Annotated in this window: 62 protein-coding genes and 1 riboswitch (2 of these 63 only partly in view); of the genes, 15 read left to right on the top strand and 47 right to left on the bottom strand. The window is 41.4% G+C overall.

All coding sequences use genetic code 11. From position 1 onward, the window contains the following. The 3 genes from acnA to ACF3OH_RS06930 form a co-directional block, all read left to right on the top strand. Positions 1–1,015, top strand: partial view of an aconitate hydratase AcnA gene (acnA, locus tag ACF3OH_RS06940; RefSeq protein ID WP_392456604.1) — the final stretch only. It extends 1,697 nt beyond the left edge of the window; only the last 1,015 of its 2,712 coding nucleotides appear in the window; the start codon falls outside the window, past its left edge; it ends in the stop codon at positions 1,013–1,015. 200 nt (positions 1,016–1,215) lie between these two features. Then, positions 1,216–1,635, top strand: a complete 420-nt coding sequence (locus tag ACF3OH_RS06935) for an acyl-CoA thioesterase (RefSeq protein WP_392456602.1) — start codon at positions 1,216–1,218, stop codon at positions 1,633–1,635. Further along, positions 1,635–1,952 carry a hypothetical protein gene (locus ACF3OH_RS06930; RefSeq protein ID WP_392456600.1) on the top strand — a complete coding sequence of 106 codons (318 nt, stop codon included), beginning with the start codon at positions 1,635–1,637 and terminating at the stop codon, positions 1,950–1,952. Before ACF3OH_RS06935 ends, ACF3OH_RS06930 begins: the two co-directional genes overlap by 1 nt. A 3-nt stretch (positions 1,953–1,955) precedes the next feature. Here the strand turns inward: ACF3OH_RS06930 and ACF3OH_RS06925 are convergent, their stop codons facing one another. After that, the gene (locus ACF3OH_RS06925) at positions 1,956–2,252 is read right to left on the bottom strand and encodes a HesB/YadR/YfhF family protein (protein WP_392456597.1); all 297 of its coding nucleotides are present in this window, start codon (positions 2,250–2,252) and stop codon (positions 1,956–1,958) included. A 12-nt stretch (positions 2,253–2,264) separates the two neighbouring features. Next, positions 2,265–2,870: a glycerol-3-phosphate 1-O-acyltransferase PlsY gene (gene plsY, locus ACF3OH_RS06920; RefSeq protein ID WP_392456595.1), complete on the bottom strand. Its 606-nt coding sequence runs from the start codon at positions 2,868–2,870 to the stop codon at positions 2,265–2,267. A 187-nt stretch (positions 2,871–3,057) separates the two neighbouring features. Between plsY and parE the strand changes: the two genes are divergently transcribed. Together parE and parC are read left to right on the top strand one after the other, a co-directional pair. Then, positions 3,058–5,025, top strand: a complete 1,968-nt coding sequence (gene parE, locus ACF3OH_RS06915) for a DNA topoisomerase IV subunit B (RefSeq protein WP_204589260.1) — start codon at positions 3,058–3,060, stop codon at positions 5,023–5,025. Next, on the top strand, positions 5,025–7,445 hold the full coding sequence (parC, locus tag ACF3OH_RS06910; RefSeq protein WP_392456594.1) for a DNA topoisomerase IV subunit A: 2,421 nt from the start codon (positions 5,025–5,027) through the stop codon (positions 7,443–7,445). The genes parE and parC overlap by 1 nt, the downstream gene beginning before the upstream one ends. Positions 7,446–7,949: 504 nt before the next feature. On the opposite strand, the gene ACF3OH_RS06905 is transcribed toward parC, so the two are convergent. The 5 genes from ACF3OH_RS06905 to ACF3OH_RS06885 form a co-directional block, all read right to left on the bottom strand. Continuing rightward, positions 7,950–8,807, bottom strand: coding sequence for an aminoglycoside phosphotransferase family protein (locus ACF3OH_RS06905; protein WP_392456592.1), 858 nt, complete (start codon positions 8,805–8,807; stop codon positions 7,950–7,952). Further along, a complete protein-coding gene (metA, locus tag ACF3OH_RS06900; RefSeq protein ID WP_392456590.1) occupies positions 8,804–9,721 on the bottom strand; it encodes a homoserine O-succinyltransferase in 918 nt (305 codons plus the stop codon). The genes ACF3OH_RS06905 and metA overlap by 4 nt, the downstream gene beginning before the upstream one ends. Before the next feature lie 54 nt (positions 9,722–9,775). Beyond that, positions 9,776–9,879: riboswitch (SAM riboswitch) on the bottom strand. 54 nt (positions 9,880–9,933) lie between these two features. Further along, a complete protein-coding gene (locus ACF3OH_RS06895) occupies positions 9,934–10,317 on the bottom strand; it encodes a sporulation protein (protein WP_204589256.1) in 384 nt (127 codons plus the stop codon). A gap of 2 nt (positions 10,318–10,319) precedes the next feature. Beyond that, complete coding sequence (locus ACF3OH_RS06890; RefSeq protein ID WP_392456588.1) at positions 10,320–11,522, bottom strand: AI-2E family transporter; 1,203 nt, start codon at positions 11,520–11,522, stop codon at positions 10,320–10,322. Between the two features lie 10 nt (positions 11,523–11,532). Further along, positions 11,533–12,459 (bottom strand): LCP family protein, encoded by a 927-nt coding sequence (locus tag ACF3OH_RS06885; protein ID WP_204589254.1) that lies wholly within the window; start codon positions 12,457–12,459, stop codon positions 11,533–11,535. A gap of 111 nt (positions 12,460–12,570) precedes the next feature. On the opposite strand from ACF3OH_RS06885, the gene msrA (ACF3OH_RS06880) reads away from it, so the two are divergent. Both msrA (ACF3OH_RS06880) and ACF3OH_RS06875 read left to right on the top strand, forming a co-directional pair. Further along, on the top strand, positions 12,571–13,086 hold the full coding sequence (gene msrA, locus ACF3OH_RS06880; protein WP_392456586.1) for a peptide-methionine (S)-S-oxide reductase MsrA: 516 nt from the start codon (positions 12,571–12,573) through the stop codon (positions 13,084–13,086). A gap of 56 nt (positions 13,087–13,142) precedes the next feature. Beyond that, positions 13,143–14,750, top strand: coding sequence for an ABC-F family ATP-binding cassette domain-containing protein (locus ACF3OH_RS06875; protein WP_204589252.1), 1,608 nt, complete (start codon positions 13,143–13,145; stop codon positions 14,748–14,750). Between the two features lie 32 nt (positions 14,751–14,782). On the opposite strand, the gene ACF3OH_RS06870 is transcribed toward ACF3OH_RS06875, so the two are convergent. Continuing rightward, a complete protein-coding gene (locus tag ACF3OH_RS06870; RefSeq protein WP_239584755.1) occupies positions 14,783–15,238 on the bottom strand; it encodes a YkvA family protein in 456 nt (151 codons plus the stop codon). Between the two features lie 99 nt (positions 15,239–15,337). On the opposite strand from ACF3OH_RS06870, the gene ACF3OH_RS06865 reads away from it, so the two are divergent. Then, positions 15,338–15,988, top strand: a complete 651-nt coding sequence (locus tag ACF3OH_RS06865) for a hypothetical protein (protein ID WP_392456583.1) — start codon at positions 15,338–15,340, stop codon at positions 15,986–15,988. Positions 15,989–16,025: 37 nt separating this feature from the next. Here the strand turns inward: ACF3OH_RS06865 and ACF3OH_RS06860 are convergent, their stop codons facing one another. Together ACF3OH_RS06860 and ACF3OH_RS06855 are read right to left on the bottom strand one after the other, a co-directional pair. Next, positions 16,026–16,226 (bottom strand): cold-shock protein, encoded by a 201-nt coding sequence (locus ACF3OH_RS06860; protein ID WP_094941967.1) that lies wholly within the window; start codon positions 16,224–16,226, stop codon positions 16,026–16,028. 179 nt (positions 16,227–16,405) lie between these two features. Beyond that, positions 16,406–16,687, bottom strand: a complete 282-nt coding sequence (locus tag ACF3OH_RS06855) for a DUF1033 family protein (RefSeq protein ID WP_392456579.1) — start codon at positions 16,685–16,687, stop codon at positions 16,406–16,408. A 155-nt stretch (positions 16,688–16,842) separates the two neighbouring features. Between ACF3OH_RS06855 and ACF3OH_RS06850 the strand changes: the two genes are divergently transcribed. After that, the gene (locus ACF3OH_RS06850; RefSeq protein ID WP_204589248.1) at positions 16,843–17,484 is read left to right on the top strand and encodes a 5-bromo-4-chloroindolyl phosphate hydrolysis family protein; all 642 of its coding nucleotides are present in this window, start codon (positions 16,843–16,845) and stop codon (positions 17,482–17,484) included. Next, on the top strand, positions 17,481–18,641 hold the full coding sequence (locus tag ACF3OH_RS06845) for a toxic anion resistance protein (RefSeq protein WP_392456578.1): 1,161 nt from the start codon (positions 17,481–17,483) through the stop codon (positions 18,639–18,641). Before ACF3OH_RS06850 ends, ACF3OH_RS06845 begins: the two co-directional genes overlap by 4 nt. 682 nt (positions 18,642–19,323) lie before the next feature. Here ACF3OH_RS06845 and ACF3OH_RS06840 read toward each other — a convergent pair. The 7 genes from ACF3OH_RS06840 to ACF3OH_RS06810 form a co-directional block, all read right to left on the bottom strand. Then, positions 19,324–21,168 (bottom strand): VWA domain-containing protein, encoded by a 1,845-nt coding sequence (locus ACF3OH_RS06840; RefSeq protein ID WP_392456576.1) that lies wholly within the window; start codon positions 21,166–21,168, stop codon positions 19,324–19,326. After that, on the bottom strand, positions 21,168–22,025 hold the full coding sequence (locus ACF3OH_RS06835; protein WP_392456574.1) for an AAA family ATPase: 858 nt from the start codon (positions 22,023–22,025) through the stop codon (positions 21,168–21,170). Before ACF3OH_RS06835 ends, ACF3OH_RS06840 begins: the two co-directional genes overlap by 1 nt. Positions 22,026–22,067: 42 nt before the next feature. Then, positions 22,068–22,265, bottom strand: a complete 198-nt coding sequence (locus ACF3OH_RS06830; protein WP_392456573.1) for a DUF6501 family protein — start codon at positions 22,263–22,265, stop codon at positions 22,068–22,070. 51 nt (positions 22,266–22,316) lie between these two features. Beyond that, positions 22,317–23,564 (bottom strand): 2-oxoglutarate dehydrogenase complex dihydrolipoyllysine-residue succinyltransferase, encoded by a 1,248-nt coding sequence (gene odhB / locus ACF3OH_RS06825; RefSeq protein ID WP_392456572.1) that lies wholly within the window; start codon positions 23,562–23,564, stop codon positions 22,317–22,319. A gap of 22 nt (positions 23,565–23,586) precedes the next feature. Next, positions 23,587–26,376, bottom strand: a complete 2,790-nt coding sequence (locus tag ACF3OH_RS06820) for a 2-oxoglutarate dehydrogenase E1 component (protein ID WP_392456570.1) — start codon at positions 26,374–26,376, stop codon at positions 23,587–23,589. Between the two features lie 197 nt (positions 26,377–26,573). Continuing rightward, positions 26,574–27,941, bottom strand: coding sequence for an ATP-binding protein (locus ACF3OH_RS06815; protein ID WP_392456567.1), 1,368 nt, complete (start codon positions 27,939–27,941; stop codon positions 26,574–26,576). Beyond that, entirely contained in the window at positions 27,922–28,587 is a 666-nt protein-coding gene (locus ACF3OH_RS06810; RefSeq protein WP_392456565.1) for a response regulator transcription factor, read from the bottom strand. The genes ACF3OH_RS06815 and ACF3OH_RS06810 overlap by 20 nt, the downstream gene beginning before the upstream one ends. Before the next feature lie 289 nt (positions 28,588–28,876). Between ACF3OH_RS06810 and ACF3OH_RS06805 the strand changes: the two genes are divergently transcribed. Beyond that, complete coding sequence (locus ACF3OH_RS06805; RefSeq protein ID WP_392456563.1) at positions 28,877–29,422, top strand: GNAT family N-acetyltransferase; 546 nt, start codon at positions 28,877–28,879, stop codon at positions 29,420–29,422. A 49-nt stretch (positions 29,423–29,471) separates the two neighbouring features. Here ACF3OH_RS06805 and ACF3OH_RS06800 read toward each other — a convergent pair whose 3' ends face one another. Beyond that, positions 29,472–30,539, bottom strand: a complete 1,068-nt coding sequence (locus ACF3OH_RS06800) for an undecaprenyldiphospho-muramoylpentapeptide beta-N-acetylglucosaminyltransferase (protein ID WP_392456560.1) — start codon at positions 30,537–30,539, stop codon at positions 29,472–29,474. Between the two features lie 90 nt (positions 30,540–30,629). Here ACF3OH_RS06800 and ACF3OH_RS06795 point away from each other — a divergent pair, with 90 nt between their 5' ends. Then, positions 30,630–31,937: an MATE family efflux transporter gene (locus ACF3OH_RS06795; RefSeq protein ID WP_392456725.1), complete on the top strand. Its 1,308-nt coding sequence runs from the start codon at positions 30,630–30,632 to the stop codon at positions 31,935–31,937. A gap of 96 nt (positions 31,938–32,033) precedes the next feature. Here ACF3OH_RS06795 and ACF3OH_RS06790 read toward each other — a convergent pair whose 3' ends face one another. The 18 genes from ACF3OH_RS06790 to ACF3OH_RS06705 form a co-directional block, all read right to left on the bottom strand. Then, positions 32,034–33,185: a CobW family GTP-binding protein gene (locus tag ACF3OH_RS06790; protein ID WP_392456558.1), complete on the bottom strand. Its 1,152-nt coding sequence runs from the start codon at positions 33,183–33,185 to the stop codon at positions 32,034–32,036. Positions 33,186–33,240: 55 nt separating this feature from the next. Continuing rightward, positions 33,241–34,701 (bottom strand): S41 family peptidase, encoded by a 1,461-nt coding sequence (locus ACF3OH_RS06785; RefSeq protein WP_392456556.1) that lies wholly within the window; start codon positions 34,699–34,701, stop codon positions 33,241–33,243. A gap of 79 nt (positions 34,702–34,780) precedes the next feature. Next, positions 34,781–35,485 (bottom strand): purine-nucleoside phosphorylase, encoded by a 705-nt coding sequence (gene deoD / locus ACF3OH_RS06780; RefSeq protein ID WP_392456554.1) that lies wholly within the window; start codon positions 35,483–35,485, stop codon positions 34,781–34,783. A gap of 70 nt (positions 35,486–35,555) precedes the next feature. Beyond that, positions 35,556–35,771 (bottom strand): YozE family protein, encoded by a 216-nt coding sequence (locus tag ACF3OH_RS06775; protein WP_204589234.1) that lies wholly within the window; start codon positions 35,769–35,771, stop codon positions 35,556–35,558. Between the two features lie 12 nt (positions 35,772–35,783). Beyond that, entirely contained in the window at positions 35,784–36,176 is a 393-nt protein-coding gene (gene msrB, locus ACF3OH_RS06770) for a peptide-methionine (R)-S-oxide reductase MsrB (protein ID WP_239584804.1), read from the bottom strand. A 22-nt stretch (positions 36,177–36,198) separates the two neighbouring features. Next, positions 36,199–36,726: a peptide-methionine (S)-S-oxide reductase MsrA gene (msrA, locus tag ACF3OH_RS06765; RefSeq protein WP_392456551.1), complete on the bottom strand. Its 528-nt coding sequence runs from the start codon at positions 36,724–36,726 to the stop codon at positions 36,199–36,201. A 16-nt stretch (positions 36,727–36,742) separates the two neighbouring features. Then, complete coding sequence (locus ACF3OH_RS06760) at positions 36,743–37,318, bottom strand: YpmS family protein (RefSeq protein ID WP_392456549.1); 576 nt, start codon at positions 37,316–37,318, stop codon at positions 36,743–36,745. Between the two features lie 5 nt (positions 37,319–37,323). Continuing rightward, entirely contained in the window at positions 37,324–38,145 is an 822-nt protein-coding gene (locus tag ACF3OH_RS06755) for a GDSL-type esterase/lipase family protein (RefSeq protein ID WP_392456546.1), read from the bottom strand. 4 nt (positions 38,146–38,149) lie between these two features. Then, positions 38,150–38,992, bottom strand: a complete 843-nt coding sequence (locus tag ACF3OH_RS06750; RefSeq protein WP_204589229.1) for a DegV family protein — start codon at positions 38,990–38,992, stop codon at positions 38,150–38,152. Then, positions 38,989–39,726, bottom strand: a complete 738-nt coding sequence (locus tag ACF3OH_RS06745) for a lysophospholipid acyltransferase family protein (RefSeq protein ID WP_392456543.1) — start codon at positions 39,724–39,726, stop codon at positions 38,989–38,991. Before ACF3OH_RS06745 ends, ACF3OH_RS06750 begins: the two co-directional genes overlap by 4 nt. Continuing rightward, positions 39,719–40,204 carry a dihydrofolate reductase gene (locus ACF3OH_RS06740; protein WP_204589227.1) on the bottom strand — a complete coding sequence of 162 codons (486 nt, stop codon included), beginning with the start codon at positions 40,202–40,204 and terminating at the stop codon, positions 39,719–39,721. Before ACF3OH_RS06740 ends, ACF3OH_RS06745 begins: the two co-directional genes overlap by 8 nt. Before the next feature lie 10 nt (positions 40,205–40,214). Next, complete coding sequence (locus ACF3OH_RS06735) at positions 40,215–41,153, bottom strand: thymidylate synthase (RefSeq protein ID WP_392456540.1); 939 nt, start codon at positions 41,151–41,153, stop codon at positions 40,215–40,217. A 12-nt stretch (positions 41,154–41,165) separates the two neighbouring features. Then, complete coding sequence (locus tag ACF3OH_RS06730) at positions 41,166–41,711, bottom strand: YpjP family protein (RefSeq protein WP_392456538.1); 546 nt, start codon at positions 41,709–41,711, stop codon at positions 41,166–41,168. A gap of 220 nt (positions 41,712–41,931) precedes the next feature. After that, entirely contained in the window at positions 41,932–42,669 is a 738-nt protein-coding gene (locus ACF3OH_RS06725; protein ID WP_392456536.1) for a class I SAM-dependent methyltransferase, read from the bottom strand. A gap of 47 nt (positions 42,670–42,716) precedes the next feature. Further along, positions 42,717–43,154, bottom strand: coding sequence for a BrxA/BrxB family bacilliredoxin (locus ACF3OH_RS06720; RefSeq protein WP_392456534.1), 438 nt, complete (start codon positions 43,152–43,154; stop codon positions 42,717–42,719). 2 nt (positions 43,155–43,156) lie between these two features. Next, entirely contained in the window at positions 43,157–44,281 is a 1,125-nt protein-coding gene (locus tag ACF3OH_RS06715) for a conserved virulence factor C family protein (RefSeq protein ID WP_392456533.1), read from the bottom strand. Positions 44,282–44,308: 27 nt separating this feature from the next. Further along, positions 44,309–46,186 (bottom strand): ABC-F family ATP-binding cassette domain-containing protein, encoded by a 1,878-nt coding sequence (locus ACF3OH_RS06710; protein ID WP_392456530.1) that lies wholly within the window; start codon positions 46,184–46,186, stop codon positions 44,309–44,311. Next, the gene (locus ACF3OH_RS06705; protein ID WP_204589221.1) at positions 46,174–46,797 is read right to left on the bottom strand and encodes an HD domain-containing protein; all 624 of its coding nucleotides are present in this window, start codon (positions 46,795–46,797) and stop codon (positions 46,174–46,176) included. The genes ACF3OH_RS06710 and ACF3OH_RS06705 overlap by 13 nt, the downstream gene beginning before the upstream one ends. 95 nt (positions 46,798–46,892) lie before the next feature. On the opposite strand from ACF3OH_RS06705, the gene ACF3OH_RS06700 reads away from it, so the two are divergent. After that, the gene (locus ACF3OH_RS06700; protein WP_204589220.1) at positions 46,893–47,102 is read left to right on the top strand and encodes a cold-shock protein; all 210 of its coding nucleotides are present in this window, start codon (positions 46,893–46,895) and stop codon (positions 47,100–47,102) included. A 35-nt stretch (positions 47,103–47,137) separates the two neighbouring features. On the opposite strand, the gene ACF3OH_RS06695 is transcribed toward ACF3OH_RS06700, so the two are convergent. Beyond that, positions 47,138–47,323: a zinc-finger domain-containing protein gene (locus tag ACF3OH_RS06695; RefSeq protein ID WP_392456528.1), complete on the bottom strand. Its 186-nt coding sequence runs from the start codon at positions 47,321–47,323 to the stop codon at positions 47,138–47,140. 72 nt (positions 47,324–47,395) lie between these two features. Between ACF3OH_RS06695 and ACF3OH_RS06690 the strand changes: the two genes are divergently transcribed. After that, complete coding sequence (locus ACF3OH_RS06690) at positions 47,396–47,779, top strand: ribonuclease HI family protein (protein ID WP_392456527.1); 384 nt, start codon at positions 47,396–47,398, stop codon at positions 47,777–47,779. 327 nt (positions 47,780–48,106) lie between these two features. On the opposite strand, the gene ACF3OH_RS06685 is transcribed toward ACF3OH_RS06690, so the two are convergent. The 4 genes from ACF3OH_RS06685 to ACF3OH_RS06670 form a co-directional block, all read right to left on the bottom strand. After that, a complete protein-coding gene (locus tag ACF3OH_RS06685) occupies positions 48,107–48,307 on the bottom strand; it encodes a cold-shock protein (protein WP_100352564.1) in 201 nt (66 codons plus the stop codon). A gap of 149 nt (positions 48,308–48,456) precedes the next feature. Then, positions 48,457–49,266 carry a type II pantothenate kinase gene (gene coaW / locus ACF3OH_RS06680; protein ID WP_392456525.1) on the bottom strand — a complete coding sequence of 270 codons (810 nt, stop codon included), beginning with the start codon at positions 49,264–49,266 and terminating at the stop codon, positions 48,457–48,459. A 1-nt stretch (position 49,267) separates the two neighbouring features. Further along, positions 49,268–50,791: an amidohydrolase gene (locus ACF3OH_RS06675; protein WP_392456523.1), complete on the bottom strand. Its 1,524-nt coding sequence runs from the start codon at positions 50,789–50,791 to the stop codon at positions 49,268–49,270. After that, positions 50,772–51,227, bottom strand: coding sequence for an OsmC family protein (locus ACF3OH_RS06670; RefSeq protein ID WP_392456520.1), 456 nt, complete (start codon positions 51,225–51,227; stop codon positions 50,772–50,774). Before ACF3OH_RS06670 ends, ACF3OH_RS06675 begins: the two co-directional genes overlap by 20 nt. Before the next feature lie 58 nt (positions 51,228–51,285). Between ACF3OH_RS06670 and ACF3OH_RS06665 the strand changes: the two genes are divergently transcribed. Continuing rightward, positions 51,286–51,663 (top strand): hypothetical protein, encoded by a 378-nt coding sequence (locus ACF3OH_RS06665; protein ID WP_204589215.1) that lies wholly within the window; start codon positions 51,286–51,288, stop codon positions 51,661–51,663. 16 nt (positions 51,664–51,679) lie between these two features. On the opposite strand, the gene ACF3OH_RS06660 is transcribed toward ACF3OH_RS06665, so the two are convergent. From ACF3OH_RS06660 to ACF3OH_RS06635, 6 genes are all read right to left on the bottom strand, one after another. Beyond that, positions 51,680–52,387, bottom strand: coding sequence for an ABC transporter ATP-binding protein (locus tag ACF3OH_RS06660; protein ID WP_392456722.1), 708 nt, complete (start codon positions 52,385–52,387; stop codon positions 51,680–51,682). A 2-nt stretch (positions 52,388–52,389) separates the two neighbouring features. Continuing rightward, a complete protein-coding gene (locus ACF3OH_RS06655) occupies positions 52,390–53,169 on the bottom strand; it encodes an ABC transporter ATP-binding protein (RefSeq protein WP_204589214.1) in 780 nt (259 codons plus the stop codon). After that, on the bottom strand, positions 53,147–54,109 hold the full coding sequence (locus ACF3OH_RS06650; protein WP_392456517.1) for a branched-chain amino acid ABC transporter permease: 963 nt from the start codon (positions 54,107–54,109) through the stop codon (positions 53,147–53,149). Before ACF3OH_RS06650 ends, ACF3OH_RS06655 begins: the two co-directional genes overlap by 23 nt. Before the next feature lie 9 nt (positions 54,110–54,118). Then, positions 54,119–54,994 carry a branched-chain amino acid ABC transporter permease gene (locus tag ACF3OH_RS06645; protein WP_204589212.1) on the bottom strand — a complete coding sequence of 292 codons (876 nt, stop codon included), beginning with the start codon at positions 54,992–54,994 and terminating at the stop codon, positions 54,119–54,121. Positions 54,995–55,066: 72 nt separating this feature from the next. Beyond that, on the bottom strand, positions 55,067–56,242 hold the full coding sequence (locus tag ACF3OH_RS06640) for an ABC transporter substrate-binding protein (protein ID WP_204589211.1): 1,176 nt from the start codon (positions 56,240–56,242) through the stop codon (positions 55,067–55,069). A gap of 182 nt (positions 56,243–56,424) precedes the next feature. Next, positions 56,425–57,671, bottom strand: partial view of a DHA2 family efflux MFS transporter permease subunit gene (locus tag ACF3OH_RS06635; protein WP_392456516.1) — the 3' portion only. It continues 214 nt past the right edge of the window; only the last 1,247 of its 1,461 coding nucleotides appear in the window; the start codon falls outside the window, past its right edge; it ends in the stop codon at positions 56,425–56,427.

The raw sequence follows: 57,671 nt of genomic DNA, 5'->3' as shown, positions 1-57,671 counted from the left end.
GTATGCACTTGCAGGTACGGTTGATATCGATCTTCAAAACGACCCAATCGGTCAAGACAAAGACGGGAACGACGTATTCTTCAAAGATATCTGGCCAACAACTGAAGAAGTGAAAGAAGCTGTTCATTCTACAGTAACACCTGAATTGTTCCGCAAAGAGTACGCACGCGTATTCACAGAGAACGAAGAGTGGAATGCAATTGAAACTCCAGACGATGACCTGTATGCGTTCGATGAGAACTCAACATACATTCAGAACCCACCGTTCTTCGAAGGTCTATCGAAAGAGCCACAAGACATTCAAACACTTGCTGGACTTCGCGTTATTGCGAAATTTGGCGATTCAATTACAACAGACCATATCTCTCCAGCCGGAGCGATTGGTAAAGACACACCAGCAGGTCGCTACCTTCGTGAGAATGGCGTAGAGATCCGTGACTTCAACTCATACGGTTCACGCCGTGGGAACCATGAAGTCATGATGCGTGGTACGTTTGCAAACATCCGTATCCGTAACCAAGTAGCACCAGGTACAGAGGGCGGTTACACGACGTACTGGCCAACTGGTGAAATCATGGCAATCTATGATGCAGCAATGAAGTACCAACAAGATGGTACAGGACTTGTTGTTCTTGCTGGTAAAGATTACGGTATGGGTTCTTCTCGTGACTGGGCTGCGAAAGGTACAAACCTTCTAGGCATCAAAACAGTTATCGCAGAAAGCTATGAGCGTATTCACCGTTCAAACCTTGTCATGATGGGCGTACTACCACTTCAATTCATGAAGGGTGAGAGCGCAGAGACACTTGGTTTAACTGGAACTGAAGAGATCAGCGTGAATATCGCAGAAGGCATTAAACCACGTGATATCTTAACTGTTACTGCAAAAGCAAAAGATGGTTCTGAAAAGACATTCCAAGTACTTGCTCGCTTCGACTCTGAAGTAGAAGTAGATTACTACCGTCATGGTGGTATCCTTCAAATGGTACTTCGTAACAAAATGTTAGAAGCATAAGTTTTTAAACGACCTCTCTCCACTTCGGTGGGGAGGGGTTTTATTATGCCAAAAACACAATATAAGTGAGTATAATAACGCAATTTATATAATGTTATATTTAAATAATTTTAATAAAGTAATACATTATATTTGAATAGTACTGTCTTTTCGCTAGAACTAACTTGTATCATGTATACTGTTACTTGAGGTGAAGCAACTTGAAAAGTACAAAATTAATTGAAGTGCGCTACGCAGAAACGGATCAAATGGGTGTCGTCTATCACGCCAATTATTTAGTTTGGTTAGAGATGGGCCGCACACAATTGATAAAGGATTTAGGATTCGATTATGCGGGACTTGAGGAAAAAGGATTTCTATCGCCGGTTCTCGATGTATCCATTCAATATAAACAAAGTGTCAGATACGGCGAGACAGTGACGGTTTCAACTTGGATAGACTCGTATAGTCGTTTGAAGACGATTTATGGATATGAAGTGGTCAAAGAGGATGGAACGGTTGCAGCAACGGCTAAAACGATTCATACCCTTGTAGCGAAAGAGACGTTCCGCCCTGTCCCTTTATCTAAGGTAGATAAAGAATGGCATGAGGCATATGAGAATGCGTGTGTGAATACATAATGGCATTCGGAATCACGCGTGACGAGCTCGTACAATGGAAGTCAAAAATACAGCAAGGAGAAATTGCTTTTTTAACGCATTATTGGATGGACCCACGATTCCCAGGGTCTACCTCTGTCACAAAAGTAGGTGCTCAGGATATTTATCAATTGGCTAAGTGGGGAGAACAATATGGCTTGAAAAAGCAATGGATCGATCGAAAGGAATCGTATCCCCACTTTGACTTATTTGGGGAATGGCAGGAGAAGATATTACGGCTAGAAGGCATTGAGGATCAATATGCAAAATTTGTAGAGAAAAAGGATCGCACCCTCTAAGGGTTACGATCCTTTTTTATAGTCAAATTCAATTTCTTTTCGGTCTTCATTTAAGTGGACATGCAAATCATGTCCATCGAAGTACCATAAGTCGCGTTCTTCGATATAAAAATGAATGCCATTTTCATCTTGTTGGATAGCTGCTTCATCCGGCTCTGCTTTTGTCATACCAAGCGTAAATCCTTCATGAAGTTTGCTGCTACCTCCGTACCGTGCGTAAAATTGAATCCATTCTCCCGAGCGCGCTTCCATTTCCTGCTCGAACCACTCGAGTGCTTGTTGTGAAATTTCGATTTTCATCTGTATCACTTCCTAGATCCACGTTATTTTTGGTTCTGTTCCTTGACGAATTCGTGTGATGTTCGCGCGATGACGATACACGATGAACACCAACAAGACGCTTATTAACAGAATAAGTGGAACGTCCGGTCGAATCAAGAAATGTGACCCGACCGCCATCAAAAAGGCGATGAGTGAAAGTAAAATTGACGTCAGAGACACCATCTTTGTCAGTTTTAACAATAAGAAGAATAATCCAAGTAAGATCAAGAAGAACAACCAGTTATAGCCGAGTAATACACCCGCAGAAGTCGCAACGGCTTTTCCACCTCGAAACCCTGCAAACACAGGATACATATGGCCAATGACCGCAATCGCACCTAAAATCAATGGATGAATGCCGACGTCTGCGAATACTGGCAATGCAACGAGCAATACGGCAGCTGTTCCTTTTAAAATATCGATCAGTGATACAATCAGACCCGCGGGTTTACCGAGTACGCGGAAGGTGTTTGTCCCTCCGAGGTTCCCACTCCCATGTTCACGAATGTCGGTTTTGAAGAAAATCTTTCCTATAATAAGGCCTGTCGGAATAGACCCGAGTAAGTAGGCAAGTAAAAGTACTAGTGCTGTAGTCATGGCAGTCTCCTTTAAATGTCTCTTTTGCTACTAGTAGTGTACCATATTCGAATTTTGATTGGACATACTGCATTGCAATCTTTTCACTGTTTCTTTACACTTATAGAATGACGGTCTAGCGGTTGACAGCACTGCTAGACAAGCGTATCGTTAAAAATAGAACGCATGTTTGATAGGGGAGAACAACTTGGCAAAACAGACATTAACAGCCTACACAGATGATGATATTCAAGTATTAGAAGGTCTCGAAGCCGTCCGCAAACGTCCTGGGATGTATATCGGCTCGACAGATACACGTGGTTTACACCATTTGGTCTACGAGATTGTCGATAACGCAGTAGATGAGAGCTTAGCTGGATTTGGCACACAGATCGATGTAACGATACATGACGACAACAGCATATCTGTTCGGGATTACGGACGCGGTATGCCTACAGGAACACATAAAACAGGGAAACCGACAGCAGAAGTAATTTTCACCGTACTGCATGCCGGAGGGAAATTTGGCCAAGGCGGTTATAAAACGAGTGGAGGCCTCCACGGGGTAGGTGCTTCTGTAGTGAACGCACTCTCCAGTGAGGTAGAAGTCGAGATCCACCGGGACGGCAAGAAGTTCTATCAAAAGTTCTCGCACGGCGGCAAAGTCGAAGTGGCGCTGCATGAGACGGGCAAGACGAAAGAGACGGGGACACTTGTCCGTTTCTTGCCGGATGATACGATTTTTTCAGTCACAAAATATAATTTCGAAACATTAAGTGAGCGTCTCCGTGAGTCCGCCTTCCTATTGAAAGGATTGCGCATCACATTAAAAGATGAGCGTACAGACATTGAAGAAGTGTATTTCTATGAGACAGGAATAGAAGCGTTCGTTGGTTATTTGAACGAAGAGAAAGATACACTTCATAATGTATTCTATATGGAAGGTATTCAGTCTGAAATCGAAGTGGAGTTTGCCTTCCAGTTCAATGATGGCTACTCAGAGACCATCTTGTCATTCGTTAACAATGTCAGAACGCGCGATGGCGGAACTCATGAGACAGGTGCGAAAGCAGCACTGACACGTGTGTTCAATGACTATGCACGTAAGACGGGCTTGTTGAAAGAAAAAGATAAAAACTTAGATGGGTCAGATGTCCGAGAAGGTATCGCGGCTATCATCTCTGTCCGCATCCCCGAAAATATGTTGCAGTTTGAAGGGCAGACAAAAGGGAAGCTTGGAACGAATGAGGCACGTAGCGCAGTGGATACGGTAATCTCTGAAAAGTTGCAATATACTTTAGAGGAAAATGCTGAACTGACAGCTTCCTTGATTCGAAAAGCAATTCGTGCACAACAAGCACGTGAAGCAGCCCGAAAAGCACGTGAAGAAGCGAGAAGCGGCAAAAAGCGCAAAAAGAACGACACATTACTATCGGGTAAGTTGACTCCTGCTCAGTCACGAAATGCAAAACGTAATGAATTGTATCTCGTGGAGGGAGATTCTGCAGGTGGTTCAGCCAAGCAAGGGCGTGACCGCACGTTCCAAGCAATCCTGCCACTTCGTGGAAAAGTCATCAATACTGAAAAAGCCAAATTAATCGACATCATGAAAAACGAGGAGATCTCTACCATCATCCATGCAATCGGTGGTGGCGTCGGAGCAGATTTCAACGTTGAAGACATCGCGTACGACAAAATTGTTATTATGACCGATGCCGATACAGATGGTGCACACATTCAAGTGTTGCTACTCACATTCTTCTACCGCTATATGAAACCTTTGATCGAAGCAGGGAAAGTGTATATTGCACTTCCTCCATTGTACAAAGTGTTTAAAGGTGCCGGGAAAAAAGAAGTGAGCACATATGCTTGGACTGAAAAAGAACTGCAAGAATCAATCAAAAAAATTGGTAAGGGCTATGCCTTACAACGCTATAAAGGGCTTGGTGAAATGAATGCGGACCAGCTCTGGGAGACGACAATGAACCCAGAGACACGTACTCTGATTCGTGTAACAATTGAAGATGGCAGTCGCGCAGAGCGTCGTGTCACCACTTTGATGGGCGATAAAGTAGAACCACGCCGGAAGTGGATCGAGAACAATGTCGACTTCAGTCTAGAAGAAGATGGCACGATTTTAGAGAATGAACGTATTCATATGGAGAGTGAAGTGTAATGTCACAAGTTGAACGTTTTCAAGATCTACCACTCGAAGAGGTCATCGGTGACCGCTTCGGGAGGTATAGTAAATACATCATCCAAGACCGTGCTCTTCCTGATGCACGCGACGGTTTAAAACCGGTACAACGCCGTATTTTATATGCGATGTACACCGAAGGAAATACACACGATAAAGCATTCCGTAAATCGGCTAAAACAGTCGGGAATGTTATCGGGAACTACCACCCACACGGCGATAGTTCGGTTTATGAAGCGATGGTCCGCATGAGTCAGGACTGGAAACTTCGCAATCTACTCGTTGAGATGCACGGGAACAATGGGTCTGTTGACGGAGATCCGCCAGCAGCTATGCGTTATACAGAAGCACGCTTGTCACCTATCGCATCTGAGCTACTGCGTGATATTCAAAAAGAAACTGTCGAATTCATTCCAAACTTCGATGATTCGGATTCAGAACCGACTGTATTGCCTGCACGTTTCCCGAACTTGCTCGTCAACGGATCGACGGGTATCTCAGCAGGATATGCGACAGATATTCCACCACACGCTTTGCACGAAGTGATTGATGCTTTGTTTATGTATATGGAAAACTCCGCAGTGACGGTCGAGGAACTCATGACCGTTATGAAAGGACCGGATTTCCCAACTGGTGGTATCATTCAAGGTGTAGAGGGGATTAAGAAAGCCTACGAGACAGGCAAAGGAAAAATCATCATTCGCTCGAAAGCAGAAATTGAGACGATCAAAGGGAACAAACAACAGATCGTCATCACAGAACTTCCGTATGAAGTGAATAAAGCCAATCTGATCAAACGAATGGATGAACAGCGCTCAGACAAACGTTTAGATGGCATTGCCGATATCCGCGATGAGTCCGATCGCACGGGACTGCGTATTGTTGTTGAGATGAAGAAAGATATTGATGCACACGGGATTTTACAGTATCTCTACAAAAATACAGACCTTCAAGTGTCGTATAACTTCAATATGATTGCCATCCATAATCGTCGTCCGACTATGATGACGTTGCCTTTACTACTCGATGCTTATCTGGAGCACCAGAAAGAAGTCATCCGCAAACGCTCAGAGTATGATCTGAAACGTGCTAAAGCTCGTCTTCACATCGTAGAGGGTTTAATGAAAGCCTTATCCATCTTGGACGAAGTAATCGCTACAATTCGAGCTTCAAAAGATAAGCGTGATGCAAAAGAGAATTTAAAAACAAAATACGCGTTTACAGAAGAGCAAGCCGAAGCAATCGTTTCCTTGCAACTTTACCGTTTAACCAATACGGATATCACGGCTCTTGAAGCAGAGCACGCGGATTTAACGAAACTTGTCACGCAATTACAAGGAATTTTAGGTGATGAGAAGAAGTTGATTCGTGTCATTAAAAAAGAACTGCAAGATTTACGCAAAGCGTATGCAGAGACACGACGTTCAATCATTGAAGATGAAATCGAGGAGATCAAACTAACATTAGATGTATTGATTCCAAGTGAAGATGTACGCGTAACCGTGACAAAAGAAGGCTACGTGAAACGCACGTCACTTCGCTCTTACCAAGCATCGAACGGAAAAGATTTCGCGATGAAAGAGTCTGATGCGCTACTACTTGATTTGACGAGCAATACACAGCATCATTTATTGTTGTTTACGTCTCACGGTAATTATATTTACCAACCGGTTCATGAGCTGCCTGAGATTCGTTGGAAAGACCTTGGCCAACATATTTCGAGTATTGTACAGCTAGATCCTACAGAGCAAATCATACATGCAGAAGCGATTGAATCATTCGAGTTAGACTATACAGTTGTAACAGTATCCGCTGAAGGTCAAATCAAACGTTCATTGCTCGCAGAATTTTATGTACAGCGCTATAATCGCGCATTAAAAGCGATGAAGTTAAAAAAAGACGACCGGATTGTGGCGGTTCGTTTAGCAAGTCCATCGGATGATCTTGCGTTGTTCACGTCGGGTGCGTACGCGTTGTCGTATTCATTAGATGAGGTTCCGATTACAGGAGTTAAAACAGCTGGAGTCAAAGCCATCAATGTAAAAGATGGCGATTCAGTAGTTGCATTTACACTGATTAAAAAGGATAGCCAAGACTTCTTTGTTGTAGTGACGCACCGCGGAGCTATGAAAAAGCTTGCTAGAAAAGAGCTCGAGCCAAGTTCACGTGCAAAGCGTGGGGTAGTCGTACTTCGAGAACTGAAGTCGAATGCGCATCGCGTGATTGATGTGGTGTACGTGTCAAATGCTGATTTTGTCATTCCTCATACAGCAGCTGGAGTTTCCGAGCCAATTGCTGTAAAAGAGATGAAATCTGTAGACCGCTATTCAAACGGTAGTTTTTTAGTTGACGTGGATCAAACTGGACCCGTGGAAAAACTAACTGTTAAGGAATTATAGTATAGAAGTAAACTAAAAAGCATTTTCTCTTGAGCTTTGAGAGGAAGTGCTTTTTGGTTTTCCTGGAGTTTGGTAAACACGATTAAAAGTTGGTTAGAAGGGAGGTATGGTGAGGAGAAATAAATCGTTTCGTCGCTGGGAATTGCATTTTCGTCGCCGTATGTGAGAAATACGTCGCTAGAATGGAAGTTTTCGTCGCTGGATTATGCTCATGCAGTGGATTCGGCGCTCAAGTTTGAATTTGCGTCGCAGTTATCACGATTTTCGTCGCTAGAATTAAACTTTTCGTCGCTCAAGGTAACTATCAAAATATCCAACGATTTTTCATTAGTTGATTAGATAAACTGGATGAAATTTCACATGCATGAAATCTTATTTTTTCTCAAATATCTCATTGTTTCAAGTATACTACTTAATGAAACTTAACTTTAGATAATATATATTATGGAAACTAATTTTAAAAAATAACAATGGAGACCTCACTACTTGGTCTCCTATCATCCACTATTTACTCATAATCCAATCAAGCATTTCAACTCGTTCACCAACCACGGGATCTCTATCTTCGACCATCCATGCATAATACACCGTTCCTAATGCTTTGATTGCATCCACTAATAAATTCTCTTCAAATCCATGCTCATCAATCAACAATTCAACTTTTAATTTAAATTCAACCAAGTTCTTGTTCTTATTAAATAAAAATTGCACACAATCATAATATCTATGACCAACGACGCCTTTTGGATCAATGATGACAAATCCACGCAAATCATCCCACAAAATGTTCTCATGATGCAAATCTCCATGTAAAATCGTCGTTTGATGCAACTCATGAATTCTTTGTTTAGCGCGTTTTGCTTCTAATCGCCAATCTTCAGGAATCGCATCATAGTGAGTCTCTAAACTTTCAAACCATCGCTCAATTTGTGGTAACTGATTCAAATCGGTAGTTGGCACCTGCGTGTCATGTAACCTCCTCCACTGCTCCACAAATAATCGAACACTCGTTCTCGTGTCGGGAAATCGGACATTTAGTGTATAACCAGGCGATATATTTTCCATAATATAGTAGCCGGAGTCGGTATTTTCAAACAAGAGCTGTGGTACTCCAAACGTTCCAAAGACCTGCATAGCAACTGCTTCATTTGTGAAATCAGTACCGGGAATACCAACCTTCAAGACAACAGACTTCCCCTTCATCGTTGCTCGGGCCACATAATTGTAGGACAGGTTCGAAAATGGCGTCAGTCCAGTCAATTTATGTAAACGAGCGATCTTCTCAAGTTGTTTCGGGAGTTCTACTAGCCACACCTCGCCTCTCTTTCCGAACGCAACCCGGATCTTTTCTTCAAAGCTCATGACGAAGTGCTCCACTCAAAAGGGGTCTGCTGGTAGACATAATAATTTAACCAATTCGAGAACAATAAATGGGTGTGAGAACGCCACGTGTTTTGAGGATCTTTTGTTGGGTCATCATCAGGAAAATAATTCTCTGGCACTTCGCACTCCAATCCTTTTGCGATGTCTCGCTCATATTCATCTCGTAATGTCGTCGCATCATATTCTAAATGACCAGTTGCCATGATGTGGCGTTGGTCTTTTGATTGCACCAAAAACACACCCGCTTGATCTGAAACTGCTACTACTTCAAGGGCTGGCTGCTTCAAGAGTTTTTCGTAACTGACCGTCGTATGACGAGAGTGCGGTGCCAAGAACGTATCATTGAATCCGCGAACAAGCGGACTATGAGGTGTTAACAACGAGTGTGGGTAAACTCCCGAACATTTCTTCGGTAAATCTTCTTTCTCGATAGTAAACTCGTGATAAAGCACGGCCTGAGCTCCCCAGCAAATCGATAACGTTGATGTCACATGCGTCTTCGCCCAAAATAACAAGGTCACAATCTCAGGCCAGTAGGCCACTTCTTCAAAGGGCATTTGCTCGACCGGCGCGCCCGTCACAATCATTCCGTCAAATCGTCGGTCTTTGATATCCTCGAATACTTTATAAAACTGATCCAAGTGACTGCTACTGACATTTTTCGGTTGATAACTAGCCATACGTAAAAATGTCACATTCGTCTGAAGTGGCGTATTTCCAAGTAAACGCAGTAACTGATGCTCGGTTTTCTCTTTTTCCGGCATCAAATTGACAATGAGTACTTCAAGTGGACGAATATCTTGCGTGTGCGCGCGTTCTTGGTCCATCACGAAGATATTTTCATCACGGAGTTTTTCAATTACAGGTAAATCTTTCGGCAAATTGATTGGCATTGGTTTCTCTCCTTAAAAAAACACTCTACCCATAACAAGGGCAGAGTGTCGGTAGTATTATCTTCCAAGTCAGCACTTGATGGAGGAAGCACCTTTCTGTCAAACAGAGGTTGCTGAAGCGTCACCGGGCCATGTCCCTCGACTTCTCTTGATAATGAATATGCAATTTTGTATTGATGCGATTGTATCAAACGCAATCGTAAAGTTCAAGCCTACTCTTCGATATCAAATATCAATTCGTCTTCATCGCTCAAACTGCTTCCATCTGAGAAGAATGCAGTCGTAGTCAATACGAGCTGTGTCGCTTCTTCCCCTTCTTCTGGCACCCAGCGTTCATCCGGCATGATTTCAAACGGAATCATGAGCGTTCCTTTTGATGCCGGATTGCCGACTGGCTCAAAGGATAGTTTTGCAATCAATTCACGTTTTTCTTTCTTGCATACTTCTAAACGGATGTCTTCTACCTCTTCTTGCTGCTCCAGTCCCTCGATGTAAATGGTGCCGGATAAATTGATGCCATGTTCGATATACGGGTGATCGACCACCGTATCGATTTTGATAAGACCTTTTTCAATATGGGATTCAAACGAGTTCATACTTACTCCACCTTATTCGTTTTCGATAAATATTCGTAGTGATTCTCCACAACCGGTTCATAACGATTATACCGCATTTTAAATAACCGGAAGAAGTGAGTCACGATTACTTTAACTATAGTATACCCTGGAATCCCAAGGATAACGCCAGGCACTCCAAATAAGGAACCTGCTGTTACAAGTACGAATATGATGGTAATCGGATGAATATGCAACGTTTTCCCCATAATCTGCGGAGAAATGAATTTTCCTTCAACAAGTTGCACGACCGTCCATACAGCAGCGAGTTTGAGAAGCATGAATGGCGACTGCACGAGCGCAATAATTACTGCTGGTGTTATTGCAATAATCGGCCCTAAATAGGGAACCACACTCGTCACCATTGCAATAGCACCTAATAACACTGCATATGGCATCTGGATGATGCTAAATCCGATGAACACCATAATTCCAATAGCTGCCGATACTAACAGCTGACCCTGGATATACGAACTGATTTGACGGTCAATGTCTGCAAACACTTGAGCCGTCTCCTCACGCATACGCGGAGGCAATAGACGTAAAAAGTATTGTGGTAACTTTTCTCCATCTTTTAATAAATAGAACAAGATAAATGGAACGGTAACAATCGCAAGTACAAAACTTGTAATCGCTCCAATGAATGAACTGATACCCGTTGCAACACGTGCGAACGTATCTTGGAAGAACACCGCCAATTGACTTGGTAGCTCTTGTATCCACTGATTGATATCTGCTTCTAGTGAATTATAAATCCCTGAAAACATCGATGTTTGTAGCCATATTATAATGTTATTAATGAGTTGAGAAAAAACTTCTGGGAAGTTCTCAACAAATCGAATGGTCTGATCTTTTAAAAATGGGAACACTAAGAATACAAGTAGTGTAATCAGTCCAATCACTGCCAAGAACAGAATCACTATTCCCCAGATACGGGGAATCTTCATCTTCTCAAGTAAACGTAGAATCGGACGTAACAAGTAATACAAAATAGTCGCCAAAATAATCGGTAACACGACATTCCCTAAAAATACGGTGAATGGATTGAAGACAAACGATACCAAATCAAAGATAAAAATCGTCAACCCAATCAGTAGAAGCAGTAACAAAGCAAAGATTGTATTTTTTCCGCCTAAAAATTGAATAAAGCGTGTATCAAAAAAACCTGGTTTCTTGTCATCAAACATAGAGATCCTCCTACTCTAAGAACTCAGCAATTGCTGCTTGTGCTGCTTGTTGATCAATTTCGATGACGCTTCCTGCATGACTGTATGAATTGTAGCGGTATTCTCCTTCTCGAGGAATCGTTAAACGCTCTACTTCAGGGCTTCCGCCTAGCGCCACATCTAACAAGTAATTCAACTTATCTGTATTTGTAATATCCGTTTGAATGTACCCATTTAAAGCACCCGCAAACTTCGGAAGACGATGAAGATTGCCGACAGATGTTACTTCGTTAGAAAGTGCTTCAATGACAACTTGTTGCCGTCTCACTCGACCGAAATCACCTTCTTCGTCTTTTCGGAAGCGCGCATATCCTAGTAACTCTTGGCCGTTCAATTGATGCACCCCTTGTTTGAGTTCGACACCAATCTCTTCAGACATATCTTTTTCAACATCAATTTCGATTCCGTTTGGTGCAAGGATATCGACCATCGTCTCGAAACTTGTAAAGTCAATGAGTGCGTAATGATGAAGGGGAATGCCAAACATCCCTTCAATAGTCTGTCTCGTCAAATCCGCTCCACCGAGATAATAGGCCGTATTTAATTTATAAGATTGATACCCTGGAATCTCTGCATAAATATCACGCATCAAAGAGATGAGTCGAACATCATTGGATTCAGGATCCCACGAAGCTACCATCATAGTGTCAGTCCTAGACTTCTCTTCACCACGGCTGTCCACACCTAATAGTAGGACATTCATCCTTCCGCCGTCATAAGCGCTTCCGTCAAACGGTTCTGAACTTGCTTCCCCGTCCGCGATTTGGGTGCCTTGCCAGTATGTAAAAATTCCGTATCCAACAAGACCAATGAATAGAATAAAAATAAATGCAAAAATCCGTTTAAATGGCGAGCGACGTTTTTTACGACCTCTTAGCTCGCTTCGACTTTGTTCCATGGTAATAACCCCTTTCTATCTTTATCATAACGTATTCAAGAGCAACTAGTTTCATAGTTTGCTAAGAAGTGATAAAATTTTACGAGCACATCACATACTGGAGGGATTTTAATGGAAAAAGCAACATTTGCAGGTGGCTGTTTTTGGTGTATGGTCAAGCCATTTGATACGTATGAAGGGATTCACAAAGTAACGTCTGGTTACATGGGAGGTCACGTAGAAAATCCAACTTATGAAGATGTGAAAACGGGCACTTCTGGTCATTTAGAAGTTGTCGAGATTCAATTTGATCCGTCCCTCTTCCCTTATGAGCAACTACTAGAGATCTTCTGGCAGCAAATCGACCCGACGGATGATGAAGGACAGTTCCAGGATCGAGGCGATCAATACCGCACCGCAATCTTCTATTACACAGAAGAGCAGCGCGTTCTCGCTGAAAAAGCAAAGCAAGATTTAATCGATAGCGAGAAGTTCTCACAACCCATTGTCACACGCATCCTTCCGGCGAGTGCGTTCTACGAAGCAGAAGACTATCATCAAGACTTTTATAAAAAAGAACCCGATCACTACAAGCAAGACCGTGCACAATCAGGTCGCGATGCGTTCATCGAAAAGAACTGGAAGTGACTTTTTCTCATTTCATGGTATAATGAAATGATTGTGTTTAACAGGAGGGTATATAAATGATTCAAGTAAGTGAAGTAAGTTTACGTTTTGGTGATCGTAAACTTTTTGAAGATGTTAATATTAAATTTACCGCTGGGAACTGTTACGGGTTAATCGGTGCAAACGGTGCTGGGAAATCTACGTTCATCAAGATTCTATCTGGTGACCTAGAGCCACAAGAGGGCCATGTATCAATGGGTACAGACGAGCGTCTTGCAGTCCTTAAGCAGAACCACTTTGAATACGAAGAACATCAAGTTCTTGAAACTGTCATGATGGGTCACAAACGTTTGTATGAAGTCATGAATGAGAAAAATGCAATTTACATGAAAGAAGACTTTTCGGACGAAGACGGCATGCGTGCTGCTGAATTAGAAGGCGAATTCGCAGATATGAACGGTTGGGAAGCTGAGTCTGAAGCAGCAATTCTTTTACAAGGTCTTGGCATCTCTGAAGAGTTGCACACGAAGAAAATGAGTGACTTGAATGGTTCTGATAAAGTAAAGGTACTTCTTGCACAAGCTTTATTTGGAAAACCAGACGTCTTACTACTCGATGAGCCTACCAACCACTTAGATTTAAAAGCGATTCAGTGGTTAGAAGAGTTCTTGATCAACTTTGAAAATACAGTTATCGTCGTGTCCCACGACCGTCACTTCCTAAATAAAGTATGTACACATATTGCCGATTTAGATTTCGGAAAAATCCAAGTCTATGTCGGGAACTATGATTTCTGGTACGAATCAAGTCAACTTGCACTGAAGATGGCGCAAGATCAGAATAAGAAAAAAGAAGAAAAAATCAAAGAATTGCAAGCATTTGTTGCGCGCTTCAGTGCCAACGCTTCGAAATCAAAGCAAGCAACATCTCGTAAAAAAACTCTTGAGAAAATCGAGCTAGATGACATCCGTCCATCTTCTCGTAAGTATCCATATGTCAACTTCTCGATGAAACGTGAAATCGGAAACGATGTCCTTCAAGTGCAAGGCTTGACGTACGAGCAAGAAGGCCAAACATTAATTAAAGATGCACACTTCATGCTAAACAAAGACGACAAAATTGTTCTTTTAGGTGATGAGCTTGCAAAATCTGCACTTCTTCGTATCTTAGCGGAAGAAGAAGAACCGACATCTGGTTCAGTTCGTTGGGGTGTGACGACAACACGTGCGTACTTCCCTATCGACAATGCGCGCTATTTTGAAGGGTCAGAGACTTCACTTGTCGACTGGTTGCGTCAATACTCACCGGACGATGAATCAGAGACATTCTTGCGTGGCTTCTTAGGGCGTATGCTGTTCTCAGGGGAAGAAGTGAAGAAAAAACCTTCTGTCTTATCAGGTGGAGAAAAAGTGCGTTGTATGCTTTCGAAAATGATGCTATCTGAATCAAACGTTTTATTATTCGATGAGCCAACTAACCACTTAGACCTTGAATCGATCCAAGCATTGAACAATGGATTGATTGCATTTAAAGGCGCTATGATGTTCACATCTCATGACCATCAGTTCATTCAAACGATTGCGAACCGAGTGATTGAGATTCAAGCGGACGGCACAATCCTTGATAAACAACTAACGTATGATGAGTATTTGGAGTGGAAAGAGCAACAAGCAGTAACGAACTAACAAAAACACATCCCGAGCTGGGATGTGTTTTTTTACGTTCGTTTCATAAAGTTTCCGATTAACGATTTCGTAGGAAGTTTCCCCAAGATCGACTCTCCACTTGCTGTCAATTGTTTTAATGTGGTTAAGAGCTTGTCGTCCCCCGCCCAGTGGTCTTCTAATAGATCAGGCGACAATCGGTTCACAAGAAGATTTAACACAAATGTTGCAATAATCAAATCGTCAACAAACCCACCTGGACCTGCCAGAAGCTCTGGTAAAAAATCTACGGGTGCTACAAAATAGGCAATTCCGCTTCCAAGTAACGCTTTGCTTTTAAAGTCTACGCGAGGATCTGCCATCGTTTTGACCATTAGATGAAAAATATCTGGAGCGAAAAGTAAAAAGGAACTCACTTTGGTAATTCCTTTTTTTTCAAAGTAACTCGTGATAGACTTACGTAAACGCTCATAAAAATCTAATTGAGTAGTAGTATCTGGTGTCTGCATCTTCATTCCTCCCTTAGTAGGTAGTATACCAATTTTTCAGGTAAATGAAACTTCTGGCCAAAGCACTACGTCAAAGTCTGTAAAAGGAGGTCGTGTCCTGTGAAAGTTCGCATCATCTCTTTATTCGCTGTAGCACTGCTTGTTGGGTGTACTGATCAATCGTCGACAACGCCTCAGCCGAACGACCCACCGTCAACTGAAACTGAGCCTGAGATTGAAGAACCTCAAGAAATGGGGCCTGACCTTCATACGTACTTTATGCCAAATCAGTCGATTGCTCGTTTTGAAGGAATGGGAAATGAGTACGCCACGTACACTTTAGAAACACAGTATTTATATGATGACTATATCGGTACACTTGAGGATAACAGCGGAACAGTAGTTCAGCGGATCTACCGAGTGGAAGAGAATCGTATTGTCAAAATTTTTGAAGAGGCTGAAGCCTATGAAGCAGATTTTCCTCCTTTCAATGAACTAGAATCGATGCCAGAACTTGAAACGTATCTTTCTTTACCTTTAGAAGAAGGAACGACGTTCGGAGGATGGACAATCGAACAAGTCGATGGGACGCTCGAAACTCCTTTTCAGACATTCACTGATGTGATTATGCTCAGTCAAGAAGGCGAAGATCAATCGGTTATCGAGAAGTATTTTGTTGAAGGATTTGGTGAAGTGAAGCGAGTATTTCGTATGCCAGGTGGCGAAGGGGAAGAATTTGAAGTGACCTCTACGTTGCAATCGGTAGACTAAAAAAGCATGGCCCAAGTCGGGTCATGCTTTTTGTTACTTATAGTTTTGTAACGTTTGCAGCTTGAGGTCCGCGATTTCCTTCAACCACTTCGAATTCTACAGCTTGTCCTTCGTCAAGTGATTTAAAACCATCTCCATTGATTGCAGAGAAATGTACGAATACATCGTTCTCGCCTTCTACTTCGATAAATCCGAAGCCTTTTTCTGCATTGAACCATTTAACTGTACCTTGTTTCATGTGTAAAACCTCCAAATAGATAATCAATATGCGAGTAAAAAAATTCACATATCCGATGAAGTACCGATGGGTTCACATCGATCACTACATAGGATATGTGAATGGTTAAACGGTGCTCGCTATACATTGTTAATTAAATTATACCAATATACCCCTGTTCGTCAACAGCTATTATCACATTATTCTGCTAGTTCAGAAGTGATAAATAACCCATGATACAGTTGCAAATCTTCCTCACAGTTTTCGCAATAACAGACTTCTTTTCCATCCCAGAAAGCATAAAACCCATTTTTCTCTTTTGAAAATGTATACGACTCTTTAAATTCCTCTACTTTATGTACAAGAAATGCCTGTGCTTCTGTTTCAGTTTGGAAGGACCAGCTGTCTAAGATATGGGATTGCCACTCTTCAAATTGGTACCAAGGCTCATAATCTGCCTTCATATATACGACGGAATACATGCTTGTCCCCTCCTTCCTCTACTCATTATGCTAAAAAGCACTCGTGCTGTCGACTAAAGTGCTTGCAATTCTTCCAAATGACACAGATACTAGGCTTAAGAATGAAACTTTTCTTATAGAAAAACGTATGAACTAGTAGTGAAAAGAGGTGTAGTATGAATTCTAAATATACAGCGTACCGGCACTTGCTCAATGTACCGATCAGTAGTGCTTCCCTTCTCGTGTTACTCATTCCTTTTGATGCAGGATTGACGTTGAGCGCTGCTATAGCCGCAGGGACTTATGCTGCCTCGAATTATTCAATCAAAGGCATCCAACGCTATCATGTTGTAAAGAAACATGGTTTGACGTGGTCTGAGCTTCAACATATTTCGAAACAAGTCGAAGATGCACAAGCAAAAATTCGAGAGCTCAATCAATTCTATACACGTGTCCGTTCGTTTCGTTCGATCAAGCAATTGATTGAGATGAATCGAGCTGCCAAGCGTGTAGTCCAACTTGTTCAAGAAGAACCACGACGTTTTTATTTAGTTGAAAACTTCTTTTACTCGCATATAGACAGCGCACTAGAAATCACGAAAAAATATGCACTTCTCGTCCGACAGCCAAGTAAAGATGCTTCCACAAAAGTGGCACTTATGGATGCACGAGACATGATGGACGAGATCAATGGCTTATTGCAGCAAGACGTGAACGATGTCATCAAACAAGACATCAATAGACTTCAACTTGAACTTGACTATGCAAAGCAGTTATCAAACCGACTACCTGAGCCCAAAGGAGACGATAAATCATGACGAACGAAACAAATCAGACAGACTATCTACTTGATGAACTTCTGATGGAACCCGTAGCAAAGCCACAAGAACAGCAAACGCAACAAGTAAAGCTAATGGAACGGTTAACAGAAGAAGAACAGTCTAAGGCAAAACAACTCGCCACACAGATTCCCGTCGGTGATTATGAGTCTATCCTGACGTACGGGGCGACTGCCCAAAACGAATTAACAAAGTTCTCGCATCAGATGCTTGATCACGTCCAGAAGAAAGACATTGGACCGGTTGGTGATATTTTAGGGGATTTGATGAAGAAGTTAAACGAAATCAACCCGGAAGAATTGAATCAAAAAGAAAAGAAAGGCATTCGCAAGCTCTTTTCGAAAATGAATCGCTCCTTGCAGGAAGTGATGACTCGCTATCAAAAATTGAGCACGCAAGTAGACCGAATCGGAATTCAACTCGAGCACTCAAAGCGTGGGTTAGTCGAAGATGTCCGAATGCTAGATAAACTGTATGACCAAAACAAAAATTATTTCAAGGCACTAAATATATACATTGCCGCTGGAGAGTTGAAGCGTGATGAAATCGTGCAGCAAGTCATTCCTGCCCTTCGTCAAAAAGCAGAACAATCCAATGACCAGATGGCTTTTCAAGAAGTTCATGATATGACGCAGTTTGTGGACCGTTTAGAAAAACGTATTTATGATTTGCAACTTTCTCGCCAAATCACGATTCAAAGTGCACCACAAATTCGCATGATCCAACAGACGAATCAAACACTAGCTGAAAAAATTCAATCGTCAATCATGACCTCCATTCCACTTTGGAAAAATCAAATTGCGATTGCCTTAACGTTGAATCGTCAGCAAAAAGCGGTGTCGGCTCAACGCCAAGTAACTGCGACGACGAATGATTTACTTTTGAAGAATTCTGAGATGTTGAAAGTAAATTCGATTGAAACTGCGAAAGAAAATGAGCGTGGGATTGTCGAAATCGATACACTGAAGAAAACGCAAGAGAATCTTCTAAGTACAATCGAAGAAACGCTACAAATTCAAGCAGATGGCCGCATGAAACGAAAAGCTGCGGAGCTCGAAATTGCGCGTATGGAAGATGAGTTGAAGAATCGTCTTCTTCAGATTCAGGAGAAGTCAGAGAATCGACAGAACATTTAGATGTGGAGAACGCCACTCTAGAAACTCCGAGGAAATCAGACGTGCCCATGAAGGCATTCTTCAGCCTTTGTGGGTGCGGCTGACTTCCGGAGCGTGTTTCTGGCGTTCGCAACTTGATTCCACTTTAGATGTGGAGAACACCACAATAGAAGACTCAATCTTGAGCCACTCTCTGGCGTTACGGTAGTGAGTTCCAAGGGGAGCATACCGAAGCCTCCTCTTGGCATACGAGAAGCTTGCACTTCTCGCCTCCACTATAATTAGATGTGGAGCCGACTGTTCAGAAATTGTGCGAAATGCCAGCGTGGATCGTGAAGCGTTCTTGGCTTCATGGGCCGCTATGGCATTTTGTGGGATTTCTAGGAGGTGCAACTCGATTCCATTTAGATTAATACAACGTCTCCCAAGGAACTCACTACCTTCTCTTGTCGATTGAACTTATAACTTATACATCTGAAATTAAACGTTAAATTCTCTCTACAATTTAAAAAAAGGAGCAGCCCTTACTATACAGGGTTGCTCCTTTTTTAGCGCTGCTCAGTCAACTGAGCGGTCGTTCATCTACCGAAATTAACTTTTATTCGACTGAACCTGTGATTTCATCTACCCAAACCGGAATTTGTTCTACCGAAGTAATATTATGGAAACTAAACACCCGGGTCATACCTACAAACTCTATCGTCTAGCCCTGAACCTGCAACAACTGCTGCAGCATTCGCTTTAAAAGTCGATGAGCCTCTGCAGTAAACTGATTTAACGAGTCCGTTGCAGCGGTTCGATTGCCGTAGATTGTCTCAAATAGCTGGCGTTGCTCTTCTGACACGGGTGCATCTGATAAAAAGAGATGCAAGAAGGCGATTCCTTTTTTCGTAATCGCTTGAACCGCATCGGCTGTATCAATAATCCCCTGCTCTCTGTATTCAAAGGCAGAAGGTTCGCCGTCTGAGAAATACACTAAAAATTTCTGCCGTTCAGGACGCGCAAGTAATGAGTTTTCCGCTACACGCAGTGCGTATCCATCTCGATTATCCTCATGCGCTTCAAGAGAATAAATCGCGGGGGCTGCATCTTCTTGGCGATCAAATTCATGTACGACTTCAAAGTAATTTGGTTGATAATTGTCCGTTGCATCATACGCATCCTCGTAATGTTGTACGATTCTGTGCGGAATAGCCAATTTCGTCAACACATCATGTACATAGAGTACCGCGGCATTCGTCTCATCCATCTTTTCCTGCATCGATGCAGAACCATCTAACAATAAGTAAAACACTGCATCCAAATCTTTGCTTTCCTGTCCTTTACGGTAAAAAAGTTTTGGCCGTTCCTCTAACCAAAGAGGTAATAAGTTCTTCTGCAACCGCCCTTTCGAAAGACCCGTCAAATGCTCGGTCTCTTTTCGTGCCATTTCTTTTTGGAACAAAGTGACGAGTTGCTTTACATACGGTGCTTGTTCAGCTCGATCCCTTACAATTGTTGATAAATTGACAGAAGAATTGATTTCGACCGGCTTTTCGATTTCAGTCACCGCTTGATGAATCTTTGGTACCTTGATGAAGAGTGTTTTGTCATACTCTTCACGGTTCGTGCTTCCGGACTCACCAAGAGCAATCGTTGTCGGGTCATGATCTTCTCTGCCCTCTTCCACAGCACCCTCTGGATCTACTAGTTCACTGTCACGTCCATGCTCAATTTCAAAGCGCAGATGCATCCCTTCTTCTTGCTCCGATTCTTGGTGCCACATTTGCATCATCTCTTCAACCGAATCTTTGGTTTGGTCTGAACCTTTTCCATCTTTTTTCATTCCCCGGTGATACGTAAAGTTTTCAAATACAGAGCCCGGCAGTACTAGATGTTGGAAGTGTGTGAGTTGGGGATCATCTTTTAGCTTATTTTGCATTCTGTAAAGGATACCATAGGCTACATCTATTGAGTCGGACGTCGATTGTGAAAAGTTCTGCATACGAAGTAAAGGCAACACATCTTCGAAGTCCTCATCACCTTCAAGTTGTAGGGTTCCGTCATAGAGTGCGATGGCACTATAAAAAAGTAATGCATCTGAAAGAAGACCACGTTTTTTTAGTGAGTTGTATTGTTGCCAATAATAGGGGATCGTCGCTTTTTCACGAGCACGAAACCATTTTCGGGTGCCAGGACGCGATTTTTGAATTTGTTCACCAAACCGATATTCTTCCAGCAGAAATACCAATTGTTCAAGTAAATCTGGATACGGATAGTCTACTATCTCCTCTTTAAATCGCGCATACTCTCGAAGATGAAAGCGTCTAAAAAATCCTTGGGCTAACAATAAAACGTCCGTTATACGACCAGCATGTTGAATGTCTTGAGGACGATGTCGCCAAAATACGCTAATTGCTACGGTTTGTTCTAGAGGATTCATCTCGATCAATTGACGTTCACTCAACGTGAAATTGTCCGCATTCATCCAGGCACGTGCGAGTCTTTCAAAGTGAAGAAGTTCACCGGCCTCAACTACTTCATTATTAAATTTGATAAAGCGTTCCATTACTCGGTCATCCACGATTCGATGATTTCTGATACTAATTGCTTTTCCTGTGCATCACCAAGCTTTTCAAGAAGCCCGTAGCGATACGCGCGTCGAAGTGGAATGTGTAAAGACAGTTCCATCACATCGAATAAGGAACGAATGGATGCAGATTCATCTGCGACACGGCCTTGCTCTGCAAGTGTTCGCAGTTCAGAAGTAATCGAAAGAACTGTTTCAAGCTGACTTTTTGGGTAGTCCGAGAACGTCTCAGAAACCAATTCTTTTAAAGCTTCTCCTTGGATGTATGGAATTTGGAACGATACAAATCGGTCTTTAAGCGCTTCGTTTAAAGGTGCTGTTCCCATATACCCTTCGTTGATTGCGGCAATCACGCCAAAATCTGGATGTGCTTGAATTACTTCACCTGTAAACGGGTTCGTCAACATTTTTCGGTAATCGAGTATTCCGTGCAAAATCGGTAGAGTTTCGGCTTTTGCCATGTTGATTTCATCAATATAAAGTAAGTGCCCTTTTTTCATTGCTTGAACAACTGGCCCCTCTACAAATTCAATTGCCGTTTGTCCATCCCGCTGAACAAGAGTTTTAAAGCCGAGCAAGGCTTCTGCATCTAAGTCGACAGAAGTATTGATACTTTGCATAGGTTGATTGAAGTAAGCACTGATACTTTCTGCAAGCTTCGTCTTACCCGCACCAGCGGGTCCTTTTAGTAATACAGGTTTCCCTAAAGCAACTGCTGTTTGAATGTCTTCTAGTAGATGGGGTTCTGGGCTCTTATAGCCTCCTGTACGAATCAACGAAGTATCGTCTCCGTGAGTACGCTTGTTACGCAGTTGTTGCTTTTCTAAACGAATCATTGTAATGTCCTCCTATAGAAAAAACCGATGGAAGCCCACCGGTCACTCGAAATAGTCTTTATAATAGCCACCAATTTTGCCTGTATTGTCTACGACAAAAATGAATTCTTCTGTTTCATTTTTTACTTCATAAGTTTTTCCAGCCGTCAGCACATTGCTTACTAAAAATTTCGCAGCATCTGTGTGCTTGCATGTAACTGTACGAAGGGTTGGTTTTTCAGTCCAATTTGTATGAATCATGTGTATCCTCCTAGTGAAAAAAAGATCCTGCAAAAGCAGGATCTATTTGTATTATGAGTTAAGAAGTAAATCTTCTGGGTTTTCAAGAAGTTCTTTAACCGTTTTTAAGAATCCAACTGAATCTTTCCCGTCAATCACGCGGTGATCGTAAGATAATGCAATGTACATCATCGGACGGATTTCAACGTTATCGCCAATAGCGATTGGGCGTTTTTGAATTGTGTGCATTCCTAAGATACCTACTTGTGTACCATTTAAAATCGGTGTAGACATCAATGAACCAAATACACCACCGTTAGTGATTGTGAACGAACCGCCTGACATATCTGCAAGCGTCAGTTTGTTGTCGCGTGCTTTTGCAGCAAGTTCCCCGATGTTTGCTTCAATTTCAGCAAAGTTTTTACGGTCTGCATCACGTACGATTGGAACAACTAGTCCCCCTTCAGTTGAAACGGCAATACCGATATCAAAGAAGTTGTTTTTCACGATATAATCGCCATCGATTTGTGAGTTCACGTATGGATATTTCTTCAGTGCAGCGACAACCGCTTTTGTGAAGAATGACATGAAACCAAGGCGAACATCGTTTTGCTCGAAGAATTGATCTTTCTTGCGTGAACGAAGCGCCATCACATTCGTCATGTCGATCTCATTGAATGTTGTAAGCATCGCTGTATTTTGTTTCACTTCAAGTAAACGGCTAGCGATAGTTTGACGACGACGCGTCATTTTTTCACGCGTTGTGCGACCATCGTCTTCTTTTTCAGTAGCTTGTGGTTTTGCTGCCGGTGTAGATGGAGCAGCTGCTGGCTTAGAGCCGTGTGCTGCAACGTCTTGTACACGTACGCGCCCCATTGGATCTACTGGTGAAATGTCACTTAAATTGATTCCTTTTTCACGTGCAAGCTTGCGCGCTGCTGGTGATGCGATTGTGCGGTCAGAAGATTCTTCGTGCTTCACTTCTTCTTTCACAGCTTCTTTCGCAGGCTCTTCAGCTTTTGCTGGTGCCTCTGCTTGTTTTGGTGTTTCTTTTGTCTCTTCTTTTGGAGCAGAACCAGAGCTTTCACCAGCTCCTACACGCGCGATTACTTGGCCAACTTGTACAGTATCACCTTCTGCTGCTAATAATTCTTGAACAACACCAGCTTCTTCTGAGATGACTTCAACGTTTACTTTATCTGTCTCAAGTTCAACGATAAATTCCCCTTTTTCTACTGTATCGCCTGGTTGTTTCAGCCATTGTGCTATTGTACCTTCTGTAATGGATTCTGCTAATTCTGGAACGATAATATCTGCCACGATTGTTTCCTCCTTGGACGTTTTAGTTGTTCGAAACTGCTTCTTCTACGATTCGTGCTTGTTCAATCTTGTAGGCTTCTCCGTCTCCTTCAGCTGGACTTGAGCGGTGAGTACGGCCTGTATATGCAATATCTAAGCCTTTGCCAAGTTCGAGTAAGTAAGGAAGGGCAAAATGCCATGAGCCCATGTTTTGTGGCTCTTCTTGTGCCCAGACAAGCTTCTTCACATTCGGGAAGCGTGCAAGGATATCTGCAATTTTTTGTTCAGGAAATGGATACAATTGTTCTACACGAACGATGTGTAAGTGGTCATACCCTTCACCCGAATCAATATTATCTGCTAAATCGATGGCAAGTTTACCACTTGCAAAAACGATTTTTGTAACGCTGTCTTGGTTTTTCCCTAAATTCGGTTCTTCAATGATTGTCTCAAATTTACCAGTCGTCAGTTCTTCAACATTCGCTCCAACTTTTGGATGACGAAGTAAAGATTTTGGTGACACGATAATAAGAGGGCGAATTGCCTCATCGTGAAGCATCGCCGCTTGACGACGTAAAATATGGAAGTAGTTTGCCGCACTAGAAAGGTTCGCAACTGTCCAGTTATTCTCTGCTGCTAATTGCAGATACCGCTCAACTCGAGCACTTGAGTGTTCCGGACCTTGTCCTTCAGCAGCATGCGGAAGAAGCATGACGAGACCAGACTTTAATCCCCACTTTGAGCGAGCAGCACTGATAAAGTTGTCAAACATCACTTGCGCCATGTTGGCAAAGTCACCATATTGGGCTTCCCAAATGGTCAACGCATTTGGATCTTCTAAGTTATATCCGAACTCATACCCTAAGATTGCTGCTTCTGTCAGTGGACTGTTATGCACGACAAATGAAGCTTTTGCATCTTGGATATGATGGATTGGCATCAATTCATTGCCATTTGTCTCATCGTGTAGAACAAGGTGGCGGTGTGAGAACGTTCCTCGTTGCGCATCTTGACCTGTTAATCGGATGGATTGACCATCTTGAATAATTGAAGCAAATGCCAATGTCTCTGCATGGCCCCAGTCGATTTTCCCTTTACCTGCAAATGGTTCTTCACGGCGTTTCAAGATACGTGCAAGTTTCTTAAACGGTGTAAACTCTTCTGGCCAAGAGAGTAAATCGTCATTGATTTGGCGAAGACGTCTTTCTTCCACACCTGACTCATGTTCTGGCATGCCATTTAAAACAGCATCTGGAATTACGATGTCATGCGCTTTGGATTCTGGTAATTCTTTTACGCGATCATAGGCTGCTTGCATCTTTGCAAACGTTTCTTCGTCAAGACTCTTCACATCTTGCTCAGACACTACAGATTCGCTTTCCAATGCTTTTCCATAAAGTTCACGTACAGTTGGATGTTTGTGAACGAGTTTATACATTTCAGGGTTTGTCACCATTGGCTCATCCATCTCATTGTGTCCATAGCGGCGGTAGCCGATTAAATCGATTACGATATCTTTATGGAACTTTTGACGGTAACTAAAGGCTAGATTTGCAATACGCAGCACTTCCTCCGGCTGATCCGCATTCACATGGATAACGGGTACTTCATAGCCTTTTGCAGGATCACTCGAGTAAAGCGTTGAACGTGAATCAAAGTGTTCTGTTGTAAAACCAATCATATTGTTGGCAATAACATGGATAGAACCACCCGTTTGGTAGCCTGGTACACGGCTGTAGTTTAGTACTTCCGTTACAACCCCTTGTCCTGGGAAAGCTGCATCTCCGTGTACAAGCACTGCAAAAGCTTTTGCAGGATCTTGTTTTGGAAGACCCGCCTCATCAGTAGTTTCTTGCGCAGCACGCACTTGACCTGTTACAACAGGGCTCACAACTTCAAGGTGAGATGGATTGTATGCTAGTTTAACTTTTAAACCTGAAGGAGAATTGTATGTTGCACCGTTGTGGTACTTCACATCTCCGTACCAGCCAGTTGAATACTCTAATGAACCGTCTTTTGGAATGAAAGCTTTGTTTGGCACATGGGCAAAATCTGCAAACATCATTTCATACGGTTTGTTTAAAATATGTGTCAATACATTTAGACGGCCACGGTGTGCCATCCCAATGTTGATTTGTTCAACATTTTGATTGTTCGATTGTTTGACAAGCTCATCAAATAAAACGACAAGTGTATCTAACCCTTCTATTGAGAAGCGCTTTGCTCCAACAAACGTACGGTGAACAAACTTCTCGAATCCTTCAATATGCGTCAAACGAGACAACACTTCTTTTTTCTCATCTGCAGATAGTTTCTTCGCTGGAGTTGACTCGATCTGTGCTTGAAGCCATTCACGCTCTTCACGTGTAATGACATGCGCAAATTCGAACGCAACTTTGTTTGTGTAAACAGATTTTAAGTGATCAATTGCTTGTGCACCATTCTGAACAGAAGCAGGCGCATTTTGGACAAGCAAAGACACAGGTACCTTTTCGAGGTCCTGTTTCGTAAGTCCGTAAAACTCTAATGAAATACGTTCTGTTTTCTTTTCGCGGTCATTTAATGGATAAATGTCTGCTGCCTCGTGACCATGCGTACGAATCGCATCCGCAAGTTGAATCGCTTTCAAAACAACATCCATTAATGAATCGTCCACTTCAACGGATGGTTTAACACTTGCAGTAGCATCCACAGGCGCACCATACTGTTCAAATAGTGCAACGAGTTCTTTGTCTACATTTTCAGGTGATTCTAAAAATAAATCATATTGCTCCATCACATACCCTAAGTTTGGCCCAGAAAAAGCCGACCAGGGTGTAGTTGTTTTCGACATGAGAAAACCTCCAACTGTAGTTCCTATCAATAGTATATATATTCATAGTATCATTGATGCCCCCTTTATGAAAGCGAAGGGGTATGAACGATTTTTCCATTTCAATCTTACTACTCTCATGAAAAAAAACAATCCTTTTTGTGAAATTAATCACGAAAAAACACTCGTACGAAACGAGTGTCAAAGTGAATGATTATTCATATCCTATTTATTGGTAATTGAAGTGTGAATTCACTTCCGACTCCATGCTCACTTTTTATAACTAAACCTCCCCCTGACCTTTCGACAATCTGCTTTACAAGGGTGAGGCCCAAGCCGGTACCCCCTAGTTTTTTCGATCTTGCCGGATCAACTGTATAGAAAGGTTCTGTTATTCGTTCTACTTGTTCTTTACTTATTCCAATTCCATTGTCTTTGATTTTGATTTCGTATGTCTCATTTTGGGATGTACCAGTGATCTGTATGAATGGTGATTTTTCGTTATATCGAATACCATTTACAATAACATTTAACAGAGCTTGCCGAATAAGAATCTCAGAACTTGTAATGATAATTGGTTCAACGCTGACTTCAAATTGAACATCAGGATTCGATTGCTGAAGTTCTTTCACTACTTCTCTAACCACTTGATCTATAGAAAGCTGTTGTTGTTCTAATTCTTGCTCTTTTGCGAGTGCAAGCAATGTCTCCATCATCCGCTTCATTTTCAAGGTTTCAGATTGGATCACGTCCACTGTCTCTTCAACTAGCTTTGGATCTTCTTTCCCCCACCGTGCTAGCATCGATGCATTTCCTTCAATCGCTTGAATAGGACTCCTCAATTCATGAGACACATTCCCTATAAAACGTTCTTGCATCGCATAAACCTCATCCATTCGTTTCACCATCTCCAAATATTCGGACGTGAGTTGACCGATCTCATCGTCTCCCACATAAGAGAACTCGACTTTTTGTTTATTTCCGAGCATGTTCTCTTGCATGGCTAGTTTTAGTTCCTCAAGTGGTTTGGTGAGAACAGATGAAAGAAAGTAACCGGTGAGACCAGATAATATGACAAACAACACGCCAAAAAGAAGAAGTGCCAAAAGTAAATAAGACATCATACTGCTGTAGTTCTCTAAAGAATGAGACATGGCAATATATAATGAACCGCTTCCGATTTCAAACGGTGTTACTTTGTATAGAACATCTTCATCTGCTACAGTAGAGCGTTCAAATTCATTTAGCGTTCCTGTAAAACGAGGATACGGGATTGTCGGATTGATTACGACAAGTTCCACACCGTCTGCATTTAAAAGTTTCGCACTTTGATTGCGGGATAAAAATTGATTGAGTAATCCCGTATTTCGTTCAAAGTCTTGAACAGACAGCTCAGGACCACGGGAAAGCATATAACTCTCTAGTTCAGAAAAAGTATTTTCTGCTGAACTTCTTTCATTTGCAAGCACCCACTGGCTTAGCGCGGTGAATAATACAATGGAAAGCAATATATACGTGAGAACCATTACTGAAGATGTCCACAGTGACCAGCGATAGCGAAGGCTTTTAGTTTGTAGCCGGTTCATATCGGTATCCCACCCCACGGACAGTCTCTATTGAGTCTGCTACTTGCCTTGGTAGTTTTTTTCGAAGGTGTCGAATATACACATCGACGACGTTGGTCTCTGCTTCTGAATCAAAACCCCAGACGTTTTCAATCAATTGTGATCGACTTAAAACGATACCCGGATGTTTCGTCAAATAGTTTAATAGATCGAACTCTGTTTTGGTGAGCTCGAGTTCTAAACCTTCAGCAAACACTTTGCGAGATGCTTCCTGAATCACAAGAGATTGGCTACGTTCATCAACTATCCGCTCCGTTCGACGTAAAATAGCCCGAATTCTTGCAAGCAATTCCTCTATCGCAAACGGTTTGACAATATAATCATCTGCTCCTGCTTCAAGACCAGACACCTTGTCCATCACGGCGTCACGCGCTGTCACTAACAAGATTGGCACACGGGACGTCTTACGAACGCGCCTCGTCAACTCTAGACCATTTATTCCTGGAATCATGATGTCTACAAGCAACAAATCAAAATTATTTTGTGAAACCAATTGTGCAGCTTCTCTTCCATCAGCAGTCACGACGACCTCAAAGCCTTCATGTTGCAATTCAAGCACTAAAAAACGTGCAATGTTGTCTTCATCCTCTACAACTAATATCTTCATCAAACGTTGTCACCTCAACCTTCACGGGACTTTTTTAAGCTTCCTTAATCGTACGGATTTAGGTACTAAGATTCAAGTTTTTTCGTTCACGTATTTTTCACTTTTCAAACGAAAAAAAATAGAGTATATTTTTCTAGCAACATAAAATTCTATAGTTTGATGAGGGAAGGCAAATGGTGCGCCACCAGCAATTGGTTCTAGTAGGTTCGATTCCTACCCCGAAATTTTTTATGCAGCACTAAATGAAAAATTTCAGGGACCGGTAGACCGGTTTAGGAGGAAGATCGAATTGCTAAAACGACGTGAGTTGCAAGATTGCCATGCTCTTTATGAGTTAATGTCTGACCCGTCAGTGATGAAATTTGTACGCCAGAAAGCAGCTTCTGCTGAAGAATATCTGTTCAGCACAAAAGCACTTATGGAAGAAGAAGAGAATGGAACTGTGATTTCCCGCACAATTTTAAGTGATTTCGGGCAACCGATAGGAACGATCAATCTATTTGACGTTCAGCAAAATGCAGGGTTTCTCGGTACGTGGATTGGCACACCATTCCAAGGTCTTGGGTACAACTCAAAAGCGAAGGAACAATTTTTAAGCGAATTGTTTTTTGAACTTTCAATTGAAAAAGTCTTCATGCGCATTCGCAAAGTAAACGAAAAAAGTTTACGTGCGGCTAGTAAACTACCTTATTCGGTTCTTGCGAATGATTTATATCCTGCTTTATACAATGAAATCAATCGTGATCAAGAAGTATATGATTTATTTTGTATCTCAAAAGACATGTTCTTGTTTGCCATGTTACAGCAACAGAACCAAGAAGAACAAGCTATGTGATTTCTATAAAGAAAAGCATTTTCTCAAACTCGAGAAAATGCTTTTTTGTTTAGTTCCACTCTCTCTCTAGCAAATCGACAAAATCACGTGGATTTGGAGGTTGTTTCGCTACCGCTTGTTTTGATTTGATAAAATCTTGTTCGTTCACGAGCTTAGTGAGAGCCTGTGTAAACTCTTTTGTTGTCAGCAGATCTTCTTCTGTAACGACTGCGTACCCTTTTCGTTCAAAGTCATGCGCGTTCTCGACTTGGTCTCCACGACTCGCTTTCTTAGAAAGTGGAATCAAGTACATCGGTTTTTGAAGTGCTAAAAATTCAAAAATCGCATTTGAACCAGCACGTGAGATGATAAAATCACTTGCTGCTATGAAATCAGCCAATTCATCGGTAACAAATTCAAAGATGCGATAATTTGGGTCTGTCCATTCATCATGGTGAACATGGCCTTTACCCGCAAGATGAATGATTTGAAAAGACTTCACTAGTTCTGAGCGTGTTTCTCGAATAAGTTGGTTGATTTTTGCTGATCCTTGACTGCCTCCCATAATCAGAATTACTGGCAGATTAGCTGTAAAGTTCAAAGCTTTTAACGCGTTTTCTTTAGATCCTTGAAACAGCTCTGGTCGAATCAACGCACCAACAGGTTCTCCTTTGCCAGGAAAGTGTTTTGCCGTCGTTTCAAATACGGTGAACACCTTTTTTGCAAACCGAGAGGCAATCTTATTGGCGAGGCCTGGGGACATATCGGACTCATGGATGAATAGTGGCTTATTTGTCAGTTTGGCTGCGAGCGCAAGTGGCACTGACACAAATCCACCTTTTGAAAAAATTGCATGTGGTTTATGACGTTGAATTAACCGGACAGATTGTGCGATACCTGCCACTACTTTAAATGGATCCTTCATATTTTCGATGGAGAGGTACCGTCGCAGCTTGCCCGTCGATATTGCATGGAACGGGATATGCGGATAATACTCCTGGAGCAATTCTTCTTCAATTCCACCCGCTTGGCCGATGTAATGAATAGCATAGCCCCTTTTCTCTAGTTCTGGTATAATGGCTAAGTTTAAAGAAACATGGCCAGCGGTTCCTCCGCCTGTTAAAAATACTGTTTTCATCTTGTATAGACCTCCAAGTTCATCTAAAAGGGCGTGCACATTGTGGTAAAAAACTTACCGACTTATTTAAAAACCTTATCCATAATCGTCATGCCAATTCTCATCACTCAAGTTTTTCTTTACTTGATGACTTTTTTCGATATTTTAATGACGAGTAAATATGATATCGGACATCTAGCTGGTGTATCAATCGGCTCTTCTCTATGGGTACCTGTTTATACAGGCTTAACAGGTATCCTTATTAGTATAACTCCTATTGTAGCGCATTACATAGGTGGAAATAACAAACAACAAGTAAAACCTACTGTTCAACAAGGTATGATAGTTGCAATAACAATGTCATTACTCGTCTATGCACTTATTTTTCTAGCAGTAGAGCCTATTGTATCCATGATGGATGTTTCTGCTATTGAGCGAGAAATTGCCATTGCTTATGTAAAAACGATTTCAATTGGATTGATCCCTTTATTTATCTATAGTGTATTGCGTGGGTTCATCGATGCTCTTGGTCTTACACGAATTACGATGTTCATCACTTTGTTATCTGCCCCAATTAATGTATTTCTGAATTATCTCTTTATCTTCGGGAAGTTCGGTGCCCCGGAGTTAGGTGGTCAAGGGGCTGCACTGGCCTCAGCACTCACTTATTGGGTTGTCTTGTTTATAACAATCGGATTGATCGCTACACTTCCCTCAATCAAAGAGTATCAGATTTTCAGTGGGTTCTCGGGAATTCAAATGAAGCGAATTTGGACTATTATCGCAATGGGCGTACCGATTGGTCTATCCATCTTTGCTGAAACAACAATTTTCTCAGCAGTTACATTAATGATGACAAATTATACAACTGAAATATTGTCTGCCCACCAGATTGCATTGAACTTTACTTCACTGCTTTATATGATTCCACTATCTATTGCCATGGGAGCTACCATTGTTGTGGGCCAATCTGTTGGTGCAAGGAAGTTTACGGAAGCCTCTCATTATGCATGGCTATCCGTCCTTTTAGCCATAGCTGTAAGTTTTGTATCCGCATCTATTCTGTTCTTTTTCCGCGAGCAAATTTCGACGTTCTATACAGATGATGCTGTTGTAGTAGGGTATGCTGTTCAATTCTTGATATTTGCAGCTTTATTCCAGTTATCAGATGCAATCCAAGCACCTGTACAAGGCGCTCTTCGCGGATATAAAGACGTCAAAATCACATTCATTATGGCGATTATCTCGTACTGGGTCATCGGCTTACCACTTGGGTACTACTTAGCAACTACCACTTCACTCGTACAGTATGGATATTGGGTTGGATTAATTGCAGGATTGACAGCTGGAGCGATTACTCTGTCTATACGATTGCTTATTGTTCAAAAAACGTATGCACGTAAAAAAGCACAAGCCTAATTGGCTGTGCTTTTTAAACCATAATGCCCGAGTCATTTATTTTCACCTCAAAGGTTGGTTCAATTACTAAATTCATACTGGAAAAGAAAACAATTGTTACTGCGCAAAACGTGTTGAGAGTTCGTTAAACCTTTCAGTGACTTTACGTAAAAAGTACTCTTCTTCCCATTTTGAGCAATCCAGCAATGTTACTTTTTGACGCAGTTGTTCATTTTTTTGTTCCAATGTTTGGCGTGTACGTGGGTGTGTTTGGACATCCAACAACTCATCATCAATCACTTGATCGATGTCACTTGCTGTTGAAAGGCTGGTTAAGCGTTCACGTTCGGGATAAATTTTCTTCAATGTAGAAAGTACTTGATAGGTTTCTAACGTTGGACAGGCGGTTAAATTTTCGCCGATAACGACAAGTTGTGTTTTCACATTCACATCTTCTTGCATCCACTGTGTCATTCCATATGCATATTGAAATAAATGAGGCTTAGAAGTTGAAGGCAATTGAATATACCCCTTCACTCGGTAAACCGTTTCTGATAGAGATTGAATCCACTCTTCCACTGCATACTGTGGAAACGAAGAAGAAAGTACTTCTAGTCGCGTCCCTAAGGTTAACTCCATTCCGACACGCATCGGCTTATGTGCGGATAAAGAAGGTGCTAAATGCTGGAGTTGTGAAAAATCTACTGTACTGTATGTAGTGGGAACAATCTTTGCTTTTGCGTTTAATTGACTGAGTGAAAATTGAACCTCCTCCAGTTCTTCTGAATCTACTACATCTACTTTATTTAATACAAGCAAGTGACCATGTTTGATTTGCTCAAAGAATAAGGCCTTTGTTTGTATTGGCAATTTATCACGTTCTAAAAATCGAACCGCATCAACCACTGTCACAATTCCTTTAAAGTCAAAGTGGTCAGCAAATAAAGGAGACAAAATCACATCTAAGGAGGCCACTGGATGTGCTGCCCCTGTCGTTTCAATTAGCAGAACATCAAATTCTTCTTGATGTAAAATTTGTTGTATTTGTGCCTCTGTTTTTTCTGCTGGTGAACAACAAATACATCCTTCTAATAATTCACGAAGCGGCACGTCCTCCTCAACTGCGTCACTATCAAACCCAAGTGCTCCTAGTTCGTTCATAATGACCGCTGGCTTTAAACCTTGTTGTTTGATGTACGTCAGCCACTTCACGAGGAGTGTAGTTTTACCACTCCCTAAAAAGCCACTTAATAGATAGACATCTTTCATTAAAAACCCTCCTGTAAAAAAAGGGACTGACTACACGTAGTCAGTCCTTTCTGTTTTATTCTGCTGCTTGATCAAGCACTTCAATAGCTCGTAAAAGTTGTGGATCTTCTGTACGTAGTTTTTCACGTACAGCATCCATAATTGCAAGTGTGGTATCACCAGATACTACACCCGTCACTTCCAATTCATTCTCTTGTTGGAATTCTTCGACAGCCGTTTCGAGTTGCTCATCAAAACGCATTCCTTCTTCATCCACCGAATAGCCAAGTGCTGTCATAAATTGTTTCAAAACACCGACTTGTTCTGACTGAAGGTCAAGAGACAATTCAACTGCAGGATCTAATGGCGCAAGAGATGCATAGTCAGGATATTCCACCACTTCATCGGGTTGAACACCTTCCTCGTGAATCCAATTACCTTCTGGAGTTAACCATTTTGCAGTTGTTAACTTAATATTCGAACCATCCGCTAAATCTTCAACACTCTGCACAGTACCTTTACCGAAAGAAGGAAGACCTACAACTGGAATATCAGCAGATTCGCTAAGTGCAGCTGCAATAATCTCAGATGCTGAAGCACTACCTCCGTCGATAATGACAGCAGTTGGCACTGTTACACGTTCTGCTTCTACTGCAGGTAGAATCGTAGCTTCACCTTGTTGCTCAATTTGCAATACCGGTTGACCTTCTTCTACAAATAAAGAAGCAATATCAACAGCAACGTTCAATAAGCCACCTGGATTTTGACGGACATCAAGAAGTAATTTTTCCATTCCTTGTGCTTCCATCTCATCGAGTGCATCTAGTAATTCCTGATATGTGTCATGAGAGAAACTAGAAATTGAAATATGAGCGACGTTGCCGTCCAACATCTCCGTATAAACCGTTTCTATCGGAATCTCATCACGAGTGATTGTTACTTCAATTGGTTCAGCTTCCCCACGTTGAATCGTAAGTGTGACCTCTGATCCTTTTTCTCCTCGAATGAGAAGAACAGCTTCTGAAGCACTAAATCCGCGAATGTCTTCTCCATCTACTGAAAGAATTTTATCATTCGGCATAATTCCTGCACGCTCAGCTGGAGAGTTTTTAATTGGTGAAACAACTGTGATAACACCGTTTTGCTCTTGAATCTCAGCACCAATTCCTTGGAAGCTTGAAGAGATACTTTCATCAAATTGTGCAGCCTCTTCTTGATTCAAATAATCGGAGTATGGATCCCCAAGTGCATCAACCATACCATTGATGGCACCGTTTACAAGTTCCTCTTGATCAAAATCTGTATAATACTGTTCGCGTAGTTGATCATACACATCATAGAGTCGGGAAAACTCTTGTCGTTCTGTTGGCTGAATGACTTCTGCCACCTTTTCTTCACCCGTAGTTAGGGCGAGCATCGTCACTCCTGCAGAAGCAATAGCTGTTAGGAACAATACGATGACGAATATAAATGGGTTGATCCGAAAAGCTCGGCGAACTGGTGGTTGTTCAGGATTCGTTTCAGGCTGTTGTTCCATTTTCTCACCTCATTAATAAAGACTGTCGTCCATGTCGACAGTCTAAAAATGGTGCCAGGGCCTAGCGCCCTAGAACATTTTATTCTTGAATAGCTGCTTCTAATGCGACAACAATCATGTCGTTAAATGTAGTTTGGCGTTCTTCTGAAGATGTTGCCTCACCTGTTAAGATGTGGTCACTTACAGTTAAGATTGACAACGCTTGACGGTTGAATTTAGCTGCAAGTGTATAAAGAGCTGCAGATTCCATTTCAACTGCTAAGATGCCATAGTCAGCCCATTTTTTATAGTCTGCTTCATCATTGTAGAATAGGTCAGCCGTGAAAATGTTTCCTACACGTAGGTTAAGTCCAGCTGCCTTACCCGCTTCATATGCTTTGTACAGAAGATCAAAATCTGCAGTTGGTGCATAAGCAAGGTCGTTTAAAAGAACTTTGTTTAATGAAGAATCAGTTGAAGCACTTTGACCAATGATTACGTCACGTACTTTTACATCTTTTTGGATGGCTCCACATGTACCTACACGAATTAATTTTTGCACATCATACTCTTGCATTAATTCTGTAACGTAAATTGCAATCGATGGAACACCCATCCCAGTTCCTTGTACAGAAATGCGTTTCCCTTTATAAGTTCCTGTGTATCCAAACATGTTACGAACTTCATTATATTGAACGACATCTTCTAAAAATGTCTCTGCAATGTATTTTGCACGTAATGGATCTCCTGGAAGTAAAATTGTATCTGCAATTTCACCTTTTTTAGCACTGATATGAACACTCATCATGTAACCTCATTTCTTTAACGTATAAATTTATGATACATAGTTTAGCGACTGAATGCAATTCATGTTATTACTTCGTTTTATATTCTTCCCATAACTCATCAAAAATAGAAGCAGGAATCGCATCATCTGCTTGCATCTCAATATAAGTAGACAGTTCATAAAAGTCGTTTGTATTTTTAGGGAAGTCATGAAGTTCAAACACACGCTCAGCAAATCGATGTTTTGGATTTGATGCTGAACCGCCTCTATGTCTCAACACAAATTGATAGAATGTATCTCTCATAAGTCCACCTCTTTACTTGAAGGTAGACAAATATTCGCCATATCCTTCTTTTTCTAAATCTTCCTTTGGAACGAAACGAAGAGCTGCTGAATTGATGCAATAACGTAAGCCAGTAGACTCTTTTGGTCCGTCTGGGAATACGTGTCCTAAATGCGAGTCCGCCGTCTTACTGCGCACTTCTACACGACGCATACCAAAACTGTCATCAAATTCTTCTACAATTTCAGGCGCATCGATTGGTTTTGTAAAACTTGGCCACCCACACCCTGCATCGTATTTATCATTCGAGTGAAATAATGGTTTTCCAGAAACGATGTCCACATAAATTCCTTCATGGAAGTGTTGATCGTATTCACCTTGATACGGTGGCTCTGTTCCATTTTCTTGCGTGACATGGTACTGCATAGGCGTTAATTTTTCACGTAGATTATCCTTCAAAATAATTCCTCCTTAACTGTTCAACAAAGTTTTTACGTCCGGAGCCAGTAAAGTAGCGCTCGTAATGGCCACTATTTTTTTTGTAGTAATCTTGGTGGTACTCTTCTGCTTCGTAAAAAGGTTTAGCTGGGAGTAGCTCAACAGCTACTTTTTTTGTGAAGACATCGGATTCAAGTCGTTTCATAACTTTTTCAGCTACTTCTTTTTGGTCCGCATCATGATAAAAAATCGCCGTTTGATAGGATTTTCCTCTATCAAAAAATTGGCCTCCAGCATCAAATGGGTCAACATTTTGAAAATAGATTTCGACAAGTTGTTCATAACTGAATTTCGTTGGATCAAAGGTGATCTGTACCGCCTCATAATGACCTGTTGTCTCGGAACAAACTTGTTCATACGTAGGATTCTCAACATGGCCACCCGTGTATCCAGACACTACTTTTTCAATTCCATCATACGAATCAAAAGGTTTGACCATACACCAAAAACAGCCACCTGCGAAAGTTGCTTTTTCCATCTTTAAAACCTCCCTGTCATTGATCTGTTGGAACAGTCACGGAGAGTATAATTTCATCATTCTCCAAGTCAATTTCTTGAGCCCGAATATCTAAGTCCCCATCAATCGGTAATCCACCTAAATCTATAAAGACTGACTCATCTGCTGGACTTACGATCATCCAGTTTGGTAAATCAATTGAACTGCGCAATAATTTTAAGATCTCTTCAGGAGGAATCGATAGTTGACCTATATCTACTTGATTTTGCACAAGTTGAATATTGCCATCCTCAAGTACAACCGGATCAAAATACATCTGAACTGGAATCGTTAAACTAAAAACGGTGAGTTCAGAAGTCAAAGCAATTTTATCCTCCACAACCAATTGTAATGGGATTGGCTGGTCACGAACTGCTTCTTGAATGTATTTGTTCGCAAGCTTTTCAAAGTCTTGTTTGGATGTCTCGACAAACAATTGACCTCCTTCTGCAGGGTCTGGTCTGTCAGTAAGTGTATAGCTTTCAGACGTTCCAGTCAGTAAACTTCCCACATAAACGATTGCAATTACTAGCAAAAGTACAAGTCCAAGAAATGCGATTTTCCATTTATTCAAAGTTATCAGCCCCCATTTACATACAGTTCCCCATCTGATTGCTCTATGAAACCACAGCTTTCCATTGTACGGAGCATCCGATTGGCGATTAAATCATAGCCTTGTCCATTCGGATGGAAGAAATCTGTGTGATACACCAAATTTGCGTTGGTATAAAAAAGGTCTTGTACGGGTACAAAACAGGTTGATTGGAAGTCGCCCAAAGTAGCTTCCATCGACGTATTCCAATCCACGACTATAGATTCTACTTCCTGTGACTCTACTGAAATTAATGAGAACGGATTATACAAGCCAAGTGCAACAATAGGGGCCTGTGGGTTAATCGCTCGTATATAATCCAGGATATGATAGTACCGTGTCTCATATAGTTCTCGTTCTTCTTCGAATGCCTCTAACTGAAGTGAGAACAAGTCACGTTTAATTACTTTCATGACATCATTTCCACCAATAGATAAGAAAATATGACTTGCTTCTTGAATTTCTTTATCGAGACTCCCGCTTGATAGAAGGGTTAACAACTGATCACTTCGTCGTCCACGTTTCGCTGTATTGATCAATTCAACTCGGTCGATTTGCTCACTTGTCAAGAATTCATCTCGAATACGTCCAACGTACCCATCTTTCTTTAACTCATCACCGATTCCAACTGTTAACGAATCGCCAAGTCCGAGAAATAACAAATTATCAGGAAAGACATTATAAGGAACCTGATAGCGAACAGGTTCCTCACGGTCTTTCACCTGAAAAACAGGCTTGATTACAAAACTGCTACATCCACTTATAACGACAACAACAACTACCAATGCAACAAATGCTAATTTTTTCAACTGCTTACCCTTCCAACAAATACATAAATCCAATCGCACCAGGACCTGTATGGGTAGAAATTACAGGCGTAGTAAAGGACAGTTTCACGTCTTTAAATCCTGTCGCTTCAATTGCTTCTTTTAGTGGAGTAGCCATTTGATACCCGTCAGCTTGTGCAATCCCAACAGCTTTTACACGTTTGGCAGCTGAATCTTTAGTAAATTCATTCATTAAGTACGTAATGACTTGTTTGTAACTTCTCGCTTTAGCTACTGGTGTGTACTCTCCTCCTGCTAGTGAAGCGATTGGTTTAATTGAGAGTAAAGAGCCAAGCATTGCTCGTCCTTTTCCAATCCGCCCACCTTTCACAAGGTTATCAAGTGTATCGACTACTACGAACAGGCGTGTATTTTCACGAACACGGTCGAGATGACGTAAAATCTCACCCATTGATTTGCCTTGTTGAGCCAGACGAGCTGCTTCTTTCACTTGAAATGCAAGTGCGTGTGAGATGAATCGTGAGTCAACTACAGTGACATTCGAAGATGTAATGCTAGCAGCAGATTCAGCAGATTTAACTGTCCCACTCATCCCACCTGTCATATGGATTGACAGAATTTCAGACCCGTCTTTTCCAAGTTCATCATAAATTTCAGTGAAGGTACCTGCAGAAGGTTGAGAAGATTTTGGTAACTCTTTCGATTGTTTCATTTTACTAATGAATTCTTCAGCAGACAGTGTTACACCGTCTAAATAATCCTGGCCATCCACATGAATGGTCAATGGCACGACAGTTATTCCTAATTGTTCGAAAACATCTTGCGTCAGTTCAGCTGTTGAATCCGTTACAATTTTAATTGTCGTCATCTTGATTCCCCCTGTAAGTCTGAGCGTGCATCCTGTATTAGACGTTCGACCCGCTCTTTAAATGTGTCCGTCGACTCGTCTTGTTGTTGATAAACAGCAGGTAAAATTTTCACAAACACCTCTGCTGGAGTTATTTTATTTTCATTTTGCTCCATCAATCGAGACGTACCAACGATTGCAATTGGAATGATCGGCACTTGAGCCTTAGCTGCGATTCGAACAAATCCTGTTTTAAACTCTTTCATCTCATTCCCTTTCGAACGTGCGCCTTCTGGGAACAACAATAAAGAGTGACCCGCTTTTAGACTTTCAACACTGTCTGAAATGGAGTTGAGTGCACTGCGTCGATTCGAGCGATCGATAAAAACACAATTGAGTTCATCCATCCAATCTGCAATAAAAGGTATTTTTTTCACTTCTACTTTAGAAAGAAACCCAAATGGTTTTGGTACAGTGGCAATCAATACAGGAATATCGAAATTCCCCTCATGGTTTGCAACAAAAAGGACAGGTCCCTCTTGTAAATTTTCTGTCCCAGTAAGGTGAGCTGTTGCACCCGCCTTTTTAAGAATGTTTTGAGACCATCGCTGAGGCGTTTCAAAGACTGCTTGATCGTACTCTGCAGTCGTTAATTCCGCTTTACGTTTCCTCAATTTTTTTAGCGTGTTCAATTGGGTTGGGATATACCCGATAATATAACTATACGTTACGATGCTTCTTAACAACTTATTCACGGGCCTTTCTACTGTAGCGTTTGTATGTGAAATCTACGCCAGATTTAGAAGTGTGTTTTGGGGACTCCCATTCGAGGATGAAGTCATTGTATTCCGGAAAAAAAGCATCTCCTTCGTACTGCTTATGAATTTCAGTGATAAGTAAGCGATCTGCGTAGTCGAGGTACTCTGTAAACACCTTCGCTCCACCTATAACTACTACTTCCTCATGAAGCGACTGTCCATACAACAAGGCTTCTTCAAATGTATGGACAATCTTAACACCCTCCGCAGAAAACTCTTTATTTCGTGTCATGACGATGTTATCCCGCCCTGGAAGTGGACGTCCAATTGATTCGAATGTATTGCGTCCCATTATGACAGGACGACCGAGTGTATTTTCTTTGAAGTACTTCAAGTCTTCTGGAATATGCCAAGGCATCTCATTGTTATGGCCAATTACATGTTTCTCGTCATGTGCCACTATAAATGTAATCATCAAATTCCCCCTATACAGCAATTTCCGCGTGAATACGAGGGTGTGATTCGTATCCAATCAGTTGAATATCGTCTGTTTTCATATCAAATATTGAGATATCGCGTAGTGTGATCGTTGGAAGTGGTTTTGGCTCTCGTGCCAACAACTCATTGACTTGGTCTAGATGATTGCTATAAAGATGTGCATCACCAAACGTGTGCACGAAATCGCCAGCTTCAAGACCAGTCTCCTTTGCAATCAAATGAACAAGTAATGCATACGATGCTATGTTGAATGGAACGCCTAAGAAAACATCCGCACTGCGCTGGTACAATTGACAACTCAGTTTATTACCTTGCACATAAAATTGCATGAATGAATGACAAGGTGGTAATGCCATCTCATCTACTTCTGCAGGATTCCATGCAGTGACGATGTGTCGGCGTGAATGCGGTGAGTTTTTAATGGATTCAATGACAGTTTGAATCTGGTCTACACTACCACCATCTTTAGTTTCCCACGAGCGCCATTGTCTCCCATATACCGGCCCCAATTCACCATATTTCTTCGCAAAGTCGTCATCCGTTTTGATGCGTTCGATGAAAGCTTTCATTTCTCGGTCGTAAAGAATTTTGAAATCAGGATCTTTTGAGGCACGTAAACCAAAGTCCGTCATATTTGGTCCATTATACTCTTCACTTGAAATCCATTGTTCAAATGCCCACTCATTCCAAATATTATTGTTTTGACGCACGAGTGTTTGAATATTCGTATCTCCATGTAAGAACCATAAAAGCTCTGAGACAATTAATTTAAATGAAGTATGCTTTGTAGTCAGTAACGGAAACCCCTCCGCTAAATTAAAGCGCATCTGATATCCAAAAACTCCGATAGTGCCGACTCCTGTTCGGTCTTCTCGTCGTTCACCGTTTTTCAATATGTATTCACATAATTCATGATATTGTTTCATTATGACACTCCTCTAAGATAACCATTTTGGTGGCGTATTCTTCGACCAATAAATTTCTCCGATATCTTGATGTTTTGCAAATTGATCATCATGTGTATGGTAATGGAATGTAAAGTAATAGCCTTCCAATGGTCGTTTTTCAACACGTACATGCGCACGTAAAATATCAGCATTTGTGTCCTGATCATACAAGTGGAAAATTTTTTCGCCGTAATCACCGGAAGGCTTATGCGAAATTGCAGAAGATGCCGTGGCATATTCTTCTATCTTTTGCTTATAAAATGGGAAGATTTCCGCTTCGTAGCGTTGCTGAATGCGTGGTTGAATTTTTGAACCAAATTTCACATCACTCTGTTCACGCGCCTCATCAATAAGTCGCCCAATATCCAGTACCCGTTCCTCTGCATGGGTTTCAGTAAATTGGTTTTCTTCGATTTCAAATACGGAATTCCAGATCTCATGCGATGGTGTAATGACACCAAATGTGACTACAGCGACTAAAGCGGCTAAAAACTTTTTAATAAATCCTGACAACATATTCACTTCCATCCGTAACATTTTTGAAACAACTTTTCATTGAATAAATGACTAAGGCTTCATTCTTTTCTGATTTCATTGTACAATAAGAAACAATGACATGTAACAAAAACACTTTTATTCTAAAGGAGAGATTTTCTCATGAGCTTAGGACTTGCGATTGGTATCGGATATTTATTATTACTTGGATACTTAACTTCATTAAATTTCACGCATTGATTGAAAAAGACCTACGCGATTATTACTCGCATAGGTCTTTTTTGTTACGAACGCCAAAATGAAATTTTGCGCTTTTTCTTTTCAATTGGTGAAAACCATATTTTTCAAACAGTTCACTCGTATAATGTGCTTTAATGACCGCTCGTTTTCGGCACACTCGAATTGCCTCCCTGACCCATTCATCCGTCAGCTGATCACGTACTGCAAATTGCTTATGCGTTGTAAAGTTAGTCGACTCTTCAATAGCAGTCTCAAACAGTGGATCTATGTACACGACATCAAATGAGTTATCCGGTTGATTCCGCAGATAGTCTACAGCATCTTGCTGTACGATTTCTATACGCCTGAACGCTTGTTGCAGCTCTTCACTTTCAAAGTTAGTGAATTGTTGACTTACTTTCATGAGAAACGCAAGGACTTCTGATTTTTCAAGTCCGACGATGATTCCTGAATCCCCAAGATCCACACTCGCCATCAGTGCATCCGCTCCGAAACCTATCGTGCAATCCAAAAATGAATCACCTTTCACTAGATTTAGCGCACGAAGCAAAGGTTCTTGTTCTCCAGCGATCCATCGCTTATACCGAAACATTGCCGTTCCTGGATGGTATTTATACCTCTCTCCAGTAGGTTTGACCGCCTCAATACCTGTAGACGTGTAAATATAGACAATGTCGTAGGGCTCAAAATAGTTTTTCAGAGACTTTCCGTTTCTAGGTAGAAAATCCATCGCATGAAAATGGGCAAATTGCATGGCCATTTGTTGTTCATCCTGCTTCAGTTTTAATGAATTAGTGACTGCTACATTCATTGACCTTGTAATTGCTCAAGCACACCTTGAATGTGATCGACAATCGCTTCTTTTGGAAAGTTCTCAATCTGTTCACGCGGAATGAAATACGCAAGTTTGCCATCTTTCCAAAATGCCATCGACGGCGAACTCGGAGGTACATCTTCAAAGTAACCGCGCATAGTTTCCGTTGCTTCTTGATCTTGTCCAGCAAACACCGTTACTAAGTGATCGGGTTTCGCTGTTGTTGTCTCTACAGCCTCAATGGCTGCAGGACGTGCAAGACCTGCTGCGCACCCACAAACAGAGTTGATGACAACAAGTGATAACCCTTCAGCAGTTTGCACATGTTCCCTCACAGCATCTTCTGTTGTCAATTCTTTAAAACCATGTCCAACGAGTTCTTGGCGCATTGGTGCAACAATTTGTTTCATATATTCTTCATAAGCATTCATGTTTAGTCCTCCTTAATTGCACGTGCCATATTCATTTGCTTCCAAACAGAGCCTTTTGCTTCTTCTCCCTGCTCGATTCGAGCTAAAGCCATCTTCACTTGAAGACGTACTTCATATTCAGAATCATCTTGTGCTTTTTTCAGTACGTCGATATGTTCTTTAGTACCTACTTCGTAGAAGAACATCGCAGCACGCCAGCGAACTAATTTATTTTTATCTGCTAAAGCCTCGGCCATTGCTTGTGCAAACTCTTCGTACCCAAGGTCGCTCATCGTATCTCCTGCTGTACGACGAATGGAAGCATTTTTATCATGTAACGCAATGGTCAAATGTGGAATGACCATCTTATCTTCCAAAATACCAAGATAAATAACTGCCAAGCGGCGAATGGATACCTTTTCATCTTTTAAAGCAAGTGCGAGAAGCGGCAAATCATCAAGAGTCGGATGAGTCAAGCGGTCAAGTAATTGATAGCGGACTTCCCAGTCTGGATGTTGAAAGTCTTCAAGGCTAACAGGATGGCGCGTATTCTTCCACTCTGTTTCCGCACTGGATTCTGGAGAGCTGAGTTGTGTGAGTCTTTCTGTCGTAAAAGCAGCATCGAGTTCAGCAATCACTTGGTTTGCAATTTCTTCGAACTCCCCGTATCGTACGCCATAGTCTATCCATTTTCTCTGCAAGATATAATTCTCGTCGTCTTGAATCCGTTGATTAAATGTTTCCATAAAGCGGTCTGGAAGTGCAAAGCGCTGTTCATTTTGTGAATCAAACACTTTCACTTGAAGTGGAATGCCATGATAATCTTGCACGTGCACACGCACTTCACCGAATGAATCTGTAGCAGATTCCGTTTGCGTCTCTGAGACATGTTCCTTCCCAAATACTTGTTCGATTTGAGGGACAAGTGTATCCCAACTCGCTTTTGGATGTTTTTCTACTGCCATAAAGTCAGCCACATGATAAATCCCTTTAATTCCTTCTAAAGAAAACAGTGATGCAATGATTTCTGGAGCATCGTCGAGTTGACCTTCTCTATAGTTATGGCTAGTTCCGAATGCCAATTCCTGGTCCACAACAATTTTCATGGAGTTCGGACTTGGTGTTGGCTCGATTGTGATGATTTTCATAGAATCACTCCTTCTGTAAGTAGTGTATCATGATGAAGCCATTTCTTCTAAATATGCCCACCGTTCCATCTTTTCTTCAAGCAAAGCCTCATTCGCTTCTAAATCAATGGATGCTACGCGGATTTTTTCGTAATCAGAGCCCGCGGAATCGATGATAGATTGACTGGCAGCGATTTTTTCTTCAAGAAGTGCAATCTGATCTTCAATCGTTTCCCACTCTTTCTTTTCTTGATAACTCATGCGTTTCTTTTTTGGTTTTGGCTCTTCAGCCACTTGTTTTGGTGTAACGACTTGTTTCTCTATTTTCGCCAGTTCACGTTTTTGTTCCAAGTATTCTGCAAAGCTGTCTAGTGTCACTACTACTGCTTGATTTTCAAGCGCCCATAATTTTGTCGTTATGCGGTCAATGAAGTAACGGTCATGTGAGACTACCAATACAACACCAGCAAAGCTGTCCAAATAATCCTCAAGTATCGCTAAAGTATCTAAGTCTAAATCATTTGTCGGTTCATCTAAAATTAATACGTTTGGTTGCTGTATCAAAAGTTTGAGTAAATATAAGCGTTTTTTCTCGCCACCGGATAATTTATAAATCGGTGTCCCGTGCATAGATGTCGGAAATAAAAAGCGCTCTAACATTTGAACGGCACTTAGACGTTCGCCACTAGAAGTTTCAATAGAGTTTGAATCTTCTGTAATATAATGGAGCACCCGTTGATTCTCATCAAACTTCGGAAGCTCTTGACTAAAGTATCCAATTCGAACGGTTTGCCCGACTTCTAGAGTTCCACTAGTAGGTTGTATAATTCCCGCTATTATGGACAATAACGTAGTCTTACCTGCGCCATTTTCTCCGACAATCCCAATACGGTCTTTATTTTGAAGAATGAATGAAAAATCATCAAAAAGTCGTTTGTCTTCAAACGCCATTCCAAGTGCATGACCTTCCATTACTTTTTTGCCAAGTCGGCTCGTTGCAAGATTGACATCGAAATCTTGTTCGTTGTTTTTTAGTAAAGCACGATCTTTAATGTCTTCAAAACGATCTAGTCGTGCCTTTTGTTTCGTCGTCCGAGCCTTGGCCCCGCGCCGAACCCATTTGAGTTCATTCCGATATAGATTTTGAAGTTTGGATTGCTCTGCTTGTTGTTGCTCATAGCGAATCGCTTTGCTTTCAAGGAATTGCTCGTAATTGCCTTTATAGCTATAAACCGTCAGCTGATCGATTTCGTAAATTGTAGTGGACACTGCATCAAGAAACAGACGGTCGTGCGTTACAAACAAAACAGCACCGTCATACGCTTTCACTAGATCCTCTAACGCAATCGTCGATTCAACATCTAAATGGTTCGTAGGCTCATCAAGTAAAAGTAAATCATGTGGTTCAATTAATGCCCGAGCTAAGGCAACCCGTTTTTGTTGGCCACCAGATAATTGACCAACAGGTTTTTCGAAGTCTGTAATCCCGAGCTTCGTAAGCGCTTGTTTTGCTGCCGTATTGAGATCCCAACCGCCGTCTTCCATTTTCTCTTGAATGGAAACAAGCTCTTCTACGAATTTCATGTTGTTTGGTTCTTGTTCAGCTTGCTTACGAATACGTTCGTAGTTTCTATTAAGTGCTACGATAGCTAAGTCACTGATAAACATCGTTTCTAGCACTGATTTTGTAGGGTCTAGATCCGGTGCTTGAGCTAGATAGCTAATTGAATAGTGATTCGGATGGTCTTTATGTAATGAATCAGCATCAATAGAACCTTCAATGATTTGCAGTAGTGTAGACTTCCCACTACCATTTTTTCCAACGAGACCAATCTTTTCACCTTTTGTGATTGTAAATTCAATGTTTTTGAAGAGGGTCTTTTCTCCAACCGTTTTTGTTAAGTTTTGAATAATTAATTGCGACATGGAGATTCTCCTAATTCGTTGTAAAGTTGCTCAAGAAACGCTTCCATAAATCGGTGACGCTCCTCGGCAATCTCTTTTGCTTTTTCTGTATTCATTTTATCTTTTAGCTTCAATAACTTTTCATAGAAGTGAGTAACGGATGAACCGTTGTCAATTTTAGCACCAGATACTACTTCCTCAACTTCTTTGTGATTGTATAGACTGCGATCTTTCGCACCACCAAATGCAAATGTACGTGCTATGCCGATTGCCCCAATAGCATCTATACGGTCAGCGTCTTGCACAATCTTCGCTTCTAATGAAGTTGCTGTTAACCCGCCACTAAAGGAAACTTGGTCAATGAGTGTGCGGATGATTTTCTGTTCTTCTTCTGTCACAGAAAACGTTGTAAAGATAGATTGCATGAAATCTGCACTTCTATCATTTTTATATTTTTTATCTTCAACATCATGTAACCCTACTGCAAGCGTAACAATTCGGTGGTTCGCTTCTTTGTAATTTTCAAGTATACGCCTAGCATTTTCATAGACCCGGTCTATATGGGCCATGTCGTGGCTTGCATCAAACTGATTATAATAGTCCACTAAGTAAGGACGTAATTCACTCCACATGGTGTGTTCCCCTTTCAAATTGACGGATGAGGTCGAATCCTGTATAGTTTAGCTAGTAATTATCTGATTTTTCTAACGAAGGGGGTCCCCGTACAATGCAACAAGGACAAGTAAAATGGTTTAATGCAGAAAAAGGCTACGGATTTATTGAGTCAAACGATGGTGAAGATGTATTTGTTCATTTTACAGGTATCCATGGTGAAGGATTTCGTACGTTAGAAGAAGGCCAAAAAGTGCATTATCGTACTGTAGAAGGAAATCGTGGACCACAGGCAGCAGATGTTCATGTGATCCTAGATGAATAGACTATCTTCTCCCTCGCATACTTGCGCGGGTTTTTTTATGTGTTTTGATAAAGTTTTTGTCCGATTTCTTTCAATTGTTTTCCTACAGAACAACCGGAAATACAGAATTGATGTGCCGCTGTTTTTCCTTGTCGTGAACGAAGATCGTGTTTAATTGGACATTCTTCACAGTAGACAGAAAGCAAACGATCTATTTCATTTGTAATTTGTTGTGTTAACACATTCATCCCACCTTACCTATTGTAGTAGTATAATCGTTTTTAGAAGTCAGTTGCAAGGGAAGGAACTAGAGAATGATTGAATTGTACACAGATGCAGCTACGCGTGGAAACCCAGGAGAAAGTGCTATAGGGGTATTTTGGAAAGGCAACGGAAACGAAGGATACCACGCAGAGAAGATTGGCGTATGCTCAAATCACGAAGCTGAATTCATCGCACTGCGAGAAGGAATTCGACACGTCCTCCCTCTCCAGCCTGATATTTTATCGATTCGAGTCGATTCTAAAATTGTGGCTGATGCAGTTGAACGTAATTACACGAAAAACCCTACATTTAAACCGATTTTGGATGAAATTTATTCGTTACTTGATGGCATTCCGATGTTCTTTGTAAAATGGATTCCAGACAAAGAGAACCGGGCGGCGCATCGAATGGCGACGGAGGCTTTGAGGAAGTGAAAGCTGAGAAGTGCGTTAAATATCTGTGGGCTCGCTAGGAATTAGTTTCCATAACATGACTCAGGGCACAAATGGCGGTTTTGAGGGCACAAAACGGACCAATAGGGCATAAAAATGGCCGCTCAGGGCACAAATCCCGAGTGGCAGTTTCCATATATAGAGCGGAATCGAGTTCCTCCTCCTAGAAATCCCGCAAGAAGCCATCGCAATCTATGAAACAAAATGCGCTTCACAGCTCACGCTGGCTTCTTGCACAATTTCTGACCAGTCGGCTCCACATCTAGACATAAAAAAAGACCCCCGAAGAGGTCCTTTGAAAGTTTAGAATTAAGCTTTAACTACGTTAGTAGCTTGAAGGCCACGTTGACCTTGCTCGATTTCGAAAGTTACGTCTTGACCTTCGTCAAGAGTTTTGAAACCTTCGCCTTGGATAGCTGAGAAGTGAACGAATACGTCGTCTCCGCCTTCGCGCTCGATGAATCCGAATCCTTTTTCTGAGTTAAACCATTTTACTTTACCTTGTTCCATGTGTGTATCCTCCTCATGCACTGTGTGTGCACTTTTGTTACTATCCTTGCTCAACACTATAGTAAAAGTGTTGCCACCTACTAACGCTCCGAACAAAAATAATTCTATTACAATATACCATGAGCTGGGAGAGAATGCAAATAGAATGATCAAATTGTCAAAAGAGCTCCAATTGCCCCACTATAGCCATGTTGAGGCAAAAACAGGGGGTTCTTTTCCTTTAAAATTGTATAGGACGCTATAACATTTTGGAGCATTTCATTCTCTTCTAAAGTCGTACCGATGTAAATAATATCGGTACACCCTTTTGTATCGGCAGCTTGAATGGCAAGTGAAGAAATCACTTCACCTATCATTCCTTGTATCCCGGCCACATAGTCATTTTCATCATTTACGCCTTGTTCAGCTGTTAATAGAGCTCCGAAATTACTTGCTGTCAGTGAACCTTTGATAGGAAGCTGGTTGTTTTGATAAATGTCCTCTACGCGGACATCGATCCATTTTCGAGAACCTTGCTCACTCTTTTTCACGATTTCTTCGAACTGATCAGTTCCAATCAGGATTTTACTTAGGCCAAGCAAAGTCCCTCCTCCGATCCCAGTTCCAGCTAACCTTTCGTGTATGGTGCCAGATAAATAATGGATAGACGTTCCAGTTCCAATGTTTGTAATGATGGTTTTTTCTATTTGTAAGTTTTGTTTTTTTAACTGGTAAAGAACACCTTGTACGGTTGCATCAAACTCCACAACATAGTGGTAGTTTTCAGATCCTAAATATGTCTCAAGTTGTTTCGCTCTTCCGCCAGTCATACATATTTGAAGCTTCTCGTTAGATTTGCCAATCCATTCTTTAACTAAATCAAAACGAGTTGCAGGGAAATTAATGGTCTCAATCTCGTCTTTTTGCCAATAGGCAATCTTGACCAAGGTTCCCCCTGCATCTATTCCTAGAGAACACATATTACAATTCCTTTCTGTAAACCAATTCTCCATTTACAATTGTCGCTTCAATTGTGCAATGAACGATCGACTCTTTTGTTATTTCGTCGGAAACGACTGTGAAATCCGCTTCAAATCCTGGGGCAATCTTTCCGAATTGTGTTTCCTGCATCGCGATTTCTGCTGCGTTTGTCGTGTATAAACGCACCGCTTCAAAAGGTGTTAATTCTTGATCAGGTAAATATGGGTTGTTAATAGCCGCTTGGATCCCAAGAAGAGGGTCTGCAGTTTCAATAGGTGCGTCTGAACCTCCAGCTAAACCAATGGAGTTGTCTAACAGCGTACGCCACGCATACGAATAGGTAAGACGTTCTTCTCCTAGTCGATCTTTTACCCACGGAAAATCAGAAGGGACAAACATCGGTTGAATATCACACATAACACGTAGCTTTGCAATTCGTTTGATTAAATGTTCTGAGAGCACATTTACATGAATCAAACGGTCAAGCGCCTGTTGAGGGGCAGGAAATTGCTCAAGCAGTTCAACAATTTCTTCAGTTGCTCGGTCACCAATCACATGGACTGCAATGCCAGCTTCATGTTGACGAGCTAGCTTAACCATCTCGATTAATTCTTCTTTTGTATGAATAGCGACACCGTGAGTATCCTCACTATCGCTATATGGGTTGCTCAACCAAGCTGTGCGGCCGCCTAGAGACCCGTCCATAAAAATCTTCATACATCCGAATGACAGGAAGTCATCTCCTGTTTCATGGGTCATATCTGCAAATACATGGTGATGCCTTAGTAAGTGTACTCGAAATGATTTATTCAGCCCTTTTCGGTATGCATGCAATGGATTGGTATACGGTCCATAATACGCCATATCTTCCGAATGACCACCTGTGAGACCAAGTTTATGTAAGTCTTGAATACTCTTTTGAATAATTGTCGTTAAATCTTCAACGGTTAACTCCGGAATTGCATTCGTGACGAGAGATTGAGCTTCATCATAGAACAGACCATTTAATTCATTCGTTTGTTCATCGCGGCCAATCACTCCCCCTGCAACCTCTTCAACAGAATGCGTGATACCTGCAAGTTCCATAGCTTTAGAATTCGCAACCAACCCATGGCGACAAATTCGTTTTAAAACTACCGGGATATCCGGGAAAAGTGCATCTAAATCTGCTGAAATCGGTGCACGGTTATCCATTAATGTATTGTCATTCCAACCTTCTAAAACTATCCAACCGGAAACCGGATGTGCCTCACCAACTACATCTAAAATCTCACGAATTGAACGGCATTCTGAAAGGTCTGCTGATAAAATCTTTTGACCATGACCAATCAAATGCATATGACTATCAATAAAGCCAGGGTATACGACGTTTCCATCTAGAGAGATTTGCTTGTCTGCGAGCGCTTTCAATTGTTCGAACGAACCTGTCTGAATAATCGTTCCGCCTTCTACTAAAACGGCCTCTACTGACTCAGTTTCACTTTCCATCGTAAAAAATTGAGCATTATAAAATACTGTCTTCACGAGCTACCTCCTTGAATGTTGGGTGTATGGTGATTTTAACGTTACCTTTTAGAGCATTACTGATCATGCATCTTTCATCTGCTTTGTGAACCAGGCGCTCGATGAGTTTTCTCTTCTCAAGATTTACGTAAGAAATGGTCGGGTAATGGTGAAGCTCACTTACTTTATATGTACCTGCATCGACTTCAACTAGTAGTTCGGACTTTAACTCAATGTGAGCGTCCTCGATGTTACTTCTCTCAAACATCGCACCGAGTGTCATGATATAGCATCCAGCTGCAGAGCTGAGTAAAAGCTCGTCTGGGTTAGTCCCTTGTCCTGGACCATCCAATGATGCTGGAATCGAAAAGTCATGCGTGTAGTTCGCAATCGTCACTTGTCCTATTGTATTGCGTTTTGAATTCCAATGAAGTACTTGGTGAAAAGTATGTCGCATCCGTTTACATCCTTTCTTTTTTACTAGTATACTTGAAATATGAAAGTGGGGAAATGAAATGACAGCCAATTATAAAATACTCGGTGTGATTGTCATGTCGATCACTCTTTTTTTATTGTTGTTCGGTGTAGGTGTGATTTTAGATCAAGAACTTGCAACTTCCAATATCGTAACGATTATTGCGTATGGACTAGCTGCAGGTCTGTTCTCGGGTGCACTTGCATTTTTAGGTCTAAAAGTCGGATTTATTGTCTTCGTAGTAGGTCTCGCTATCGGATTTATTGAAATGTTCCGTAGCTTCTTATTTACACAAGGTGAATTTGGAGAACTTGCAGGATTGCTTTCCCTGTTTATTTTTACTGCTCTAGGATTAGTTCTTGGTGTAATCATCGAAGGAATCCGATATTTACTTAAGAAAAAATCGCCCACACAATGATGTGTGAGCGATTTTTTTAATGGCCACCAAGATACGCTTTTCGAATTTCTTCGGAAGACTGCAATTCCTGGGCAGAGCCAGACAATACAACTTTACCTGTTTCTATTACATACCCTCGGTGTGCAATCGATAGAGCCATATGTGCATTTTGTTCCACTAAAAGTACAGTCGTTCCTTGAGCGTTAATGTCTTTAATGACTTCAAAGATTGTCTTTACCATTAAAGGGGCTAGTCCCATCGAAGGCTCATCCAATAGTAGTAACTTTGGCTTCGCCATGATGGCGCGACCCATAGCAAGCATCTGTTGCTCTCCCCCAGACAAGGTCCCGGACATCTGTTTGCGCCGTTCAAGAAGGCGTGGAAACGTATCATATACCTTTTTCATATCTTCCGCAATCGCTTTTTTATCTTTGCGAAGAAATGCGCCCAGTTCAAGATTTTCTTCTACAGTCAAATTTGCAAATACGCGTCGTCCTTCTGGAACATGTGAGATGCCGGATTTTACAATTCCTTGTGCCGCTTTACCAGCAATCGAATTTCCAAGGAAAGTGATTCCTCCACTCTTAGGCTTCAGTAGACCAGATAAAGTTTTTAACAGTGTACTCTTTCCTGCCCCGTTTGCACCAATAAGGGATACAATTTCACCTTCATTTACTGTAACAGAGACATCTTTCAAAGCTTGAATATTCCCATAGTACACATCGATGTTTTTCACTTCGAGCATTGTCATTCTGTTACCTCCTCACCCAAATACGCTTCAATAACTTTCGGATCGTTACGAATCACTTCTGGCGGACCTTCTGCTAGAAGTTGACCGTGATCTAATACATAAATGCGTTCACAGACACCCATTACGAGATTCATGTCATGCTCGATTAATAAAATTGTTAAATCGAACTTTTGACGAATAAATGCGATGAGTTCCATTAAGTCGTGTGTTTCTTGAGGGTTCATTCCCGCTGCTGGCTCATCGAGAAGTAAAAGTTTTGGATTAGCAGCTAGTGCACGTGCAATTTCCAAACGGCGCTGCTGGCCATATGGTAGATTTTTCGCAAGCTCATCTTTGTATTTTTCCAAACGGAATATTTTTAGAAATTCAATCGCATCTTCTTCCATCTTACGTTCCCCAGCAAAATGGGATGGTAAACGGAGAATGGATGCAAGCATCGTATGTTTTGCGAGTGCATGATATGCCACTTTCACATTGTCTAAAACCGTCATATCTCGGAATAAGCGAATATTTTGGAATGTACGACTGATTCCTGACTGCGTCACTTTATAAGGGGCAAGTCCGTTGATGCGCTTGCCCTGGAAGAACACATCACCTTCAGTCGGAACATAAACACCCGTTAATAAGTTAAAACTTGTCGTCTTCCCAGCACCATTGGGTCCAATCAGACCGACTAGTTCTCCTGGATAGAGGGAAATGTTAAGATTTTGAACGGCTTTTAGTCCACCAAATTGGATGCCCGCTTGTTTGACTTCAAGTAGTGGTGTCTTTTCCATTGCCTTTCCCTCCTTTTGATGTCCAGCCCCGGAAATAATCCGTGATTTCTTTTGTGCCCATCAATCCTTGTGGGCGGTATAGCATGACAATTATCAGTACCAAACTATAAATGATCATACGTGTTTCTGGGTACCCTTGAAGGAATGTTGAAACAAGTGTTAAGAAGATGGCCGAGATGATTGCTCCTGATAAACTACCAAGCCCACCTAGTACTACTAAAATCAAAATATCTACAGACTTTAAGAACCCGAATTGTGAAGGCAATACGATGTAGAAGTTATGTGCGAACAATGCTCCAGCAACTCCTGCAAAGAACGACCCGATAACAAATGCCGCTACTTTATAGTACGTCGTATTGATACCCATCGCATCGGAAGCAATCTCATCTTCCCGAATAGACAGTGCAGCGATTCCATGACGTGAACGTGTAAAGTTTACTATTACTAAAATAGTAATCAACATAAAGAAGAATGTGTATGTCCAGTCTGTCATTTTACTCACTTGCATTCCAGCTGCTCCGCCGACATAATCGATATTCAGGAAAATGATCCGAATAATTTCAGCGAATCCAAGCGTTGCAATTGCAAGATAATCCCCGCGTAAACGAAGACTTGGAATCCCTACAATTAAACCCGCAAGAGCTGCTACTAGACCGCCGACAATAATCGCCACTATAAACGGCAAATCAAACTTCATCGTCACAATTGCTGATAAATAGGCACCGACTGCCATGAAACCTGCGTGGCCAATCGAGAACTGGCCAGTAATTCCAATAACAAGATGCAAGCTTACAGCAAGAATGATATTAATCGAAATGAAAATTAATGTGTTTGTATAATACGTATTTAACATGCCAGCCATGATGAGACCTTGAACAATACCGTAAAAGACAAGAGCTCCAATTAGTAGTGGCCAAAACGCACGTGAATGTTTTTTCATTTTGTCCACCTACACTTTCTCTCTTGAATTTTTTCCGAAGATCCCTGATGGGCGGAAAATTAAAATTAAAATTAGAATAATAAAAGCAGCTGCATCTCGCCACAATGAAAGCCCGATGGCACTTACAAATGTTTCGACTAAACCTAATATTAATCCACCGACCATCGCCCCAGGAATAATTCCAATACCACCTAGAACAGCCGCTACGAAAGCTTTAAGTCCTGGAATCACACCCATTAAAGGATCGATTTTTGTATAATACAAACCGAAGATAACACCTGCAGCTCCTGCAAGCGCAGAGCCGATTGCGAAAGTTGCTGAAATGGTATTGTCAACATTGATTCCCATTAATTTCGCGGCTTCCGTGTCGTGAGAGACTGCACGCATTGCTTTTCCTGTCTTTGTTTTATGAACAATAAACTGAAGAAGCATCATAAGCACTACAGAAACCGACAGAATCAGCAGTGCTTTTACATCGATTGTTGCCCCAAAAACTGAAATCGACTGGCGACCAAAAACATCTGGATAGGCTTCAGGTTGCGCTCCTCGAATATAAATAAATCCATACTCGATTAATAGTGATACCCCAATTGCTGTAATAAGTGCAGCGATACGAGTTGCATTACGCAAACGTTTGTAAGCAATACGCTCGATCAATACTCCGATCAATGCCGTAACAGCCATTGAAAAAATCAATGCGACAAAGAAGTTTAATTGAAAGACAGTAATTGCATAAAAACCGATAAACGCACCTAACATGAATACGTCACCATGTGCAAAGTTAATTAATTTGATAATTCCATATACCATTGTGTATCCAAGTGCAATTAGTGCATAGATACTACCAACGGAAATACCATTTAAAATCTGCTGGATAATTTCCATAGCATAACCCCCTCTGATGTTGAGCCAAAAGAAAAAGGAGGGAAATCGTTCTCCCCCCTAATAACGCACCCCTTAAGGGTTAACTTTCGTATTAAAGACTTGAACTCCGTCAACGAACTCTAAGATCGTAGCTGATTTAACCGGATGGTGGTTTTCGTCAACTGAGTAAGCGCCTGTTACAAGCTCTAAAGCTTCAGTAGAAGCAAGTGCATCTTTAATTTTCTCTCCATCAAGTTCACCTGCACGCTCAATTGCATCCTTTAATAGATACACAGTGTCATACCCAAGAGCGTTAAATGAGTTTGGAAGCTTTCCATATTTCTCTTCGAATTTATCTGCGAATTCTTTTGCTTTTCCATCTGGATCTTCAGCAGAGTAGTGATTGATGATGAACGTATTGTTCAGTGCTTCTGCACCAGCAAGTTCAACGATTGTTGGAGAATCCCAACCATCAGCACCCATCAATGGTACATCGATGCCAAGTTCACGTGCTTGTTTAACAATTAGACCTACTTCTTCGTAATACCCTGGGATAAATACGAATTCAGCATCTGCTGAAGCTAGGCGAGTTAATGTTGAGCGGAAGTCTGTATCTTTTGCTACATACGATTCTTGTGCAACGATCGTACCACCAGCTGCTTCAAAATCTTCAATGAATGATGCCGCTAGACCTTTAGCATAGTCAGAAGAGTTATCTGCATATACAGCTGCCGTTTTAACGCCAAGTTCATTCGCTGCAAAGTTTGCTGCTACTGTTCCTTGGAAAGGATCAATGAATGATGTACGGAAAGCATATTCATTCACGGAGCCATCTTCAGCTACAGTAACTGTTGGGCTAGTACCAGATGGTGTAATAAGTGGTGTTTCAGAGTCAGCAGCCACTTGTACTTGAGCAACAGTATTACCTGAAGTTGCAGCACCAATGATTGCTAGTACATTATCTTGATCAGTCAACTTAATTGCAGCGTTTGTTGCCTCAGCTGCATCTGATTTATTATCTACCTTCGTAAGTTCAATTTCTTTTCCGTCGATTCCGCCATCGGCATTGATTTCTTCAATTGCCATTTCAATCCCTTCAAGTTCTGAAGATCCATAAGAAGCTACAGGACCTGACAACTCAAGGTTTGCTCCAATTTTAATCGTATCGCCATCACCTGACGAGCCGCCTTCTGAGTCACCACAGGCTGCCAGTGTTGCAAGTACCATCGTTGAAGCTAAGAACAAGGAAGCAAATTTCGATTTTTTCATTTCATGACCCCCATTTAATTTTGACAGTTAAATTGTTTATCTATTTATACAATTCAAAACTGTCTTACTTGTTTGAACAACTTCATTGTAATAGATGCTTTTTCATTCGTCTACATAAATTTTTCTTTTTTATTAGAAAATTTAATGAATATATCAGTATACATAAATAAAAGCACGAGGTTTTATATAGCCTCGCGCTTTGGTACTACTCTTTTTATAAAGAATGATAAGACTAATGCGACAATAGTTACAATCGCTGCAATAAAAAATGAAAATGTAATTCCTTCAAGCATCCCCACCCGGCTCAGTTCTTCCATAACAACTTGTTGAGCACCCTCATCAACTGGAAATTCCCCACTCTGTCGTTGTATCGCAATTTCATTTGAAATCCACTTAGACATACGAGCGTTCATGATGGTTAAGAAGATGGCCGACCCTATTGCTCCTGATACTTGCTGCAGTGTATTGTTCATCGCTGTACCATGTGGATATAAAACAGCGTCGAGTTGATTCAGTCCGTTTGTCATAACCGGCATCATAATCATGGAAAACCCAAACATCCGCATTGTATAAAGAAACATAATAGATGCATAACTAGTATCTAGTGTCAGTCCACTTAAAGCAAAGGTGGTGATAGCTGAGATCGAAAGACCACTGATTGCTAACCACTTAGCGCCGAATGCATCAAAAAGGCGACCCGTAATAGGGGACATCACTGCCATAACTAGTGCACCGGGCAACATCAACAAACCAGAATCTAAAGGACTGAATCCTCGTATCGTCTGCACGTAAAGGGGGGTTAAAATCATTCCAGAGAACATCGCTGCTGATAAGACGATGGATATTGCGGATGCTAGAGCAAACATTGGATATTTATAAATTCTAAATTCCAATAAAGGCTCAGGCAATCGAAGTTGTCGAAGAATAAACCAAACGAGTCCGATTGTTCCTAAACCTAATGTTGCTACTACGATCCACGACGTCCACCCTTCATCTCCAGCTACACTAAATCCATATAATAACCCTCCAAACCCAACACTCGATAATACATGAGAAAATTTATCAAGTGTCACTTCACGCTGAGGGGTTATGTTCTTCAATTTAAAGATGGCAAGTACTAATGGAATCAAAGCAAATGGTAATATTACTGCAAACAATACACGCCAACTGTAGTTTTCAACTATAAATCCAGATAGTGTCGGGCCAATTGCAGGTGCCATAATCATTACAAGACCAAATATACCCATCGCTGTCCCTCTGCGTTCAATCGGAAATGCAATCAACATGACATTCATTAAAAGAGGCATCATGATTGCTGACCCACAGGCTTGAATCATTCGACCTGCAACTAGGATCCAAAATCCAGGTGCAATCCACGCAATTAATGTACCCAATGAAAACAAGCTCATCGCTGTAATGAATAGCGTTT

Origin of the sequence: Chryseomicrobium aureum (assembly GCF_043182735.1) — a bacterium.
GTDB classification, from domain to species: domain Bacteria; phylum Bacillota; class Bacilli; order Bacillales_A; family Planococcaceae; genus Chryseomicrobium; species Chryseomicrobium aureum.
This window is presented reverse-complemented; position numbering and strand designations above follow the sequence as displayed.

Coding starts and splice junctions, on each gene's coding strand:
- ACF3OH_RS06685 (WP_100352564.1), bottom strand. CDS start 48,307: ATGGAACAAGGTAAAGTAAAATGGTTTAACTCAGAAAAAGGATTCGGA.
- ACF3OH_RS06730 (WP_392456538.1), bottom strand. CDS start 41,711: ATGTTACGGATGGAAGTGAATATGTTGTCAGGATTTATTAAAAAGTTT.
- ACF3OH_RS06720 (WP_392456534.1), bottom strand. CDS start 43,154: ATGAATGCTTATGAAGAATATATGAAACAAATTGTTGCACCAATGCGC.
- ACF3OH_RS06750 (WP_204589229.1), bottom strand. CDS start 38,992: ATGACGACAATTAAAATTGTAACGGATTCAACAGCTGAACTGACGCAA.
- ACF3OH_RS06640 (WP_204589211.1), bottom strand. CDS start 56,242: ATGAAAAAATCGAAATTTGCTTCCTTGTTCTTAGCTTCAACGATGGTA.
- ACF3OH_RS06890 (WP_392456588.1), bottom strand. CDS start 11,522: ATGTTTGATGACAAGAAACCAGGTTTTTTTGATACACGCTTTATTCAA.
- metA (WP_392456590.1), bottom strand. CDS start 9,721: ATGCCAATCAATTTGCCGAAAGATTTACCTGTAATTGAAAAACTCCGT.
- ACF3OH_RS06670 (WP_392456520.1), bottom strand. CDS start 51,227: ATGCGACATACTTTTCACCAAGTACTTCATTGGAATTCAAAACGCAAT.
- ACF3OH_RS06700 (WP_204589220.1), top strand. CDS start 46,893: ATGCAACAAGGACAAGTAAAATGGTTTAATGCAGAAAAAGGCTACGGA.
- ACF3OH_RS06800 (WP_392456560.1), bottom strand. CDS start 30,539: ATGAAAACAGTATTTTTAACAGGCGGAGGAACCGCTGGCCATGTTTCT.
- ACF3OH_RS06840 (WP_392456576.1), bottom strand. CDS start 21,168: ATGGAACGCTTTATCAAATTTAATAATGAAGTAGTTGAGGCCGGTGAA.
- ACF3OH_RS06850 (WP_204589248.1), top strand. CDS start 16,843: ATGAATTCTAAATATACAGCGTACCGGCACTTGCTCAATGTACCGATC.
- plsY (WP_392456595.1), bottom strand. CDS start 2,870: ATGACTACAGCACTAGTACTTTTACTTGCCTACTTACTCGGGTCTATT.
- msrA (WP_392456586.1), top strand. CDS start 12,571: ATGGAAAAAGCAACATTTGCAGGTGGCTGTTTTTGGTGTATGGTCAAG.
- ACF3OH_RS06905 (WP_392456592.1), bottom strand. CDS start 8,807: ATGAGCTTTGAAGAAAAGATCCGGGTTGCGTTCGGAAAGAGAGGCGAG.
- msrB (WP_239584804.1), bottom strand. CDS start 36,176: ATGCAGTACCATGTCACGCAAGAAAATGGAACAGAGCCACCGTATCAA.
- ACF3OH_RS06710 (WP_392456530.1), bottom strand. CDS start 46,186: ATGTCGCAATTAATTATTCAAAACTTAACAAAAACGGTTGGAGAAAAG.
- ACF3OH_RS06785 (WP_392456556.1), bottom strand. CDS start 34,701: ATGGAACAACAGCCTGAAACGAATCCTGAACAACCACCAGTTCGCCGA.
- ACF3OH_RS06870 (WP_239584755.1), bottom strand. CDS start 15,238: ATGCAGACACCAGATACTACTACTCAATTAGATTTTTATGAGCGTTTA.
- ACF3OH_RS06645 (WP_204589212.1), bottom strand. CDS start 54,994: ATGGAAATTATCCAGCAGATTTTAAATGGTATTTCCGTTGGTAGTATC.
- ACF3OH_RS06795 (WP_392456725.1), top strand. CDS start 30,630: ATGCCAATTCTCATCACTCAAGTTTTTCTTTACTTGATGACTTTTTTC.
- deoD (WP_392456554.1), bottom strand. CDS start 35,485: ATGAGTGTTCATATCAGTGCTAAAAAAGGTGAAATTGCAGATACAATT.
- ACF3OH_RS06855 (WP_392456579.1), bottom strand. CDS start 16,687: ATGTATTCCGTCGTATATATGAAGGCAGATTATGAGCCTTGGTACCAA.
- msrA (WP_392456551.1), bottom strand. CDS start 36,726: ATGGAAAAAGCAACTTTCGCAGGTGGCTGTTTTTGGTGTATGGTCAAA.
- ACF3OH_RS06810 (WP_392456565.1), bottom strand. CDS start 28,587: ATGAAGATATTAGTTGTAGAGGATGAAGACAACATTGCACGTTTTTTA.
- ACF3OH_RS06690 (WP_392456527.1), top strand. CDS start 47,396: ATGATTGAATTGTACACAGATGCAGCTACGCGTGGAAACCCAGGAGAA.
- ACF3OH_RS06655 (WP_204589214.1), bottom strand. CDS start 53,169: ATGGAAAAGACACCACTACTTGAAGTCAAACAAGCGGGCATCCAATTT.
- ACF3OH_RS06705 (WP_204589221.1), bottom strand. CDS start 46,797: ATGTGGAGTGAATTACGTCCTTACTTAGTGGACTATTATAATCAGTTT.
- ACF3OH_RS06650 (WP_392456517.1), bottom strand. CDS start 54,109: ATGAAAAAACATTCACGTGCGTTTTGGCCACTACTAATTGGAGCTCTT.
- ACF3OH_RS06735 (WP_392456540.1), bottom strand. CDS start 41,153: ATGAAACAATATCATGAATTATGTGAATACATATTGAAAAACGGTGAA.
- ACF3OH_RS06875 (WP_204589252.1), top strand. CDS start 13,143: ATGATTCAAGTAAGTGAAGTAAGTTTACGTTTTGGTGATCGTAAACTT.
- ACF3OH_RS06930 (WP_392456600.1), top strand. CDS start 1,635: ATGGCATTCGGAATCACGCGTGACGAGCTCGTACAATGGAAGTCAAAA.
- ACF3OH_RS06725 (WP_392456536.1), bottom strand. CDS start 42,669: ATGGCCATGCAATTTGCCCATTTTCATGCGATGGATTTTCTACCTAGA.
- coaW (WP_392456525.1), bottom strand. CDS start 49,266: ATGTGTTCTCTAGGAATAGATGCAGGGGGAACCTTGGTCAAGATTGCC.
- ACF3OH_RS06835 (WP_392456574.1), bottom strand. CDS start 22,025: ATGATTCGTTTAGAAAAGCAACAACTGCGTAACAAGCGTACTCACGGA.
- ACF3OH_RS06815 (WP_392456567.1), bottom strand. CDS start 27,941: ATGAACCGGCTACAAACTAAAAGCCTTCGCTATCGCTGGTCACTGTGG.
- ACF3OH_RS06860 (WP_094941967.1), bottom strand. CDS start 16,226: ATGAAACAAGGTACAGTTAAATGGTTCAATGCAGAAAAAGGCTTCGGA.
- ACF3OH_RS06830 (WP_392456573.1), bottom strand. CDS start 22,265: ATGATTCATACAAATTGGACTGAAAAACCAACCCTTCGTACAGTTACA.
- parC (WP_392456594.1), top strand. CDS start 5,025: ATGTCACAAGTTGAACGTTTTCAAGATCTACCACTCGAAGAGGTCATC.
- ACF3OH_RS06775 (WP_204589234.1), bottom strand. CDS start 35,771: ATGAGAGATACATTCTATCAATTTGTGTTGAGACATAGAGGCGGTTCA.
- ACF3OH_RS06845 (WP_392456578.1), top strand. CDS start 17,481: ATGACGAACGAAACAAATCAGACAGACTATCTACTTGATGAACTTCTG.
- ACF3OH_RS06820 (WP_392456570.1), bottom strand. CDS start 26,376: ATGTCGAAAACAACTACACCCTGGTCGGCTTTTTCTGGGCCAAACTTA.
- ACF3OH_RS06740 (WP_204589227.1), bottom strand. CDS start 40,204: ATGATTACATTTATAGTGGCACATGACGAGAAACATGTAATTGGCCAT.
- ACF3OH_RS06660 (WP_392456722.1), bottom strand. CDS start 52,387: ATGCTCGAAGTGAAAAACATCGATGTGTACTATGGGAATATTCAAGCT.
- ACF3OH_RS06925 (WP_392456597.1), bottom strand. CDS start 2,252: ATGAAAATCGAAATTTCACAACAAGCACTCGAGTGGTTCGAGCAGGAA.
- ACF3OH_RS06790 (WP_392456558.1), bottom strand. CDS start 33,185: ATGAAAGATGTCTATCTATTAAGTGGCTTTTTAGGGAGTGGTAAAACT.
- ACF3OH_RS06895 (WP_204589256.1), bottom strand. CDS start 10,317: ATGAACTCGTTTGAATCCCATATTGAAAAAGGTCTTATCAAAATCGAT.
- ACF3OH_RS06665 (WP_204589215.1), top strand. CDS start 51,286: ATGACAGCCAATTATAAAATACTCGGTGTGATTGTCATGTCGATCACT.
- ACF3OH_RS06885 (WP_204589254.1), bottom strand. CDS start 12,459: ATGGAACAAAGTCGAAGCGAGCTAAGAGGTCGTAAAAAACGTCGCTCG.
- ACF3OH_RS06715 (WP_392456533.1), bottom strand. CDS start 44,281: ATGAAAATCATCACAATCGAGCCAACACCAAGTCCGAACTCCATGAAA.